The organism is Sporosarcina luteola, from assembly GCF_023715585.1.
GTDB lineage: Bacteria > Bacillota > Bacilli > Bacillales_A > Planococcaceae > Sporosarcina > Sporosarcina luteola_D.
This window is the reverse complement of the sequence record NZ_JAMBOK010000004.1, coordinates 115,343-173,013: the sequence shown is the minus strand read 5'-3', so window position 1 is coordinate 173,013 and position 57,671 is coordinate 115,343. Positions and strand designations below refer to the sequence as shown.

General features: G+C 43.6%; 56 protein-coding genes and 1 riboswitch (2 of these 57 running past the window's edge). Of the genes, 16 read left to right on the top strand and 40 right to left on the bottom strand.

The annotated features are described in order from the left end of the window. The 18 genes from M3193_RS15040 to M3193_RS14955 form a co-directional block, all read right to left on the bottom strand. Nucleotides 1-495, bottom strand: partial view of a sulfite exporter TauE/SafE family protein gene (locus M3193_RS15040; RefSeq protein ID WP_251629335.1) — the 5' portion only. It extends 330 nt beyond the left edge of the window; the window shows 495 of its 825 coding nt (coding positions 1-495); its start codon is at nucleotides 493-495; the stop codon falls past the left edge of the window. A gap of 2 nt (nucleotides 496-497) precedes the next feature. Continuing rightward, nucleotides 498-1,358, bottom strand: a complete 861-nt coding sequence (locus M3193_RS15035) for a DUF72 domain-containing protein (RefSeq protein ID WP_251629333.1) — start codon at nucleotides 1,356-1,358, stop codon at nucleotides 498-500. Between the two features lie 291 nt (nucleotides 1,359-1,649). Then, nucleotides 1,650-3,047, bottom strand: coding sequence for a Fe-S cluster assembly protein SufB (sufB, locus tag M3193_RS15030; protein ID WP_251629324.1), 1,398 nt, complete (start codon nucleotides 3,045-3,047; stop codon nucleotides 1,650-1,652). Between the two features lie 82 nt (nucleotides 3,048-3,129). Then, entirely contained in the window at nucleotides 3,130-3,573 is a 444-nt protein-coding gene (gene sufU, locus M3193_RS15025; RefSeq protein WP_251629322.1) for a Fe-S cluster assembly sulfur transfer protein SufU, read from the bottom strand. After that, nucleotides 3,573-4,793: a cysteine desulfurase gene (locus M3193_RS15020; RefSeq protein WP_251629320.1), complete on the bottom strand. Its 1,221-nt coding sequence runs from the start codon at nucleotides 4,791-4,793 to the stop codon at nucleotides 3,573-3,575. Before M3193_RS15020 ends, sufU begins: the two co-directional genes overlap by 1 nt. Beyond that, nucleotides 4,793-6,097, bottom strand: coding sequence for a Fe-S cluster assembly protein SufD (gene sufD / locus M3193_RS15015; RefSeq protein WP_251629318.1), 1,305 nt, complete (start codon nucleotides 6,095-6,097; stop codon nucleotides 4,793-4,795). Before sufD ends, M3193_RS15020 begins: the two co-directional genes overlap by 1 nt. An 18-nt stretch (nucleotides 6,098-6,115) precedes the next feature. Continuing rightward, nucleotides 6,116-6,895, bottom strand: coding sequence for a Fe-S cluster assembly ATPase SufC (gene sufC / locus M3193_RS15010; protein ID WP_251629316.1), 780 nt, complete (start codon nucleotides 6,893-6,895; stop codon nucleotides 6,116-6,118). Nucleotides 6,896-7,171: 276 nt separating this feature from the next. Then, a complete protein-coding gene (locus M3193_RS15005) occupies nucleotides 7,172-8,371 on the bottom strand; it encodes a dicarboxylate/amino acid:cation symporter (protein WP_251629313.1) in 1,200 nt (399 codons plus the stop codon). Nucleotides 8,372-8,529: 158 nt separating this feature from the next. Further along, on the bottom strand, nucleotides 8,530-9,375 hold the full coding sequence (locus tag M3193_RS15000) for a MetQ/NlpA family ABC transporter substrate-binding protein (protein ID WP_251629311.1): 846 nt from the start codon (nucleotides 9,373-9,375) through the stop codon (nucleotides 8,530-8,532). Between the two features lie 241 nt (nucleotides 9,376-9,616). After that, nucleotides 9,617-10,285: a methionine ABC transporter permease gene (locus M3193_RS14995; protein ID WP_251629309.1), complete on the bottom strand. Its 669-nt coding sequence runs from the start codon at nucleotides 10,283-10,285 to the stop codon at nucleotides 9,617-9,619. Beyond that, nucleotides 10,278-11,291, bottom strand: a complete 1,014-nt coding sequence (locus tag M3193_RS14990) for a methionine ABC transporter ATP-binding protein (protein WP_251629307.1) — start codon at nucleotides 11,289-11,291, stop codon at nucleotides 10,278-10,280. Before M3193_RS14990 ends, M3193_RS14995 begins: the two co-directional genes overlap by 8 nt. A 96-nt stretch (nucleotides 11,292-11,387) precedes the next feature. Beyond that, nucleotides 11,388-11,492, bottom strand: a riboswitch (SAM riboswitch). Nucleotides 11,493-11,548: 56 nt separating this feature from the next. Further along, nucleotides 11,549-11,848, bottom strand: a complete 300-nt coding sequence (locus M3193_RS14985; protein WP_251629447.1) for a thioredoxin family protein — start codon at nucleotides 11,846-11,848, stop codon at nucleotides 11,549-11,551. A gap of 21 nt (nucleotides 11,849-11,869) precedes the next feature. After that, nucleotides 11,870-12,211: a toprim domain-containing protein gene (locus tag M3193_RS14980; RefSeq protein WP_251629305.1), complete on the bottom strand. Its 342-nt coding sequence runs from the start codon at nucleotides 12,209-12,211 to the stop codon at nucleotides 11,870-11,872. Nucleotides 12,212-12,268: 57 nt separating this feature from the next. Continuing rightward, nucleotides 12,269-12,652 carry a glycine cleavage system protein GcvH gene (gcvH, locus tag M3193_RS14975; RefSeq protein WP_251629303.1) on the bottom strand — a complete coding sequence of 128 codons (384 nt, stop codon included), beginning with the start codon at nucleotides 12,650-12,652 and terminating at the stop codon, nucleotides 12,269-12,271. A gap of 79 nt (nucleotides 12,653-12,731) precedes the next feature. Beyond that, nucleotides 12,732-13,091 carry an arsenate reductase family protein gene (locus tag M3193_RS14970; protein WP_251629295.1) on the bottom strand — a complete coding sequence of 120 codons (360 nt, stop codon included), beginning with the start codon at nucleotides 13,089-13,091 and terminating at the stop codon, nucleotides 12,732-12,734. Nucleotides 13,092-13,182: 91 nt separating this feature from the next. Continuing rightward, nucleotides 13,183-14,970 carry an acyl-CoA dehydrogenase family protein gene (locus tag M3193_RS14965; protein ID WP_251629293.1) on the bottom strand — a complete coding sequence of 596 codons (1,788 nt, stop codon included), beginning with the start codon at nucleotides 14,968-14,970 and terminating at the stop codon, nucleotides 13,183-13,185. A 452-nt stretch (nucleotides 14,971-15,422) separates the two neighbouring features. Then, entirely contained in the window at nucleotides 15,423-16,598 is a 1,176-nt protein-coding gene (locus tag M3193_RS14960; protein WP_251629291.1) for an acetyl-CoA C-acetyltransferase, read from the bottom strand. Nucleotides 16,599-16,629: 31 nt separating this feature from the next. Then, a complete protein-coding gene (locus M3193_RS14955) occupies nucleotides 16,630-19,014 on the bottom strand; it encodes a 3-hydroxyacyl-CoA dehydrogenase/enoyl-CoA hydratase family protein (protein WP_251629290.1) in 2,385 nt (794 codons plus the stop codon). A gap of 210 nt (nucleotides 19,015-19,224) precedes the next feature. Here M3193_RS14955 and M3193_RS14950 point away from each other — a divergent pair, with 210 nt between their 5' ends. From M3193_RS14950 to M3193_RS14940, 3 genes are all read left to right on the top strand, one after another. Beyond that, a complete protein-coding gene (locus tag M3193_RS14950; RefSeq protein ID WP_251629289.1) occupies nucleotides 19,225-19,542 on the top strand; it encodes a thioredoxin family protein in 318 nt (105 codons plus the stop codon). Between the two features lie 121 nt (nucleotides 19,543-19,663). Continuing rightward, nucleotides 19,664-20,119, top strand: a complete 456-nt coding sequence (locus M3193_RS14945) for an STAS domain-containing protein (protein ID WP_251629288.1) — start codon at nucleotides 19,664-19,666, stop codon at nucleotides 20,117-20,119. A gap of 24 nt (nucleotides 20,120-20,143) precedes the next feature. Continuing rightward, nucleotides 20,144-20,662 carry a hypothetical protein gene (locus tag M3193_RS14940; protein WP_251629287.1) on the top strand — a complete coding sequence of 173 codons (519 nt, stop codon included), beginning with the start codon at nucleotides 20,144-20,146 and terminating at the stop codon, nucleotides 20,660-20,662. 172 nt (nucleotides 20,663-20,834) lie between these two features. Here the strand turns inward: M3193_RS14940 and M3193_RS14935 are convergent, their stop codons facing one another. After that, a complete protein-coding gene (locus tag M3193_RS14935) occupies nucleotides 20,835-21,731 on the bottom strand; it encodes a 5'-3' exonuclease (RefSeq protein WP_251629286.1) in 897 nt (298 codons plus the stop codon). Nucleotides 21,732-21,810: 79 nt separating this feature from the next. Between M3193_RS14935 and M3193_RS14930 the strand changes: the two genes are divergently transcribed. Continuing rightward, complete coding sequence (locus tag M3193_RS14930; protein ID WP_251629285.1) at nucleotides 21,811-23,043, top strand: NAD(P)/FAD-dependent oxidoreductase; 1,233 nt, start codon at nucleotides 21,811-21,813, stop codon at nucleotides 23,041-23,043. A gap of 11 nt (nucleotides 23,044-23,054) precedes the next feature. Beyond that, nucleotides 23,055-23,693 (top strand): hypothetical protein, encoded by a 639-nt coding sequence (locus tag M3193_RS14925; protein ID WP_251629284.1) that lies wholly within the window; start codon nucleotides 23,055-23,057, stop codon nucleotides 23,691-23,693. A 62-nt stretch (nucleotides 23,694-23,755) separates the two neighbouring features. On the opposite strand, the gene hutH is transcribed toward M3193_RS14925, so the two are convergent. The 3 genes from hutH to M3193_RS14910 form a co-directional block, all read right to left on the bottom strand. After that, a complete protein-coding gene (gene hutH, locus M3193_RS14920) occupies nucleotides 23,756-25,234 on the bottom strand; it encodes a histidine ammonia-lyase (protein WP_251629283.1) in 1,479 nt (492 codons plus the stop codon). A gap of 167 nt (nucleotides 25,235-25,401) precedes the next feature. Continuing rightward, nucleotides 25,402-26,709: a DUF4179 domain-containing protein gene (locus M3193_RS14915; protein WP_251629282.1), complete on the bottom strand. Its 1,308-nt coding sequence runs from the start codon at nucleotides 26,707-26,709 to the stop codon at nucleotides 25,402-25,404. Continuing rightward, complete coding sequence (locus tag M3193_RS14910) at nucleotides 26,684-27,247, bottom strand: sigma-70 family RNA polymerase sigma factor (RefSeq protein ID WP_251629445.1); 564 nt, start codon at nucleotides 27,245-27,247, stop codon at nucleotides 26,684-26,686. Before M3193_RS14910 ends, M3193_RS14915 begins: the two co-directional genes overlap by 26 nt. A 138-nt stretch (nucleotides 27,248-27,385) precedes the next feature. Between M3193_RS14910 and M3193_RS14905 the strand changes: the two genes are divergently transcribed. After that, nucleotides 27,386-28,066 (top strand): hypothetical protein, encoded by a 681-nt coding sequence (locus tag M3193_RS14905; protein WP_353056420.1) that lies wholly within the window; start codon nucleotides 27,386-27,388, stop codon nucleotides 28,064-28,066. A 64-nt stretch (nucleotides 28,067-28,130) separates the two neighbouring features. Here the strand turns inward: M3193_RS14905 and cydC are convergent, their stop codons facing one another. The 5 genes from cydC to M3193_RS14880 all read right to left on the bottom strand — a co-directional run bounded on the left by cydC (nucleotide 28,131) and on the right by M3193_RS14880 (nucleotide 35,248). Beyond that, entirely contained in the window at nucleotides 28,131-29,849 is a 1,719-nt protein-coding gene (cydC, locus tag M3193_RS14900; protein ID WP_251629281.1) for a thiol reductant ABC exporter subunit CydC, read from the bottom strand. Further along, nucleotides 29,846-31,582, bottom strand: coding sequence for a thiol reductant ABC exporter subunit CydD (gene cydD, locus M3193_RS14895; protein WP_251629272.1), 1,737 nt, complete (start codon nucleotides 31,580-31,582; stop codon nucleotides 29,846-29,848). The genes cydC and cydD overlap by 4 nt, the downstream gene beginning before the upstream one ends. After that, complete coding sequence (gene cydB, locus M3193_RS14890; RefSeq protein ID WP_251629442.1) at nucleotides 31,582-32,556, bottom strand: cytochrome d ubiquinol oxidase subunit II; 975 nt, start codon at nucleotides 32,554-32,556, stop codon at nucleotides 31,582-31,584. The genes cydD and cydB overlap by 1 nt, the downstream gene beginning before the upstream one ends. A gap of 29 nt (nucleotides 32,557-32,585) precedes the next feature. Next, nucleotides 32,586-33,998 (bottom strand): cytochrome ubiquinol oxidase subunit I, encoded by a 1,413-nt coding sequence (locus tag M3193_RS14885; RefSeq protein ID WP_251629270.1) that lies wholly within the window; start codon nucleotides 33,996-33,998, stop codon nucleotides 32,586-32,588. Nucleotides 33,999-34,429: 431 nt separating this feature from the next. Further along, nucleotides 34,430-35,248: a ZIP family metal transporter gene (locus M3193_RS14880; RefSeq protein WP_251629268.1), complete on the bottom strand. Its 819-nt coding sequence runs from the start codon at nucleotides 35,246-35,248 to the stop codon at nucleotides 34,430-34,432. A gap of 187 nt (nucleotides 35,249-35,435) precedes the next feature. Here M3193_RS14880 and M3193_RS14875 point away from each other — a divergent pair, with 187 nt between their 5' ends. Then, nucleotides 35,436-36,077 (top strand): hypothetical protein, encoded by a 642-nt coding sequence (locus M3193_RS14875; protein ID WP_251629266.1) that lies wholly within the window; start codon nucleotides 35,436-35,438, stop codon nucleotides 36,075-36,077. Nucleotides 36,078-36,412: 335 nt separating this feature from the next. Here M3193_RS14875 and M3193_RS14870 read toward each other — a convergent pair whose 3' ends face one another. Beyond that, nucleotides 36,413-36,628 (bottom strand): hypothetical protein, encoded by a 216-nt coding sequence (locus M3193_RS14870; RefSeq protein ID WP_251629264.1) that lies wholly within the window; start codon nucleotides 36,626-36,628, stop codon nucleotides 36,413-36,415. 636 nt (nucleotides 36,629-37,264) lie between these two features. Between M3193_RS14870 and M3193_RS14865 the strand changes: the two genes are divergently transcribed. From M3193_RS14865 to M3193_RS14855, 3 genes are all read left to right on the top strand, one after another. Further along, complete coding sequence (locus tag M3193_RS14865; protein WP_251629254.1) at nucleotides 37,265-38,212, top strand: agmatinase family protein; 948 nt, start codon at nucleotides 37,265-37,267, stop codon at nucleotides 38,210-38,212. A gap of 93 nt (nucleotides 38,213-38,305) precedes the next feature. Beyond that, nucleotides 38,306-38,950, top strand: a complete 645-nt coding sequence (locus tag M3193_RS14860) for a helix-turn-helix transcriptional regulator (protein ID WP_251629252.1) — start codon at nucleotides 38,306-38,308, stop codon at nucleotides 38,948-38,950. A gap of 101 nt (nucleotides 38,951-39,051) precedes the next feature. Then, the gene (locus M3193_RS14855) at nucleotides 39,052-40,311 is read left to right on the top strand and encodes an Nramp family divalent metal transporter (RefSeq protein ID WP_251629250.1); all 1,260 of its coding nucleotides are present in this window, start codon (nucleotides 39,052-39,054) and stop codon (nucleotides 40,309-40,311) included. A gap of 75 nt (nucleotides 40,312-40,386) precedes the next feature. On the opposite strand, the gene hpaB is transcribed toward M3193_RS14855, so the two are convergent. Beyond that, the gene (hpaB, locus tag M3193_RS14850; protein WP_251629248.1) at nucleotides 40,387-41,805 is read right to left on the bottom strand and encodes a 4-hydroxyphenylacetate 3-monooxygenase, oxygenase component; all 1,419 of its coding nucleotides are present in this window, start codon (nucleotides 41,803-41,805) and stop codon (nucleotides 40,387-40,389) included. 159 nt (nucleotides 41,806-41,964) lie between these two features. Further along, nucleotides 41,965-43,263, bottom strand: a complete 1,299-nt coding sequence (locus tag M3193_RS14845) for an NCS2 family permease (protein WP_251629246.1) — start codon at nucleotides 43,261-43,263, stop codon at nucleotides 41,965-41,967. A 289-nt stretch (nucleotides 43,264-43,552) separates the two neighbouring features. On the opposite strand from M3193_RS14845, the gene M3193_RS14840 reads away from it, so the two are divergent. Then, on the top strand, nucleotides 43,553-43,975 hold the full coding sequence (locus tag M3193_RS14840) for a ferritin-like domain-containing protein (RefSeq protein WP_251629245.1): 423 nt from the start codon (nucleotides 43,553-43,555) through the stop codon (nucleotides 43,973-43,975). A gap of 77 nt (nucleotides 43,976-44,052) precedes the next feature. Here M3193_RS14840 and M3193_RS14835 read toward each other — a convergent pair whose 3' ends face one another. From M3193_RS14835 to M3193_RS14805, 7 genes are all read right to left on the bottom strand, one after another. After that, on the bottom strand, nucleotides 44,053-44,490 hold the full coding sequence (locus tag M3193_RS14835) for a GNAT family N-acetyltransferase (RefSeq protein WP_251629243.1): 438 nt from the start codon (nucleotides 44,488-44,490) through the stop codon (nucleotides 44,053-44,055). Nucleotides 44,491-44,503: 13 nt separating this feature from the next. Further along, complete coding sequence (locus M3193_RS14830; protein ID WP_251629241.1) at nucleotides 44,504-44,971, bottom strand: hypothetical protein; 468 nt, start codon at nucleotides 44,969-44,971, stop codon at nucleotides 44,504-44,506. A 51-nt stretch (nucleotides 44,972-45,022) separates the two neighbouring features. Next, entirely contained in the window at nucleotides 45,023-45,460 is a 438-nt protein-coding gene (locus M3193_RS14825) for a VOC family protein (RefSeq protein ID WP_251629239.1), read from the bottom strand. Nucleotides 45,461-45,570: 110 nt separating this feature from the next. Then, complete coding sequence (locus M3193_RS14820) at nucleotides 45,571-45,819, bottom strand: hypothetical protein (RefSeq protein WP_251629237.1); 249 nt, start codon at nucleotides 45,817-45,819, stop codon at nucleotides 45,571-45,573. Between the two features lie 116 nt (nucleotides 45,820-45,935). After that, on the bottom strand, nucleotides 45,936-46,340 hold the full coding sequence (locus tag M3193_RS14815) for an NUDIX hydrolase (RefSeq protein WP_251629235.1): 405 nt from the start codon (nucleotides 46,338-46,340) through the stop codon (nucleotides 45,936-45,938). 104 nt (nucleotides 46,341-46,444) lie between these two features. After that, nucleotides 46,445-47,305: an aminoglycoside phosphotransferase family protein gene (locus M3193_RS14810; RefSeq protein WP_251629233.1), complete on the bottom strand. Its 861-nt coding sequence runs from the start codon at nucleotides 47,303-47,305 to the stop codon at nucleotides 46,445-46,447. Nucleotides 47,306-47,868: 563 nt separating this feature from the next. Continuing rightward, on the bottom strand, nucleotides 47,869-48,729 hold the full coding sequence (locus M3193_RS14805) for a DMT family transporter (RefSeq protein ID WP_251629231.1): 861 nt from the start codon (nucleotides 48,727-48,729) through the stop codon (nucleotides 47,869-47,871). Between the two features lie 216 nt (nucleotides 48,730-48,945). On the opposite strand from M3193_RS14805, the gene M3193_RS14800 reads away from it, so the two are divergent. From M3193_RS14800 to M3193_RS14790, 3 genes are all read left to right on the top strand, one after another. After that, nucleotides 48,946-49,299: a DMT family transporter gene (locus M3193_RS14800; protein ID WP_251629229.1), complete on the top strand. Its 354-nt coding sequence runs from the start codon at nucleotides 48,946-48,948 to the stop codon at nucleotides 49,297-49,299. 112 nt (nucleotides 49,300-49,411) lie between these two features. Further along, on the top strand, nucleotides 49,412-50,389 hold the full coding sequence (locus M3193_RS14795; protein ID WP_251629227.1) for a tRNA dihydrouridine synthase: 978 nt from the start codon (nucleotides 49,412-49,414) through the stop codon (nucleotides 50,387-50,389). 243 nt (nucleotides 50,390-50,632) lie between these two features. Continuing rightward, nucleotides 50,633-51,259, top strand: a complete 627-nt coding sequence (locus tag M3193_RS14790; protein ID WP_251629225.1) for a 2OG-Fe(II) oxygenase — start codon at nucleotides 50,633-50,635, stop codon at nucleotides 51,257-51,259. Between the two features lie 68 nt (nucleotides 51,260-51,327). On the opposite strand, the gene M3193_RS14785 is transcribed toward M3193_RS14790, so the two are convergent. Continuing rightward, nucleotides 51,328-52,599 carry a RidA family protein gene (locus M3193_RS14785; RefSeq protein ID WP_251629223.1) on the bottom strand — a complete coding sequence of 424 codons (1,272 nt, stop codon included), beginning with the start codon at nucleotides 52,597-52,599 and terminating at the stop codon, nucleotides 51,328-51,330. 353 nt (nucleotides 52,600-52,952) lie between these two features. Then, nucleotides 52,953-54,206: a serine/threonine transporter SstT gene (sstT, locus tag M3193_RS14780; RefSeq protein ID WP_251629221.1), complete on the bottom strand. Its 1,254-nt coding sequence runs from the start codon at nucleotides 54,204-54,206 to the stop codon at nucleotides 52,953-52,955. A 405-nt stretch (nucleotides 54,207-54,611) separates the two neighbouring features. Between sstT and M3193_RS14775 the strand changes: the two genes are divergently transcribed. Further along, a complete protein-coding gene (locus tag M3193_RS14775) occupies nucleotides 54,612-54,947 on the top strand; it encodes a hypothetical protein (protein WP_251629220.1) in 336 nt (111 codons plus the stop codon). A gap of 108 nt (nucleotides 54,948-55,055) precedes the next feature. Continuing rightward, the gene (locus M3193_RS14770; protein ID WP_251629218.1) at nucleotides 55,056-55,547 is read left to right on the top strand and encodes a hypothetical protein; all 492 of its coding nucleotides are present in this window, start codon (nucleotides 55,056-55,058) and stop codon (nucleotides 55,545-55,547) included. A 234-nt stretch (nucleotides 55,548-55,781) separates the two neighbouring features. Here the strand turns inward: M3193_RS14770 and M3193_RS14765 are convergent, their stop codons facing one another. Continuing rightward, on the bottom strand, nucleotides 55,782-57,671 hold the 3' portion of the coding sequence (locus M3193_RS14765; RefSeq protein ID WP_251629217.1) for a transglycosylase domain-containing protein. It continues 240 nt past the right edge of the window; only the last 1,890 of its 2,130 coding nucleotides appear in the window; the start codon falls outside the window, past its right edge; its stop codon occupies nucleotides 55,782-55,784.

Here is a 57,671-nt window from a genome sequence, read left to right as displayed (position 1 = left end):
GACGAATGTCAATAGAAGGGCAAACCATACAGGATACCCGTATACATGCGACTCTCCATTCGGATCGACAAATGTCCTCTTCTTGCCATGCTCTACAAACCATTGGATCGGCTTTAAATACTTGCGTGCAAGCAAAAGGATGGAAAGGACAATGAGTAATATGCCGAAATATAAATTAAATGATGGCAAATCCATTCCTTTGTTGACAAACGCCCCGATGATCATACCAGGTATGGAGCCTGCGAAGAAGATCCATCCGGTTCGGTAGTCGACGGTTTTCACTTTCATATGTGAAATAGTGGATGATAGACCATTGAAGATCATCATGATGACGGAAATCCCTACTACGCTTTGGGGAGTGATGCCTGGAATCCAACCGAAATTAATGCCAACCAATAGTGTCAGCGGTACGAGAATCGTCCCGCCTCCGAGTCCGACAATGGATCCCATCACGCCGGATATTGCACCGATAATTGCCAACAACAGAAACGCCATTCTTATTCCTCCTCAAAAAAGTCAAGCTGCTTAGGTGCGAGTGCCTGGAAGTCAATGCCCATCATTTTTTGAAAGCGTTTTGCGTTCTCAGCTGCATGGCCACCAGAATTATTATTGAAAATGACAAACACATTCTCCGTATCGCTCTCTAATTTTCGGGTCGCTTGACGGATTTGTTCTAGTTCTTCGTCCGAATAATTATAGAGATACCGGACTTTGCGCCACGCTTCATTGTCACCAGTCGTATTTTGCCAGCCATTTACATTCCTGCCGTGCAGTCGGACAAATACCTTGTCGCTTCGAGTCGTTTCAGCAACGAGCGGGACACTTCCTAGACCAGCTTGCGGCTCGTCACAGACGGTGTGAATGAAATCTAGCTCCTTGAGAAATGACAGTGTCTTCTCCTGCATGGAGGGAGTGTACCAGGATTGATGGCGGAACTCAATTGCCACGTCATAGCCATCCAGTTGGCTTCTTATATATCTAATTTGGTCCACATTTTCCTTTTTGCAATCAAACCAAGGCGGAAATTGAACGAGAATCATAGCAAGCTTCCCGGCCTCCCGCATCGGATCGATGGAAAGCTTGAACTGCTGGAACATTTCCTCAGGAGTTGAATACGGCAGCTTTCCTCGTTGATGACCTGTCATTCCTTGATAGGCTTTAACAATGAATTGAAAGTCATCGGGTGTTTCGGTAATCCACTTTCGGATATTGCGCTCCGGTTGAATTGCGTAAAAGGATGCGTCCAGCTCAACAATCGGAAAGTGGGAGCTGTAATCAATCAATTTTTCGTTTTTTTTGGAGGTTGGGGAATAGACGTCTGGATGGTCTCCCCATCCTGTCAATCCGACTTGAATCATAGTATCCCTCTTTTCCGTTCATAGATGAATATTTTCATCATATCATATGTCAATGCGGGGATTCCGCCATTTTGCATCGTGGCTTTGAGCGTGGCGGACGGGTTCTTGAGCGCGAGTGCCGGGTTCTTGAGCGCGATAACAGATTCTTGAGCACGAGTGCCGGGTTCTTGAGCGCGATAACAGATTCTTGAGCGCGGGGGCCAAGTTCTTGAGCGCGGGTATCAGATTGATAGAGTGGGGATTGAAAATGAAAAAAACCGCCTGCAATGAGGCGGTTTTCATAATAATTGATTATCCGATGGAGCCTTCCATTTCGAATTTGATCAATCTGTTCATTTCTACTGCGTATTCCATCGGCAATTCTTTTGTGAATGGCTCGATGAAGCCCATGACGATCATTTCAGTCGCTTCAAGCTCAGGAATTCCGCGGCTCATCAAGTAGAAGAGCTGCTCCTCAGAGACTTTCGAAACTTTCGCTTCGTGCTCGAGTGAAATGTTGTCGTTGAAAATTTCGTTGTATGGAATCGTATCGGACGTCGATAATTTATCCATGATGAGCGTATCACATTCGATGTTTGCACGCGCACCGTCTGCACGGCGGCCGAAGTGGACAACTCCACGGTACGTTACTTTACCGCCATGTTGGGAAATCGATTTTGAAACGATTGTGGATGACGTGTTTGGTGCCAAGTGCATCATTTTAGCTCCTGCATCTTGGTGCTGTCCTTTACCAGCCAAAGCGATGGACAATGTCATACCACGTGCACCTTCACCTTTAAGGATACATGCAGGGTATTTCATTGTAAGCTTCGAACCGATGTTGCCGTCGATCCATTCCATTGTTGCGTTCGCTTCACATACTGCACGCTTCGTAACTAGGTTGTAAACGTTGTTTGCCCAGTTTTGAATTGTTGTATAACGGCAGTACGCATCTTTTTTGATGAGGATTTCTACGACCGCACTATGAAGTGAGTTTGTCGTGTAAACAGGTGCTGTACAACCTTCAACATAGTGAACGCTTGCGCCTTCATCTACAATGATTAATGTACGTTCGAACTGTCCCATGTTTTCCGAGTTGATACGGAAATAAGCTTGAAGTGGCGTTTCCACTTTGATGCCAGGTGGTACATAGATGAATGAACCTCCAGACCAAACAGCAGAGTTCAAAGCTGCGAACTTATTGTCTGTGTTCGGAATGACTGTTCCCCAATACTTTTTGAAGAGCTCTTCGTTTTCACGCAACGCTGAGTCTGTGTCTTTAAAGACAATTCCCATGTCTTCAAGTTCGGACTTCATGTTGTGGTAAACAACTTCGGATTCATACTGTGCAGATACACCAGCAAGGTATTTTTGCTCTGCTTCAGGAATCCCTAATTTATCAAATGTACGCTTGATTTCTTCCGGAACTTCATCCCACGAACGCTCTGTCGCTTCGGAAGGTTTTACGTAATATGTGATTTCGTCGAAGTTAAGAGAATTCAAATCTCCGCCCCATTGAGGCATCGGTTTGCTGTAGAAGATTTCAAGGGATTTCAGACGGTAGTCCAGCATCCATTGCGGTTCTTCTTTCATTCTTGAGATTTCTTCAACTATTTCACGTGTCAACCCACGCTCCGAACGGAAAACAGATACGTCTTTATCCGCGAAACCATATTTGTAATCGCCAATATCAGGCATTTTCTTAGCCATCATTATTCCTCCGTTCTAACATTTGTATTGCTTTGCCCTGGTTTCCCGGCATTCAACTTATTGCCGGGAACCATTTTTCGGATTATTGCTCGTCGTCTTCTGCCCCGAGACCTTTTTCCATCGCCTTCCATGCGAGTGTTGCACATTTGATGCGCGCAGGGAATTTGGCGACTCCGGAAAGGGCTTCGAGATCCCCCAAATCGATGGATTCATCAATTTCTTTACCGAGCATAATGTCCGAAAACACATGGGCGTATTTTACGGCCGTGTCGACGTCTTTGTTCTTGATGATCTGTGTCATCATCGATGCGGAAGCCATGGAGATTGAACAACCTTCCCCTTCGAACTTGGCATCTTGCACAATTCCATCTTCGACTTTGAGGGTCAGATGAATGACATCTCCGCACGTCGGATTGTTCATGTCGATTGTGACATTGTTCTCTTCCAGCACACCTTTGTTCCGTGGATTTTTATAATGATCCATGATGACTGAGCGATATAGCTGGTCTAATTTGTTTGTAGGCATTATTGGAAATACTCCTTTGCAATACGGAGTCCTTCTACGAGACGGTCAACATCTTCTTCCGTGTTGTACACATAGAAGCTTGCACGGGCTGTCGAAGAACATTGGAGCCATTTCATAAGCGGCTGTGCACAATGATGACCTGCCCGCACTGCGATTCCGTTCATATCTAGTACCGTGGCAAGATCATGCGGGTGGACATTATCCAAATTGAAAGTAACGATGCCCGCACGCTTATCAGGATCACGCGGTCCATAGATCGTCAGACCGTCCATGGATGACATTTTCTCCATCGCATAACCTGCAAGCTCGTGTTCATGCTTTTCAATTTGATCTAAACCGATTTCTTCCAGGAAGTCGATAGCGGCGCCGAGTCCAATCGCTCCTGCAATGATCGGCGTGCCTCCTTCGAATTTCCACGGAAGCTCTTTCCACGTTGATTCGTATAGACCGACAAAATCGATCATTTCACCACCGAATTCAACCGGCTCCATTTCGTTCAATAGCTCTTTCTTTCCATAAAGGACACCAATCCCCGTAGGGCCGCACATTTTATGGCCAGAAAAAGCGAGGAAATCGCAGTCCAATGCCTGGACATCCAATTTCAAGTGCGGAGCAGCCTGCGCACCATCGACGACCATGACAGCGCCATGAGCATGCGCAATCTCTGTAATTTCCTTGATCGGGTTCATCGTACCGAGCACATTCGATACATACATGATCGAGACAATCTTCGTGCGATCAGTAACAGCTTGACGAACTTTATCAAGAGAGAGTGTGCCGTCCTCTTCTAATATGACATATTTCAGGACTGCACCTTTTTCCTTCGCCAATTGCTGCCACGGAATAATATTGGAATGGTGTTCCATATGGGTGATGACGATTTCATCGCCCTCTTCAATATTCGCACGTCCATAGCTTTGGGCGACCATGTTGAGGGCTGTTGTCGTTCCGCGAGTGAAAATCACTTCCTGCGTCGATTTCGCATTGATGAACTTGCGGACTTTTTCACGAGCTCCTTCATAATGGTCGGTTGCCCTGTTGCCAAGTGTATGGACGCCTCGGTGGACGTTCGCGTTGTCATACGCGTAATAGTCATTGATGGCCTCAATGACTTGCCGCGGCTTTTGGGAAGTCGCGGCGCTATCTAAATAAACGAGCGGGTGCCCGTTGATTTCCTGGTCAAGTATCGGGAAATGTTTGCGGATGTCTTTGCTGAGCATTAGCGCACTTTCCTTTCGATAACCTCCGTCAATTGCTTCTTGACACCTTCGATCGGCAATTTGCTAACTACAGGTGCAAGGAAACCATGGATGACAAGGCGTTCTGCTTCCTGTTGCGAAATTCCACGGCTCATCAAGTAGAACAATTGAAGCGGATCTACACGGCCTACGGATGCTGCGTGACCGGCAGTAACATCGTCTTCATCGATCAATAGGATCGGGTTCGCATCACCGCGGGCTTTTTCACTGAGCATCAAGATCCGTGATTCCTGGACTGCGTTCGATCTTGTAGCACCTTTTGCAATTCTGCCGATGCCGTTGAAGATGGATGAAGAAGACTCCTTCATTACACCGTGTTTCAAGATGAATGCATCTGTATCAAGTCCCCAGTGGACGATTTCAGATGTGAAGTTCTGCCTTTGGCTGCCGCGGCCGACAACGACAGTCTTCATATCGCTTGAAGAGCCGTTTCCGACGAGGTGCGTAATGTTTTCAGAAATTGTATCGCTGTCGTTCATCAATCCCAACGCCCATTCGATACGGCTCTGCATTCCGGCAACCCCGCGGCGGTTGACGTACGTCGTGAATCCTTTTGCAAGGACGTCTACTGCACCGTAGATAATTTTCGCGTTATCGCCTGCGAAAACTTCCGCAACGATATTCGCCTGTCCTGCAGCCTCTTCGACTGTGGACAAATAGTTTTCCACGTATGTCAAGGAGCTGTTCGCCTCAGCTACGACGATGACATGGTTGAACAGGGATGCTTGAGCGTCGTCGTGTAAAAACAGAACTTGAAGCGGTTCTGCGACTTCGACACCTTTCGGTACATAGACGAAGACGCCGCCATTCATCAGTGCTGCATGCAACGCTGTAAGCTTATGTTCATCAACCTTCACGCCATCCGTCATGAAATACTTTTTCAGTAGATCGGCATGCTCGCGTGAAGCAGTGAAAATATCAGTCATGATAACGCCCTTCGCCTTCAAGTCATCTGATAGGGAAAGGAATGCAGGTGTATTATTATGCTGCACATAGATATTCTGTTGATCATCGTTGACCAATTCCTTCGCTTCCGCAGGCAGGTCTGCCAGTGTCGCGAAAGTTGAACTTTCAACTGCATGTACTGGGAACTCAACAAAGTTCCATTTGTCGATTTTCGTTTTATCTGGTGTTGGCATCGGAAGCTGTTCCACTTTAGCTAACGCATCTGCGCGGAAATCTGCCATCCAATCGGCTTCATTCATGCTTGCGGAGAAAGAGCGGACGTCCTGTTCGGTCAATGCCATTTTTGTTTCAACCGTCATTTTGAATCGTCCCCTTTCTTATGCTTCTTGTCCTACTGTTTCATCTTCGATTCCTAATTCTTCCTTAATCCAATCATAACCAGCCTCTTCAAGCTGTTTCGCAAGCTCTGCTCCGCCAGATTTAACAACTCTGCCCTGCATCATAACATGGACAAAGTCAGGCGTGATGTAGTCGAGAAGGCGTTGGTAGTGAGTGATGATCAGGCATCCGAATCCTTCTCCACGCATTTCATTGATTCCATTTGAAACTACTTTCAAAGCATCGATGTCGAGTCCGGAGTCAATTTCGTCAAGTACTGCAAATTTCGGCTTCAGCATCATCAACTGAAGGATTTCATTGCGTTTTTTCTCTCCGCCTGAGAATCCTTCGTTCAAATAACGAGTCGCCATATCTTGATCCATTTCAAGGACGTCCATCTTGCTGTCCAATTCACGGATGAATTTCATAAGGGATATTTCATCGCCTTCTTCACGGCGCGCATTGATAGCAGAACGCATGAAGTCCGCGTTTGTCACTCCATTTATTTCACTTGGATATTGCATTGCAAGGAAAAGTCCCGCTTTAGCGCGCTCATCCACTTCCATTTCAAGGACATCTTCGCCATCAAGCAAAACAGACCCGGAAGTCACCTCATATTTTGGGTGGCCCATGATTGCTGATGCAAGTGTCGATTTACCGGTTCCGTTAGGTCCCATGATCGCATGTATCTCACCTGTATTGATTGTTAGGTTGACGCCTTTCAATATTTCCTTACCTTCAATTTCGACGTGAAGGTCTTTGATTTCCAAAGTTGCCATTCCAATACCTCCAATATGATAAAGATGAACGGGGTAAACCATTCTCTATTTAGTATCATTCTAATTTTAGCTCATTCGGCACGTTGTTGCAAATCATTAAGAATTATTATCGTTTTATGGGGAAAATACGATTATTTCAATGTTTTGCTAGTTAATGTGCCAGGCAACCCATTTTCAACTATCAGACGCTTATTGAGAATCAATGAATATATGTTTATTTTAAAATAAAAAAGCAGAAGAAGGAAATAGTATATATTCCCCCTCCTACTTTTTACGTTAGTCCGTTTCTACGCCTTTCACTTTTGGAGTGAGGCGGTCAACGATCATGGCTAGTGCTCCGTCGCCGGTTACGTTCGTGGCGGTGCCGAAGCTGTCCTGTGCCATATAGAGTGCGATCATCAATGCTACCATCGATTCGTCGAAGCCGAGCATTGTGCCAAGAAGGCCCACTGCTGCCATTACGGCTCCTCCAGGGACTCCCGGTGCGGCAATCATTGTCACGCCGAGCATAAGAATGAATGGCAAATAGCTTGAGAAGCTGGCCTCCAAGCCATTCATGAGCAGGACGCCGATGGAACAAGTAACTAATGTGATTGTACTGCCCGAGAGGTGAATCGTTGCAAACAACGGAACCGTAAAGTCTGTCACTTTTTCCGATGCGCCTGTCTTTTTCGCCTGTCGCAAAGTCACCGGGATCGTAGCCGCTGATGATTGCGTCCCGATTGCTGTCATATAAGCCGGTGCCATCGTTTTCATCAGGAAGAGCGGGTTCTTTTTTGAAAGCGTTCCCGCAACTGTGTACTGAATGACGAGCATGACGAAATGAAGTGCGATGACCATGACGAATACGAGCGAGAAGACCGACAACACTTTCGCCACTTGCCCGCTGTATGTCATGTTAAGGAATATGCCAAAGATATGGAAAGGCAATAACGGGATGATGACGAACGAAATGACTTTTTCAATAAGTGTATGCAGCTCTTCAAAGAATGATAGCATTGTTTTACTATTGATGGACGCCATTCCAATACCGAAAATGAATGCTAGCAATAACGCCGACATGACGCCCATTACAGGTGTCATTTCAATTTCGAAGAATGTTAGTGCCGGGGATTTTCCCGCATTTTCAACGGATTCAGAGCCTATGCCGCCTATGAAATTAGGCAAGATTGTCGTTGCAGCAAAAAATGCCAAGATCCCTGCTGCAATCGTAGAGGCATATGCAAGCACAGTAGCAAGTCCTAACAACCTTCCAGATCCGCTGCCTAGTTTCGCTATTCCAGGTGCTATAAATGCAATGATGATAAACGGTACGACAAAGTTTAGAAAACCGCCGAAAATCATATTGAACGTCGCAAATAACCTAGTGAACCAATGTGCAAAACCTTCATGTATTTCTGGGAGCAACATACCTAAGCCAACCGCAAGCCCTATGGCAATTAAGATTCGCCATATGAGGCCTATCTTCCTCTTCATAAAATGTCCTCCTCAAATTTACAATTGTTTATAAAAACAATAAACCCACTTTACCATAGCAAAGAAAAAATGGAAACACCTTTATTATTCTTTCTATTTTATGGAAGACATTAAAAAAGCCTGCCTCCGATATAACGGAAGCAGACGGCGGTACTCGATTAGTCAACAGGAACGACAGAGCCGCCCCATTCATTCAAAATGAATTCCTGGATTTCTTCAGACGTCAAGACTTCTACAAGCGCTTTGATTGCATCGTTATTTTCGTCGCCTGAACGGACGGTAATAACGTTTACGTATGGAGAATCACTTTCTTCAATTGCAATTGAATCTTTAAGCGGGTTCAAGCCAGCATCGATAGCATAGTTAGAGTTGATTAAAACAGCATCGCCTTCATTGTTATTGAACAGGGTTGGAAGTAATGCTGCTTCGTAATCCGGTTCGAACTTCAGGTTTTTCGGATTGTCCACAATGTCTGTGAGTTCCGCTTTCACTTTATCAACACCTTCAGCAAGTGTGATCAATCCTTCTTTTTCAAGCATTTCAAGTACACGGCCGTGATCCGATACCGAGTTGCTCATAAGGACCGTCGCACCGTCCGGAAGTTCATCTAATGATTTATATTCCTTTGAATAAACACCCATCGGTTCGATATGGATTCCTCCGGCATTGACAAAGTCGTAGCCGAAATCAGCAATTTGACTATCCAAGTAAGGGATGGTCTGGAAGTAGTTAGCATCCAATAGGCCCGATTCCAAGTCTTTGTTCGGCAAGATGTAGTCCTGGTATGTTTCGATTTCCAAGTCGTATCCTTTTTCCTTCAACAACGGCTTCACTTTTTCCAAAATGACGGCATGCGGTGTATTGGATGCACCGACTACGATTTTCGTCGTTTCCTTATTACCGCCATCAGCGTTCTTGCTTCCTCCATCTTTATCTTTTGTTCCGCATGCTGCCAAAGCAAGCACAAGAACTGTCAATAGAATTGCCGATAATACCTTTTTCATGTTTACCTCTCCCCAATCTCATATGATATTTATAATTAACAGGAATCCCTGGTTAATCAATTACGCCTCGGCGTAATTGCGTCCGGATTTTTATCAAGCGAGAGGCCTACAGGAAGTAGGTCATGCAGTCGTCGCGACAGGACGTCGCGGTCTTAGACTGCCTTCCTCCCTAACTCCCCTAAAAATCCGTGACATCCGCCGGAGGCTTTAATTTAATTCAGCGGACTTACGCTGAATTAAATTAACGCTTGTCCAATACCTTAACTGCTAAGTCGCCTATAAGTTGGATGACGAACACGATGACTAAGATGATAACCGTTGCGACGATCATCACGTCAGTCCGGCTTCGCTGAAAACCTTCGTAATACGCGAGGTTTCCAAGTCCTCCCGCGCCGATGACTCCGGCCATTGCCGTATATCCGACAAGTGCAATCGAAGTTACTGTAAGCCCTGAAATAAGAGCAGGCATCGATTCAGGCAGCAATACTTTAAAGATGATCGTACTTGTTTTCGCACCCATCGATCTTGCAGCTTCGATAACGCCTCGGTCTATTTCACGCAGGCCAATCATGACCATTCTCGCATAAAACGGCGCAGCTCCAATGACAAGAGCCGGAATGGCAGCTTCAGGGCCGCGGATCGTTCCAACGAGCAATGTCGTGAACGGAATGATCAGGATAATTAAAATGATGAAAGGGATGGAGCGGAATATATTGACGAACGCTCCGGTGACTCCGTATACCAATCTATTTTTCCAAAGTTGGCCAGGGCTTGATAGGAATAAAAGTACGCCAAGAACCAGTCCGAATACGAATGTGTATAAAGTGGAGAGCCCTGTCATATATAACGTTTCCAGAGTCGCCTCCCACATCTTATCCCAATTTACATGTGGTAATAAATTTTCAATCATTGCCGATCACCTCTGTCTGTACACCTTGTTCATGTAGGTAGGCAATCGCCCCGCCAATATCATTTTCATTCCCGACAAGCTGTAAAATGAGCGAGCCATATGCCCCGCCTCTCGTGTGGGATATATTCCCTTGGACAATATTCACATCGATTTCATATTGTCGGATCAAGCTCGCCAAGACAGGCTGCTCCGTCCGTTCCCCGACAAAGATAAGTTTTATGAGCGTGCCCCCCGGTAAATGGGCAAGTGCCTGTTCGGTTCCCGCAGGTTCCGTAACTTGGGAAACGAACCGCTTCGTAATCGGAGCTTTCGGTGACTGGAATACGTCCAGTACAGGACCAATTTCCACAACTTTCCCGGCTTCCATGACCGCCACACGATGACAGATCTTCCGGATGACATGCATTTCATGTGTAATCAGGACAATCGTCAATCCGAGCCGTTCATTGATACTTGTCAAAAGATCAAGGATGGCATCTGTGGTTTCCGGGTCAAGTGCGGAAGTCGCCTCATCGCATAGAAGGACTTCAGGATCATTTGCCAACGCCCGCGCAATACCGACACGCTGCTTTTGACCGCCGGATAGCTCGGATGGATATGCATTCTCCCTGCCACTCAGTCCGACAAGATCGATCAATTCAGCCACTTTCCGTTCGCGCTCCGCTTTAGCCACACCGGCAATTTCAAGAGGAAATGCTATATTCTGCTTAACGGTACGAGACCAGAGCAAGTTGAAATGCTGAAAAATCATGCTGATCTTTTGTCTTGCTTCTCGCAGTTCTTTGCCTGTGAATGCCGATATTTCACGGTTTCCTATTTTGATTGTTCCCGTCGTCGGAGTTTCAAGGCCATTCAATAGGCGGATCAATGTACTCTTCCCGGCACCGCTATAACCAATGATACCGAAGATTTCCCCCTCCTCAATCGTTAAGGAGACATTATCTACCGCCAGGATTTCATCGTTCTGCCGGCCAAAACTTTTTTTGACGTCTTTCAATTGAATCATCAATATCACCTCTACACGATCTTTTCCAAAATAAAAGCCTTTCTGCAGACGAGCAGAAAGGCTAAAACGTTATATTCAAAAAAACGTCAATCCGATCTCTCATCTCTCAAAGCAAATGCTTTGCGTGATTTGGCACCATTTCACATTCGTGACGGTTGCCGGGCTTCATAGGGCACTTCCCTCCACCTCTCTTTATAAGAGCGACATATTCAGTTTAAGTTAATAGATATACTTATATCATGAACTTCTGAGGTATGTCAATCTATTTTCTCAAGAAGATGCGGAATCGACTGGAAAGCATAAATTTTATGGACAATCTCTCCATCCTTCTGAATCAATAAACAAGGGACGCTTTCAATTTCATAATCGACAGCGAGATCCTCCACATAATTCAAGTCGGCCTTCCCAATTGGCAGATCCGGTTTCATTGCAGCAATGACTTCCATCATTTTTGAAGCAACTGCACAAGTTCCGCACATTGGTGTATATAAATAAAATATTGATTTGGGATAAGCATTCTTGCTGTCTTCCCATTGCGCTCGTGTCCAGTTTTCAATCGTGGCCACTATTCATCACCTTCATAGTAAAAATTCGGGATGCACGTCAAAGTTTTCGGAGAGGAGTATGGCTGCAAGCACTCTGTATGGAGTCGTTTCAACTTGGCGGTAAACCCGCTCGGTATACAGATGGATCGCTTCAGGATAATCTCTTTTGAATAAAGTCCGGATCTTCTCCCCAGATTCATCGGCATCCAAAAAAACGAACAGTTCACAGTCCTCATAAGGCATAAGCATTTCATCGATCCGATACGGACTCACTGTCCCATTCGTACAGATGATCTCAACCGGCTCCGCCAGCACCTTTTGTAATCTTTTCCGGTCCGAACCGCCTTCGACGATGAGGACTTTATGAGTATCCATCTGTATCCCTCCATTGAAAAAAGCGCCTGAGTTTGGTCCAGGCGCCACTTCATGTACTTACTCGCCGACAGTCATTTTGTCATAGTCTTCAGCTGACATAAGTGCATCCAACTCAGCTTCGTCCGAAGCTTCAACAACGATCATCCAAGCACCTTCAAATGGAGATTCATTCACCAATTCAGGGCTGTCTTCCAATTCTTCGTTCACTTCTACGACTTTACCGCTGATCGGAGCGTATAGTTCAGATACAGTTTTCACTGATTCAACACTTCCGAATGGCTCATCAGCTTTCACTTCATCTCCAACTTGTGGCAATTCAACGAAAACGATATCGCCAAGTTCGGATTGCGCAAAATGTGTAATTCCGATTCGATACTTTCCACTCTCATCTTTTACCCATTCATGCTCTTCTGAATAACGAAATTCTTTAGGTGTGTTCATCCCGTACCCCTCCATTAAGTATGCATTTAGTGATTTCCATTCAATTTTGACATATCCGTCAGCTAAAGACAAGAAAGTATTAAGCTCCCCAAACTTCCTGATATGTTTCTTCCTTGAAGCCGACAGTAACTTTCGAGCCATCTGTCACAATCGGTCTCTTGATAAGCATGCCGTCTGTAGCCAGTAGCTCGACCTTTTCGTCATCCGTCATTCCAGGCAGCTTGTCCTTCAAATTCAATTCACGATATTTCATTCCGCTCACATTGAAGAACTTCTTAATGTCGAGGTTGGAGTTTCCGATCATTTGTTGAAGTTCCTCTTTGGTCGGTGGGTTTTCAACGATGTTAACGTCTTTGAATTCCAACTCTGCGTTTTCCAACCACTTTTTCGCTTTCCTGCAAGTTCCGCATTTCGGATACCCATAGTATGTTAAAGACAATTCGCAACACCTCCATTTTACCTAAGTATAACAGAGATGCCGCCCGGGATAAATCCAGGGCGGTGTTCAAGGGACTATCTGCTGTATTGAATTAGACGATGTACTTTTCAGCATCAATCAGCTTGACGGATGCCTCGCGTTTTTTCGCGATGATGTTATATGGATTCGAACGGGTCAATTTACGCAATGCGGAAAGCATCATACGTTGGTTATCGCCATCAACGGATGCAAGAAGTGTCTCTTTCGCATCCTTTTCAATTGCTTCGAACGCTTCTTGGCAGAAGATTTCTGTGTAAAGGATTTTTTGCTTTTCCTTCTCTTCGCCGTTTTTAGCAACCGCTTTTTCGGTACGGAGCAATGCGGATTCCATTGCAAAAATATTGTTTGCAATATCAGCGATGTTCACGAGGACTTCTTGCTCTGCTTCGAGCTTCGTGCCGAAGCGTTGTGCGGCCATTCCAGCTGCCAGCAAGCCGATTTTCTTCGCATTTTTCACGAGCACTTTCTCTTGAGCCAATGCTTCGTCCCCGATTTCTTCAGGCATCATCATTAGAAGCTCTTCTTGCAGGCTTTGTGCCTGTTGAAGCAATGGTAATTCGCCTTTCATTGCTTTTTTCAGGAATGTACCAGGAACAATCAGACGGTTGATTTCATTTGTTCCTTCGAAAATGCGGTTGATGCGTGAGTCTCGGTAAATGCGCTCCACTTCGTATTCTTGCATGAAGCCATAGCCGCCGTGCAATTGGACCGCTTCATCGGCGATATAGTCAAGAACTTCGGAGCCGACAACTTTATTGATGGAGCATTCGATCGCGTACTCTGCAATTGAAGCCGCTACCGCCTTCCCATCTTTTTGTTGCTCAGCCGTCATTTGGCTGTTGCGTTCTTCAAAGTATCCGACTGTACGATAAATCAAGCTCTCCGTCGCGTATAGCTTGGAAGCCATCGTTGCAAGCTTTTCCTTCGTCAGGTTGAATGACGAGATTGGTGTCTTGAACTGTTGGCGTTGGTTTGCATACGTGATCGCCAATTCAAGAGCGCGTTTGGAACCGCCGATTGTGCCGACACCCAATTTATAACGGCCGATGTTCAAGATGTTAAATGCGATGACATGGCCTCTTCCGATTTCACCTAACAGGTTTTCAACCGGAACTTGTGCATCTTCAAGGATCAATGTACGCGTGGAAGATGACTTGATACCCATCTTCTTCTCTTCTGCACCGACAGAAACGCCAGGGAATTCTCTTTCGACGATGAATGCCGAGAACTTATCGCCATCCACTTTTGCATAGACTACGAATACGTCTGCAAATCCAGCGTTCGTAATCCATTGTTTTTCACCGTTTAGGACGTAGTGAGTGCCGGCTTCGTTCAGTTTTGCAGTTGTTTTTGCACCAAGCGCGTCAGATCCGGAGCCTGGTTCAGTCAAAGCATATGCGGAAATTTTATCTCCTGATACAGAGTTCGGCAGATACTTTTTCTTTTGTTCTTCATTACCGAAAAGGACGATCGGCAATGTACCGATGCCGACGTGCGCGCCGTGCGTGATGGAGAAGCCGCCCGCCACGGACATTTTTTCAGCGATCAACGCAGATGAGATTTTATCGAGGCCGAGGCCGTCGTATTCTTCAGGTACGTCTGCGCCGAGAAGTCCGAGGTCTCCTGCTGATTTCAATAGTTTTACGGAGTGTTCGAATTCATGTTTTTCTAGGTTTTCCACGACTGGAAGGACTTCGTTTTTCACATAGTCCTCTGTTGTTTTGGCGATCATTTTTTGTTCGTCAGAGAAGTCTTCAGGTGTAAATACGCGGGATGCGTCGATGTCCTCGACAAGGAATGCTCCTCCGCGGATGAAATCTTTTGTTGTTGATTCAGTCATTATATATTCCTCCTTTAATTTTTCATGTAATTGCCTTATTACCGGATTTCCGCTACAGGCGGACGCTTTCCGCCGGCATGGCTTCAGCCAATCGAACCACGAAGAGTTCGATTTGCCGTATTTCTGCGCACTTTGCAGAAATTAAGGCATCCTGCGCGTAACGCTGCGCTTTTACTCGCAAAAGCCGTTCTTCGTGACGGCTTTCACTACGCTTCGCTTCGTTGCGGGGTCTTCAGCTCATGCCCTTCCGGCAGGAGTCGCCGCCTTTCGCTTCAATCCTAAATGTCCGCTTTAAAAAGCATCAAATCACTATCAATACGCATAAATGGAACCAGTTACGCATAAATCACTGGAAGCGCGCATAAAACGCTCCACATACGCATAACACCATGTAAAAGTCCATAAATTCATGCAGATACGCATAAATGCCTCTAAAAGCTCAAAAGCGCTCCTTACAGCATTTCAAATACGCCGGCTGCACCCATTCCGCCGCCGATGCACATGGTGACGACGCCGAATTGTTTGCCTTGGCGTTTCAACTCATTCATCAGCTTCAATGTGAGGACAGAGCCTGTTGCGCCTAGCGGGTGGCCTAGTGCGATGGCTCCGCCGTTGACGTTCACTTTATCCATATCGATGCCTAAGTGGCGGACGACTTGTAAGGACTGGGACGCGAATGCTTCATTCAGTTCCCATAGATCGATGTCCTCGATGGATAGTCCAGCTAGTTTCAATGCTTTCGGAACAGCCTCGATCGGGCCGATTCCCATCACTTCCGGCGGCACGCCGCCTACGGCGAATGAACGGAATTTCGCGATCGGTTTCAAGCCTTTCCCTTCGGCGATTTCGCGGTCCATGACGAGGACGGATGCAGCACCGTCAGATGTCTGCGATGCATTTCCGGCAGTGACGGATCCTTTTACGGAAAAGGCCGGGCGTAATTTCCCCAACACTTCCATCGATGTCCCCGTACGGACGCCTTCGTCCATTTCAAAGAGGACCGTCTTTTCCTGGTACTTGCCGTTTCCGTCGACAAAACGCTTCACGACTTCCACAGGTATAATTTCGTCAATGAATTTGCCGGCTGCAATTGCTGCTGCTGCTTTTTCATGGGAGCGGACTGCAAAAGCATCCTGGTCTTCGCGGCTGACGCCGTATTTCACTGCCACCTGCTCAGCTGTATGGCCCATTCCCATATAGTATTGGGGAGCCGTTTCTGCTAATTTGAAGTTCGGCCGGATCGTATTCCCCATCATCGGCACCATGCTCATGGACTCGACGCCGCCAGCGATGACCGCTTCGGAATGGCCGAGCATGATCCGCTCAGCCGCATAGGCGATCGATTGAAGGCCCGAAGAACAGAACCGGTTAACCGTAATTGCCGGTGTTGTGTCAGGCAATCCTGCGAGCGCCCCAATATTACGGGCGACGTTCATCCCTTGCTCCGCTTCCGGCATTGCACATCCAATGATCAAGTCATCTATCGGTCCATCATATCCATTCGCACGTTTCAATGTTTCTTTAATTGTCAAAGCTCCCAGGTCATCCGGGCGTACAGTTGCCAGACTTCCACGGCCCGCTTTTCCGACGGGTGTCCTCGCACCTGCTACGATTACTGCTTCACGCATTTCGACTTCCTCCTTTTGCTATCTATGCAGATCAGTTGCGCAGCGGCTTCCCTTTCAGGAGCATATGCTGCATCCGCTGTTGGGATTTCGGCTCTTGAATTAGGTTCAGAAATGCTTCCCGTTCAAGGTCCAACATGTATTGTTCATCGACAAGAGTTCCATAAGGCACTTTTCCGCCTGATAAAACAAATGCGAGCTTCTTCGCTATTTTCAAGTCATGGTCACTGATAAATCCTGACAGATGCATGCCTTCCGCCCCGAGGAGCATCGTTGCATATCCTGAATCTCCCGTGACCGGGATCTTCTCCTTCTTAGGAGGCGTATAACCTGCTTCATACAGTGACAACGCAGCCTGCTTCGCGTCATAAATCAAGTGATCAGGATTGACGCTTATGCCGTCAGCGAAGTTCAGGAAGTTATTCTCTTTCGCTTCTTCCGCAGATGTCGATACTTTCGCCATCGCAATCGTTTCGAACACTTTATTCGCAACATATTGGTAATCGACGTGCACGCCATTCGGCAAACCTTTCAGATGTTTTGTGTACAGGTTGACGTTGCCGCCCCCTCCAGGAATCAAACCGACGCCGACCTCGACCAAGCCGATATACGTTTCCATCGAAGCTTGGATATGCGCAGCCGGCAAACATACTTCCGCACCGCCGCCGAGCGTCATTTGGAATGGCGCGGCAACGACTGGTTTCCGGCTATACTTGATTTTCATCATCGCATTTTGGAAAGCTCTGATTGTGTAATCAAGTTCGAAAATATTATCGTCCTGCGCTTCCATTAAGATCATCGCTAGATTTGCGCCGACACAGAAGTTCTTCCCTTGGTTCCCGATGACGAGGCCTTTGTAATTCTTCTCCACTTCGTCAACCGCGAAATTGATCATCTGGATAATATCCAAGCCGATCGCGTTCGATTGTGAATGGAATTCCAATAGGGCAATGCCATCGCCAAGGTCAATCAGGCTAGCGCCAGAATTCTTCTTGATGACGCCGTGTTTTTTCTTATAAAGCTTCAAGTTGATCGCTTTTTCATTGACCGTTACCGGCTGATAGCCTTCGCCGTCGAAGAAAAAGACTTCACCCTCTTCTTCCTTATAGAAAGATTCGAACCCGTTATCTAGCATTGTTTGGACGAATGCAGGAATTTCCACATTCTCTTCCTTCATCTTCTCAACCGATTTGGCAACGCCGATCGCATCCCAAATCTCGAAAGGTCCTTGCTGCCAGCCAAAGCCCCATTTCATCGCATTGTCAATTGCGACGATGTCGTCAGCGATTTCCCCATTCAATTCTGCGGAGTAACGGAGTGTCGGGGAAAGGATGCTCCATAGGATTTCTCCTGTCCGATCATTTGCGTAAACGAGTGTCTTCACTTTATTTGCAAGACCTTTTTGCTGTTTCGCAATTTCAATTGAAGGCGTTTTCAATTTTTTCGTCGGACCATATTCAAACGTTTCAGGATCAAGCTCAAGGATCTCTTTTCCTTCCTTTAAGTAGAATCCTTGTTTCGTTTTGGCCCCTAGCCATCCATTGTCGATCATCTTCTTCATGAATGCCGGAAGTTCGAACACTTTCTGCTCTTCGCCTTCCGTCTTGTCATACGCATTTTTCGCGACGTGCATGAAAGTGTCCAGACCGACTACATCCAATGTACGGAAAGTGGCCGATTTAGGACGTCCGATCAACGTGCCCGTCACCGAGTCGACTTCCCCGATCGAATAACCGCGCTTCTCCATTTCACGAAGAGTTACAAGCAAGCCGTACGTTCCGATCCTGTTGGCAATGAAGTTTGGCGTGTCTTTCGCTACAACAACACCTTTACCTAAGCGATCCTCTCCGAATTGGAGCATGAAATTGAGTACTCTTTCATCCGTTTTCGCAGTCGGAATCACTTCAAGCAATTTTAAGTAACGCGGCGGGTTGAAGAAGTGTGTGCCAAGGAAATGCTTTTGGAAATCCTCCGAACGTCCTTCCGCCATCGCTTCAATGCTGATACCCGATGTGTTTGAGGTGATAATTGTACCCGGTTTTCGAACTGCATCTATTTTTTCATACAAACTTTTTTTAATGTCCAGGTTCTCGACGATGACTTCAATGATCCAGTCAACATCATTCAATTTTTCCAAGTCGTCCTCGAAATTGCCGACTTCAATAAGTGATAGATTCTGTTTTGCAGCTAATGGCGCCGGCTTCTGCTTCAAAAGTTTCTCCAAAGCTGTCGCCGCAAATTTATTGCGGACTTGCCGATCCTCCAATGTAAGGTTCTTTGCTTCCTCTTGCTCTGTCAGCTGAGTTGGAACGATATCCAGCAGTAGGACAGGAATGCCGATATTGGCGAGATGGGCTGCAATGCCAGATCCCATTACACCTGAACCTAATACTGCCGCTTTCTTGATTTGATATGCCACGTTGCGAAGCCTCCCTTTTTCTTTTGAATGAACCTTCATTCATTTTACAGGCAAAAAAAATAGAAACGTTATCTATATCTATCAGTCTATATCATTCTCTTCTTTTTCGCAATATTGAAATGCATGAATTTCCTATTTTTTGTTATGGGCATTTTATTATCTTCATTCACAAAAAGAAGGTACACTACATAGTAAAGGAGTGTGTTCATAATGAAATCAATTACAACTGTCGAGGAATTCAACAAGGTCATTAACAGCGAAAATAAATCGCTAATCAAATTCCAAGCGGGCTGGTGCCCTGACTGCACACGCATGGATATGTTCATCGATCCCATCGTCGAAGACTATGATATGTATACATGGTATGACGTGGACCGTGACGTGTTGCCTGAAATCGCTGAGAAATATGAAGTGATGGGAATTCCGAGCTTGCTCATATTCCAAAACGGGGAAAAGAAAGCGCACTTACATAGCGCTAATGCAAAAACTCCGGATCAAGTAACCGATTTTCTTGAAACGGTGAAATGATTCCCAAACCCTAGGAAAAACTTGTGGAGGAGTGGCTAATTTGGGCCACTCCTCTATTATTATGCCTTTTTACAATTGGTTTATCGTATAATAAGAGAAAACGCATATGCTGAGGTGCAAAATGGATTACGAAAAAGAAATAGAAAAATATAAAAAACGAATTGCTATTTTGGAAGAATCGATCAAAAAATCATCTGTGCCAATCATTTCCTCCATTGTCGATGACACAATTCTCGTACCAATTGTCGGTTATACCGGAACAGAACGATTTGAACTTATACGTACACTTGTATTGGAATATCTGGACGAAAATCGCGGCGTGAATTGTGTTATATTCGATTTCACTGCAGCTGATCTGAATGAAAAAGAACTGCATGATTATGACTCGCTGGCGCTTGAACTACAAATGCTGAACAATACGTTGAAACTGATGGATGTCCGTCCGATTTCAGTCGGCTTCAATCCGCTAATTGTCAGAAAGATTATAGCCGCGGGCGTCCAAATGGAATTTGAATCATTTATCAACTTCAGAATGGCTCTTAAAACCCTTCTGAGGGAGAAAAAAGTAACATTGTAAATCCTTTAATGGAGGGTCCAGCAAATGAAACAGGTGGAAGGTTTTCAAGGCAAATCACAATACGGCGACGATATCGAAAAGCGTTTCCAGCCTTCCTCATGTGGTCCGGTAACTGCTTTCACCATCCTCCGCCATCATTTGCATGATTCGGGCATTCAAGTAAATGATCTTTACCGTATGCTTGGGGGGACTCGAATCGGTCTGTTCAAATGGCGTTTCATCCGTAATCTTCGCAAGCTGTTAGGTTCGGGATGGCGGATTGAAAAATGTCGGATTGAGGAAGTGAAGGACGAAATCAAAGAAGGACGGCCAGTTGCAGCCAAGTTCGATAAATGGTTCTCTTTTCATTGGTTCGGCAATTATGCTTTTGATTATCATTGGGTTCCAGTCGTCGGCTACAAGGAATGCGATAGCGGACTGCTTCTGCTCGTCCACGATAATGGAGGGCGGAACCGCGAAAGCCGTATCCGCGAAATAGCATATGAACCTAACCGGCCCATCCTTTCATTTGTAAAGATCAGAAAAACCACTGCCGAAAAGTAGGCAGTGGTTTTTGCTTGTCTTCATTAAATGTAAACGCGCATAAATAGCTTCAAACACGCAAAATTTCTCGCAGAAGTCCATAAATGCTTTCAAATGCGCATAAACCCTTCAGCGCATAATCACCTTTAAAAGCTCATAAAATGGAATACTTACGCATAAACCGCCCTAGCAATTACGCAATAAGCTCCGGAAATAACGAGTTCAGCTGTCTAACAATCATCGAATAGCCTTTCTCCTCCAAGTGTTTCCTCGCTTCCGAGTAATCAGGGAGGCTCAATTGCTCTAGTGGATCATTGAAGTCTAGCTCGCAATGGATTTGTGCAAGTTGTTTCGACAAGAGCAGCATTTCCATCTCCTCTTCAATCTTTTTCCTCATGCCTGCCGTCAGTTCATGCAACGAATCGATGACGCTTTCAACCGTTCCATATTCCTTCACGAGTTTCAACGCAGTTTTCGGACCGATTCCTTTCACTCCCGGATAGCCGTCGCTCGCATCTCCAGTAAACGCCTTCACCTCGACGAATCGCTCTGGCGCAATCTCGTACTCTTCGACAAAACGGTCTTCTGAATAAATATCGTACACATTATAGCCTTTCTTCATGAAGGCGATGCGCACGCCTGGACGCAGCAGCTGTAAAAGGTCCTTGTCTCCCGTGACGATTGTGATATCCGCCTTGCCTTCCCATTCGCAGACGAGCGAGCCGATCAGATCATCCGCTTCCATTCCCGGGATTCCATAATTCTTCCATCCCATCAGTTCGGACACTTCCCGCGTCATATCAAACTGCGGCACTAGTTCAGGCGCCGGTGCCGGGCGGTTCGCTTTATAACCGTCGAAAAGATCATTCCTGAACGTATGCGCCCCCATATCCCAGCAGACTGCCATATGGGTCGGGTTGAAAATGGAAGCCGCTGTCAATGCATGTCGGGCAAACCCTTGAACGCCGTTTGTCGGGACTCCATCATCGTTCGGAAAGAAATGTCCCATTGCCGACGTTGCAAAAAACGATCTGAATAATAAAGCCATGCCATCAACGAGCAAAATATGTGGTTTTTGTTCATTTGTCATTACGATCATCTCCTAAAATATCTTTCTTTGCTTTTCCAAAGCTAATTGGGTGGGTATAGAACGGTAAGGGGGAATTTATATGGATTTACATAACGGTTCAATGTATTGGCCGACTACTTATCGAGCACCACTTAGAAAAAAACCGTTTAAAAAAGCGGACTGCTATGACGCGGTCATTGTCGGGGGCGGCATGTCGGGTGCACTTACTGCATTATCACTGGTAGATCGCGGCTTACAGATTGCGATTTTGGATAAAAGGCGCTTTGCGACGGGAAGCACCTCCGCCAATACAGGTCTTCTCCAATACTCTAATGATATCATGCTTCATGAATTGATTGAACAGATCGGGCAAATAGATGCCGTTAGTTTTTACCAAAGCTGTATGAAAGCGATGAAACAATTAAAGAAAGTTGCTGATCGACTGCCAGTTGATCCTCACTTCATTTGCAGGGAAAGTATTTATTTCGCAAGTGATGAGGACGACGCCGAGAGGATAGAAAAGGAGTATCACACATTATCTAAATATGGCTTCCCTTGCACCTATTGGGACAGGGATGCCCTATTGACTAACGCTGGCATAGACCGACCTTGCGCTATTGTGACCTTCGGGGATGCGGAGGTGAATCCTTACATATTTGCAAATGGAATATTCGATCTTGCCGAAACGATGGGTGCACATCTCTTCGAATTCACAGAAATGCTAGACGTGAAGGAGTCTGGCGGGAAGTTGACAGTTTCAACAGCAGCAGGAGAGATGCGGACAAAAAATATTATCTTTACGACTGGCTATGAATCCTTGCCAATAGGCAAACGGATCGGTGCGGATATCAATCGATCTTATGTCATCGTGACGGAGCCATTGAATGAGCTGCCCGCTTGGTATAAAGATGCACTTATTTGGGAAACGAAACGGCCTTATCTCTATATGCGAACGACAGCTGACAAACGGATTATTATTGGCGGATTAGATGAAAATAGTGGAGATGTGGAAATTTCGGAGGAATTGATTTGGCAACGGGGCAACGAATTACGACGTAATTTTAATGAAGTCTTCCCCCACTTGGATATAGAAATTGAGTACGCCTATTGCGCAACTTTCGGAGAATCGATCGATAATTTGCCATTCATCGGTGAACATCCAACTAAAAAGAATCACTTTTATCTATTAGGATACGGAGGAAACGGTACGGTCTACAGCATACTTGGCGCAGAAATACTTGCTGATCAGCTGTGCGGTATTGAACATCCGGCTTCGCATATTGTGCAATTGGCTAGAATTGATGGGACGGGTCAAAACAAAATGATTTTATAATAGTATTTTCGATGGAACCGAAGCCTTTGAGCGCGGGCTGCCTCACTTTGAGCGCGGATTGCTTGGCTTTGGGCGCAGAACGCCTTTCTTTGGGCGCGGGATGCCTCGCTTTGGGCGCAGAATGCCTCGCTTTGGGCGCGGATTGCCTCGCTTTGGGCGCGGAATGCCTCGCTTTGGGCGCAGAATGCCTCGCTTTGGGCACGGAACACCTCACTTTGGGCGCCGAACGCCTCGCTTTGGGCGCGGGATGCCTCGCTTTGGGCGCGGAATGTCTCGCTTTGGGCGCGGATTGCCTCGCTTTGGGCACGGAATGCCTCGCTTTGGGCGCAGAATGTCTCGCTTTGGGCGCGGATTGCCTCGCTTTGGGCGCGGAATGCCTCGCTTTGGGCGCGGAATGTCTCGCTTTGGGCGCGGAATGTCTCGCTTTGGGCGCGGAATGCCTCGCTTTGGGCGCGGGATGCCTCGCTTTGGGCGCGGGATGCCTCGCTTTGGGCGCGGGATGCCTCGCTTTGGGCGCGGATTGCCTCGCTTTGGGCGCGGATTGCCTCGCTTTGGGCGCGGATTGTCTCGCTTTGGGCGCGGAATGCCTCGCTTTGGGCGCAGAATGCCTCGCTTTGGGCGCGGATTGCCTCGCTTTGGGCGCTCATTGAACAACAAAAGAGGCTGTAACAGAAAATCAGTCTTCACTAATCTTCTGCACAGCCTCCGCCGCTCATCGATTCAAGTAGTCTGCGATCTTTTCAATATCCGGTCCAAAAACCCGGTCTTCATCAATTGGATTTACGATATGCAGAAGTCCTTCCAGCGCATCCCGTGTTTTCGGGGCCATTTTTTCGACGCCTCGGAACGTGCAGCCTGTCATGGCGCATAACGCTTCAATCGCTAAAACATTTCTTGCATTCTTAATAATTTGCTGAGCATGCCTTGCACCAATTGTTCCCATCGATACATGATCCTCTTGGTTGCCGGATGAAGGAATTGAGTCGACGGATGCCGGATGCGCCAACGTTTTATTTTCCGACACGAGGCTCGCTGCGGAGTATTGCAAAATCATTGCTCCCGATTGCAGACCTGGCTGCGGACTGAGGAAGGGTGGAAGGCCTTCATTTAAATGCGGATTGACGAGTCGCTCAATGCGGCGCTCGGAAATATTCGCGAGTTCAGCCACTCCTATTTTCAAAAAGTCCATCGCGAATGCGATCGGCTGCCCATGGAAATTCCCTCCGGATACGACGACCTCGCCATCTTCAAAGATGAGCGGGTTATCCGTTGCCGCATTCATTTCAATCTCCAGTTTTTCCTTTACATACGAAAGCACTTGCCAGCTCGCTCCATGGACTTGCGGAATACAACGGATTGAATAGGCATCCTGAACGCGCTTTTCTCCCTGAAACGTTGTCAATCCGCTATCCTCGAGCCAATCCAACATTCTCGATGCGACATCCACTTGCTCTTTGTAACCGCGTGCCTCGTGGATGGCAGGATGAAAAGCATCTGTAATTCCATGCAGCGCTTCCATTGTCATGGCGGCGATCCACTCGCTGCTATATGCTAGCTTCTCCGCCTCCAAATAATTGACGACGCCTTGTGCGGTCATTGCCTGCGTGCCATTAATCAACGCAAGCCCTTCCTTCGCTTCAAGGACAATCGGCTCCATCCCGAATTCCCTCCACACTTGCGCAGACGGAATATGGACCCCATCACGCCAAACGAATCCTTCGCCTAACAGGACTAATGCCAAATGTGATAGCGGTGCAAGGTCTCCTGACGCGCCGAGCGATCCTTGCTGCGGAATGACCGGGTGAATACCGTTATTCACCATGAATGCAAAGCGTTCAAGCACTTCAACTCGAATGCCTGAAAATCCTTTCAACAGCGCATTCAAACGCAGGACGACCATTGCGCGCGAAACTCGTTCAGAAAATGGTTCGCCGACGCCACATGCATGCGAGCGAATCAAGTGAAGTTGCAAATCCTTCGTATCTTTTTCGTCAATTTTCACATCACTGAATTTGCCGAAACCGGTATTTATGCCGTAAACCGTTTTATCGTTTTCAACGATTCTCTCTACCGCTTTCCTACTTTTCTTCACCCGTTCCAATGCGTCCGCATTCAGTACCACATTTCCCTTTTTATATAACACTTCTTCCATTTGTTTAAGTGTGAGTGAAGCACCTGTTAATTCAATCATGCCAACCATCCTTCCCCCTATATGTAATCGCCCACTCTTTTCATCGTACACGAAACGGAAAGGATTTTGATGACTCTTTCGAAAATTTGTTCTATAGTAATGTGCTGTTGTTTTAGTGTGATGATGCAATGAAAAACCCACGGATAACAGTTATCCGTGGACCCATGCTACTTGATTTTGATTTTTACATCGCCTTTAATATAGGAGGGATATCCGTACAGCGGGAATCTTATCGGATTTTTATAGTTTTCATTTGGCAAATCAATGCCGAGCGTAATAATTTCTTCGTCATTCTTTAAAAATGAACTCGATTTTTTATGAAGCTCTTTACCGTCAGCGTCATAAATTGTTGAAAACGGGTCATGATGATAGTCTTTTCCGCCCTTTAGTTCAATTTCCATATATGGACCATAAATCATTAGGTTGCCAAATCGATTATCCTTTGGCTGCTTAACGATTTCTTGCTTTTCCGTGTCGATGATCAATTCAGCTTCGTCCTTATCCATCGCCATCAGCTTGTTGAACTGTAGGTAAAGATGATCCGTATCCCTGAAATAATTACTTTGCAGGAAATAGCTAATAACAGCGGAATCTTCACTCCAGCTTGCTGATGATCCATTTTTGATGCCACTCCATACTTCACCTTTTTCATCCACAATGCGCAAGTCTTCGAATCCGAAGATTTTCTTCGTATTTGCTGCGTCATACTCTACTTCGACTGCTGTCTTTATTGGCCCGATTGTGATTGAGTGGATATGGATTTTCTGTCCATCGACGACAACAGTTTTGTTAACTGCATATTGTTCTCTTTTCACGGGTTTTAATTCCACTTTAAAAGGGATTTGAATTGTCTCAATTACTTGATCATCTCCAATGTCATCAGCAAATCGATACTCCAAAATCATTTCTTCAGTCGGAACAGGACCCTTAAATTTAATCTCTGTCGTATTGGTTGCTACTAAGTCATTTTCTTGATTCCACGACGTAGCAAAGGATTGATCATTTGGGATTTCCTTTCCGTCTGTATCGAGTATTCGATATCCTGATAAATACCGTCTAGGATGCTTTTTATTATTCTCAATTTTTGAGAAGACGATTAAACTTGTTTCATCGGTAATAATGCCTTCGAGCGTGACTTTTACGCCCTCTGTTTCACCTGTTGTCCCGATAATTTGGTAGTGTTCATTTTCAATCGCCATTTGAATCCCTTTATTGTCTTGGATCATCTCGACGAGTCCCGAAAAACCGGGGATTGACGATACGGCATTTGCAAACGCAGGAGATACACGGATGGATGTGACAAAAGTTAGCAAAAGTATGGCAGCGATAGCCGTAGACCATAAACCACGTTTCAAAAAGCCATGTTTTTTATTTTCCCGATTTCTTTTCGCAGTTTCAAACCCGCTTTGTATAGCATTATCCAATCGATCAGCAGGGACTTCCCTCTTCTCAATTTCCTCTTTCCACTTCTTCAATTTTCTTTCCTCTTCCATCAAGCCCATTCTCCTCCTTCCCTTCGAAAAATTCCCGCAATGATTTGACTGCCTTATAAAGACGAGTTTTAACAGTTCCCTCCGGTGTCGATGTCATATCGGCAATGTCTTTGATTTTGATATCATGAAGGTATTTTAGGTGCACTAATTGCCGATCTTTTTCTGATAAATGATTAAGTGCCTCTTCCACTTCCATGTATGTGAAATCATCGCTGACCCCTTTTAATTCGCCGGCGTTACCATCGAACACATAACGCTTCTTTTTTTGAAGGACGTCATTACAATGATTCATCATAATCCGGATCAGCCATGTCTTTGCATATTCCGGCATCCGCAACGTTTTTATTTTCTCGAATGCGCGCATTGTCACTTCCTGCACAGCATCCAAAGCGTCTTCTTCGTTTTTCAAATAAGCGAGTGCTGTTCTGAAAAGCGCTTCTTTGTTCAAAGTGATTAACTGTAAAAACGCTTCTTCATCTCCGCGTATGGCCTTTTTTGCAATTTCTTGATCATTTTCCATCTCTGTCAATTCCCCACCTCCGATTGCCCTCTATACATTAGACCCCCATACACGAAAAAAGTTTTCATACCCAAGAGTCCAACCCATTTCTTTCATTGTTACATAAGATAGGAGGAATCGCTTGAAGGGAGAGACATGATGACGAATACGAATAATTTCGGGGATGAACAATGGTATCCACAGTTGCCTGAGGGCTATACAGGGGGGGCTCAAGAAATGCATCAAGGGATGGACGGGTGGATGCCCGGCTCCGGTATGCCGAGCTACGGGATGAATGACTACATGACAGGTATGGCTATGCCAGATTTCGATATGAACTATGGGGGTTACACAGCTCAGCGGCCTGGATCTCCAGGATTTCCCGGCGGTGGATTTCCGGGAGGCGGATTCCCTGGGGGCGGATTTCCCGGCGGTGGGTTTCCGGGTGGTGGATTCCCAGGCCAAGGACCGGGGTTCCCAGGCGGAGGTTTTCCAGGAGGCGGATTCCCTGGGGGTGGGTTTCCGGGTGGCGGATTCCCAGGGCAAGGCGGACATGGCGGGCAAGGCGGCCAACAAGCTCCAACCGCTCCGCCGCCGAACTATACGCCGGCCTATCCGGGTGGTAATCAACCACAGCTATTCGCAGTAGACCCGGGTGCGATCAGAGGCTGCTTGTTCAGGTATACGTTTGTCTGGACATCCAGACGGAACGGTTTCTGGTACTTCCCTACATTCGTCGGCCGTACGTCTGTTGCGGGATACCGATGGAGACCAAGCCGCCGCAGATGGGAATTTTTCGGAATTGACTTGAATCGGATCGATCAATTTACTTGCTTCTAACTAAAAAACAGGAATCCAATTACAAATGGATTCCTGTTTTTACTTTATCGCTGTTTCCAACTCATCAAATCCCTTTATCCATTTCATACAACGCACGGTATTTTGATGAGGTCGCTAGCAGTTCTTCATGACTTCCTTGTAAGACAATGTTCCCTTCTTCCAAAAAAATGATTTCGTCCATTTGCTCAATGCCCGCTAAATGATGTGTTACCCAAATGACTGTCTTTTCTTTTGCCGCGTCGAACATTGTTTGCAGGAGGTCATGTTCTGTTTTCGGATCAAGTCCGATCGTTGGTTCATCAAAAATAACAATCGGCGTTTGCTGTAAGAGGACACGGGCGAATGCAATTCGTTGGCGTTCTCCGCCTGAAAACCGATGTCCCATTTCTTCCATCTGTGTTTTCAGTCCTGACGGGATAGATCCAAGTAATTTCGTCAGTTGGGCCTGTTCAACAACTTCTAAAACTTCTTCATCAGACGCATCCGGGTTTCCGATCCGGATATTGTTTTCAACCGTTGTATCAAAAAGATGTGATTTTTGGTTTAGAATCGACAGCGACTTGGCTAGCAGGCTTTGGTTTGCTTGCTCACCATTGATAAACACATTTCCTGCCGTCGGTTGAAGTGCGCCCGTCAAAAGTTTTAGCAGCGTTGATTTGCCCGTACCACTGCGACCTAGAATCGCAACTTTTGTTCCTCTGTCAATCGTCAAGGTCATCCCGTTTATGACATCTTCCTTACTATCTGTGTATCGATAAGATACATTTTGCAAATCAATCGCTGGCCCGTTTGCATCGCAAATAGCTGTTGTTGATTGCGGTGCGCTGACTGGATGATCGACGGTTTCCACCTCATGTAAACGTCGAAGAGATTCTTCATACGCAGGAATCCGTTCAATGGCTTCAGATGCCGGCGAGAGGGCATCGGCAATTGCTAACATCATTAATGAAAAAGCTGCAATGACAGTGGGTGCGATTTGCCCTGTCTCCGCTTGGCTGCCTGCCCAAGCAATCATTGCCATTACTGCAATGCCGATGACAAGTTGAACTACAGCACTTCGTATATGCTGCCAACGCTTCATTCTCTTTTCTATTTCTAACAAATCTCGTTCATCGGCTTTATAATCAGATAAAAAGGAGTCAATTCGTCCGCTGGCAATCCAATCCGATAAGCCGAATACAGCATCTGTCAACTGCGCGTATAATCGATTGCGCCCTTTTTTTAACGCGATGTATTTACGCCGTGTTACGAGTAATGAAATGAAAGGAATCACGAATACAATAATCGCCAACACAAGCGCCATCATGAGGGCGAATACCCAGTCAAATAAACCAAGCACGCCAATGAATACGCCATATACGAATAAGGATAAGATACTCGGAAATACAGTTCGCAAATAGAAATCCTGTAAATGCTCGATGTCCTCAGACAACATGCTCAGTAAGTCACCCGTTTTATAACGTGATTGCAATACTAATGCCTGCGGCTGCAGAACACGGTACAGTCGCGTCCGCATTCTCTCCAAAATACGCAAAATGACGTCATGGCCAATCAGCCGTTCTAAATAACGCATGACCGCCTGGCTAATGCTGAACATCCGGACTGCCACAATGGGAATGTAGACGATCATAATATTTTCGGGGCGAAGTGCTGATTTTGAAATCAAGTAACCCGATATGAACAATAACATCACACTGGAAGCGACGCCAAGCACGCCTACTAATACAGTTAGCAGCATCCGCCCTTTATGTTGTTCCATATAAGGGATAATCCAAGTTCTCACAGCTCTCCTCCCCTTCCTTGATGATGTCGGATCAATTCGACATACACACCTTGTTTCTGAATCAATTCCTCATGCATTCCTCTTTCGACGATACTCCCCTCTTTTAACACAAGGACATGATCCATTTCCTTCATCCAATGAATGCGGTGTGTCGCAAGAAAAACAAGTTTCCCCTCAAAAAGGCGAAGCATCGATTGTTTCAGCTCATATTCCGTCTCAATATCAAGATGCGCTGTTGGTTCATCGAGAATAATAATGGGGCGTTTGCTCAACAACGCGCGCGCCATAGCAATTCGCTGTTCTTGACCGCCGCTTACTGAACGGCCCCCCTCCCCAATTTGGGTATCCATTTTACGAGGTAATTGTTCAACGAGAGCGCGAAGGCCTGTTTCATCGATCACTCGCTCCACTTCCTCATCAGTTGCAGCCTGTTCATAAAATCGGATGTTTTCTTTAATTGACGTCGGGAAAATGTAGGGGTGCTGCGGGATATAGGCAATCTGACTTGTCCAATCCGTTCGGATGAGCGAGGATGTTTCTTCTTCATTTACTTCAATCAGACCGCTCGTCGGTTGTAAAAAACCGGCAATAATATCGATGAATGTCGACTTGCCAGCCCCTGACTCTCCTACAATCCCGATTGTTCCATTACCTTCCCAAGAAAATTGGAGTTTGTTTAGAATCTGTTTTTCATCTTCATCATGACTAACTGTTACTTCATTGAACGCAATCTTGCTCATCGATCCCCATTCAATTTTGGAGTTTATTACAGGGACAGTTGTTTCCTCATGTTCGTTGATAATGGATTCAATCTGTTCCAAGGCAATTTGTCCGTCCAACGTCGCATGATAATCCGTTCCGACTTGTCGGATCGGAAGAAAGTATTCAGGCGCTAAAATAAGAATCGTTAACGCCGGGAGAAGGAAGATCGCACCGTCGATGAGCCGGAAACCTAGGCCGACCGCAACGAATGCGATGGACAAGCTCGTAAAGAAATCGAGTGCAAATGATGACAGGAATGCGATACGAAGTGTTTTCATCGTCGCTTTCCGGTATCGTTTGCTGACACGTGCAATTTTCCCTTCATGCCTTTCGCTGACGCCTAGATAGGTCAATGTTTCCAACCCTTTCAACGTATCAATGAAGTGATTTGACAGAACGCGATAGGTTTTATACTGTTTGTCCGCCATCTTTTGCGCAGCCATCCCGAGGAGGATCATGAAAATGATAATGATCGGGACAGCCGCAATTAAGATGATGGCTGATAGTTTGTCGAGTGTGAAAACAGTAATCGCTAGTACGGCCGGAATGATAAATGTTCGGATCATACGTGGTAGCGTGATTTCCAAATATGTTTTGACTTGTTCAATCCCCTCAATTGCAAGCGTGACTAGTCTTCCCGTTCCGTTTGTCTGTGCAAATCGTGGACCGAGTTTAAAATAGGATGCGGTAAGTTGTTCGCGCAGCGCTTTCGTTGTTCGGACTGCAAAGCGCTCTGAGAGCAGTTGTTGGACGTGGGATAAGACGTGACGCATGACGAAAAACAGAAGGAATAAAAGGAGGTCTGTCCAGATTTCCTGAACAGTTGCCCCTTGGAATAAAAATGTCACACTTCGTCCTAAGAAGATGGCTTGAAGGACAATTGCACACGCTTCTACTAAAATGAGGAACGCCAGGGACGCATAGAGAGAACGGCTGCCGGGGTAAGATGGAAGTCCTTTTTTTCTTTTCATTAATACTCCAACTGGTCCTTCCCTTTGAGACGTTCACGAAATACGTAATAGCTCCACCCTTGGTAAGCTAACACGAAGGGGATCAACGTTAACGATATATAACTCATCACTTTTAATGAATAATCTCCCGATGAGGCGTTATAGACCGTTAAATTATTCGCAGCGCCAAGCGTACTGATCATGACCCGAGGAAACAGTCCGATAAAGACACTTGCGGTTAACGCAATGATTGTAATCGTTGTCAGTAAAAATGAAAGTCCGTTCCTCTCCTTTTTATTGAATATAGCTGAAAGGAGCAATGTTCCCCAAGCTAGAAGCGGCAGCGCAATCCACCCTGTTCCGTGTGCAGTGAAGATATCTGTTTTCCAAAGTCCAGCTGCGGCAAAAGCAAGCAAGGCAAGCAATACTGCAGGTGCAAACCACGATGACGCAACCCTTGCCCGTTCTTGTAATTCGCCTTCTGTTCGAAGTGTAATGAATTGCAGCCCATGCACGATGAAAAGAAGCGTAAACATCACACCGCCCAGCAAGGCAAATGGATGAAGCAATTGTAGAAATCCACCGATCATCTCTTTATGCTCGTCGATCGGAACACCTGTCATAAAATTCGTCAGTGCGACTCCCCAAAGAAATGGAGGGACAACGCTTCCAAAAAAGATGGCCCAATCCCACACCTTTTTCCAAACGGGGTGATCCACCTTCCCTCTGAATTCAAATGCAACACCGCGTAAAATTAACGCAAGCAACATGAAAACAAAGGCAATATAGAAACCACTGAACAGCGTTGCGTACCAATGTGGAAATGCAGCAAACATCGCAGCACCAGCTGATATGAGCCACACTTCATTCGCATCCCAAAAAGGTCCGATCGAATTCAAATACACCCGCTTCTCATAATCATCGCGTCCCAAATACTTGGCAACCGTGCCGACGCCAAAGTCGAATCCTTCAAGTACGAAGAATAATGTGAACATAAAAGCGATCAGCAAAAACCATAATTCACTTAGTTCCAAATATAATCATCCTCCCGACCGGATGGGTCAACAACATCAGCATCAGCATCAACCGCAACCGTTTTTTCCTGATATGCACCTTGCTTAATTGTGCGGACGTATAAGTAAACCGCTACCCCCGCTAAAATCGCATACAACGTGGAAAATGAAATAAGCGAAAATAGAACCTGACCCGCAGTGACATTTGGGGATACGGCATCTTCTGTTTTCATGACGCCGAAGACGACCCACGGCTGTCGGCCCATTTCCGTCATTAGCCAACCGACTGTATTTCCGATAAACGGCAACGCTATCGCGTATACCATTACTTTCATGAGCAATGGACTTTGTTCAAGTCTATTTCTCCTTGAGACATACCAGCCGTATACTCCGAGAAGAAGCATGATCGTGCCAGCGAAAACCATTGTACGGAAGCTCCAAAAGACTGTTCGCACTGGCGGAATATAGTTTCCAGGTCCGTACTTCTCTTCATAATGCTTCTGGATCGTATTCATTCCTTCAACTTGACCACTAAATTTATTGAAAGACAAAACGCTTAACATATAGGGGATTTGTATTTCATTTGTCGTTGTCTTTTCATAAGGATCTATTTTTGCAACAACCGTGAATGGTGCCGGATCAGCGCTGTCTTCCCACAATGCTTCCGCGGCCGCCATTTTCATAGGTTGTGTAGTTAAAAGGTGCACTGCTTGTTGATGACCAACGAACAGAACGACAACTGTCGATACCGTTGCAATGATAATGGAAATCTGAAATGACTTCTTGAACATATCCAGTTGCTGCTTCTTTAGAATTTTCCATGCACTGATGCCTGCTACGAAAAAAGCACCTGTTGCAAAAGCTGAAAATAAAACATGCGGGAACTGGACCCATAATTGTGGGTTTGTTAATAAAGCGAGGAAATCGTTCATTTGCGCTCTGCCTTCAAAGTATTCAAAGCCAACTGGGTGATGCATAAATGAATTGGCTGTTAAAATCCAAAAGGCGGAAAGAACAGTTCCAAACAGAACGAGCCAAATGGATAGCAAATGTACTCGTCTTGGTAAACGATCCCATCCGAATACCCATAATCCAATGAAAGTTGACTCCATAAAGAAAGCGAGCAGTCCTTCAATTGCAAGTGATGGGCCAAAGACGTCTCCTACGAATCTAGAATATGTCGACCAGTTCATACCGAACTGGAATTCTTGTAGTATTCCTGTTACAACACCGACTGCAAAGTTAATGAGAAACATAGTTCCCCAAAACTTCGTCATTTTTTTATACTTTTCATCGCCTGTCCGGTGATAAATCGTTTGCATAATTGCAATCGTTAGTGCAAGACCGATTGACATCGGGACAAAAAGATAATGAAATATCGTTGTAGAAGCAAATTGTATCCTTGCCAAAAAGATCGGATCCATTTCACAAATACACTCCTTTAAAATAATGCTGTGAATAGTAATTCCAATAAGACCAATTTAATGTGGATCTTGATGGAGTATCCAAGTATACATGGATGCACACCCACTATCCATGCCGAATAGATGACTAATCAACGACATTTCTTTGTCCAAAGTTTGGCGGATTTATGACCTTTATTCTTATTGTGACAAAACAATTATCTCGATTGTTCACAATTAAACAGGAAGATGACGTTGAAAGGTGCGAGAGATGTTTTATAATGAAAAAATTACTATTTTACATTAAAAATCTTCGGCGTTTAATAGGGACACTCCATAAAATAACAAAAACAGCCAGTGTGAATAAATCCACACTGACTGCTCAATGAAATGTAATATTCTTTTTATACAACATCGTCTTCTCGTTAGTTGCAGATTGTATTGTTCATCCCTTATCCAAATGCAACATCAAGTATCATCATGACTGCGAATCCAAGCATTAAGCAAATCGATGCCAAGTCTTTATTGCCATTTTCCTGTGAACCCGGGATGACCTCTTCAACGACTACGAAGATCATTGCGCCTGCAGCAAAGCTTAACGCGAATGGGAGAAGGGGCTGCATCGTTGTGACTGCAATTACACCGATTACAGCCGAAATCGGTTCAACCGCTCCTGAAAATTGTCCATAGAAGAAACTTTTCCGGCGTGACATTCCGTCTCTCCGCAGCGGCATTGAAACAGCTGTCCCTTCAGGGAAGTTCTGAATCCCGATGCCAATCGCCAAAGCAATTGCGGCTGCCATTGTTGCGGATGGCATGCCCGCCGCTACAGCTCCGAAGGCAACCCCGATCGCTAGACCTTCAGGTATATTGTGCAACGTAATCGCAAATACGAGAAGGGTGCTCCGCCGTCTGCCCGCAGGATTGATGCCCTCCGCGTCTTTCATGGAAGAGCTCGGATGCAAGTGAGGAATGACCTTATCCGCCACCCACAGAAAGGCGCCTCCCAATAAAAAGCCGATAGCTGCCGGGAACCAGGATGGAAACGAACTGTTTTGTTCGGCCAATTCTATTGCAGGTGCGAGAAGCGACCAAAAACTTGCCGCAATCATTACACCGCCCGCAAACCCCAGCATTCCATCCATCAATTTCTGATTGACTTTCTTCGTTGTAAAAACCAAGGCCGCTCCGACGGCAGTCATTCCCCACGTGAATAAAGTGGCGATTAATGCCTGCGCAACCGGATTCAGTCCTATAAAATAATCTATCATCAATATTCACCCTCTTGTGTCTTAATTCTATAGATTACCGCTATTATATGCGCCATGTTTCCTTCGTGCAACATTTAAATTTCGAGTATTTCCTGATACAATATAATCTTCCCCACAACATAGCATGATATGATTAAAAAATGGCTATGATCTGCAATGTTATAACGATTCTAAGGAGTGACGGACAGTGGATAAAAAAAAGCGGCAACTTCTTGACTACTATTACACTACATTTACGGAAAGAAGCTTTGATGAAAATGATGTCTTAAGTTTTTTACTGTTTATAAGGGAAGACGTGCAAGACAATAAAGTGTTGAAGGAACTGGGAGACTTTATAGTACATAGGGAAAATTGCACGGGGTTCGTCAAAGAGTTTTTCGAGGGATGCAAGCAAATCATCGATAATCTCGGCAAAGGAAGAAAGCAAAAGATCGAGAATCTATTCTCCTTCAAAGAGATCCGGAACGGTTTCAACTCATTTTTCATCGACCAAGGTTATGAAAAAATGACACCCGAAGTAATCAACGACTTCATTTTATGTAATATTTCCTTGTTACAAAACGTGAAACTAGTAACAGGGAGCGCCAATAAGGAAATTGGCCACTTAAGCTTCGCGGCATCCAGCAAAGAGTTATTTCTAATGGGCAATATGAAAGTGTTACATAAAGGGCGATTCATCCCCGTTACATTCCCTGTATTATCAGTAAGGAACATGTACGAGAAAATCAAACCCCAAGATGAAAACGACACCCCTTACCTATTTGATAACGAAATCATAGAAGTCGAAAATCACAACGGCCAAATCATCATCGCATTCCCTGCTTTATAAATAGGATAAATAGGTGCCGATAAATAGGTGCCTGATAAATAGGTGCCTGTGCACGACACAATTCAGTTAATACACCACAATTGTATAATTGATATATGGGAAGCCTTCCAAATCAGGATTTGGTTGGCTTCCCACTGCATTTTTATAACTATTATAGAATTGTCATAAATGTATCATGCACAGGCACCGACACTATTCAGTCTATACACTACAATTGCATAAATGAAAAACGGGAAGCTTGACCAATTGGTATTTGGTTGGCTTCCCTTTGTATTTATATAACTTTTATTGAATTGTCATAAATGCACCATGCACAGGCACCGACATTATTTATTTTACAACTCTCGTTTTGGTGCCGCCATTTTATCATCATCATCAACGGTACCTTTCCCCGCTTTGTTATCCGATGTTCCGTCAGAACTACCAACAGCAGCAGATCCGAATGGATCAAGAGCAGAAGCCATAGTATCCCCAGTAAAAGCACCTACACTAGTTGCTGTTACTTCGGGTGAATCATGTTCATCACGTTTTCGTTTATTACTATTTTCCATTCATTTCACTCCCTCTATTGTTTTAGGACTCCTCCCAAACTTATCTTGTCCAAAAGTGACAACTCCATGAGCCTATATTAACAAGCATCTGAAAATTTATTTTCAGATGAGCTCCGCCCAACCCCACTATTGCGTAATGTATCATGCACAAATGAATCATGCACAGGCACCGACACTATTCAGTCTATACACTACAATTGCATAAATAAAAAACGGGAAGCTTGACCAATTGGTATTTGGTTGGCTTCCCTTTGCATTTATATAACTTTTATTGAATTGTCATAAATGTACCATGCACAGGCACCAACACTATTCAGTCTATACACTACAATTGCATAAATAAAAAATGGGAGGCTTGATCAATTGGTATTTGGTTGGCTTCCCTCTGTATTTATATAACTTTTAATGAATTGTCATAAATGCACCATGCACAGGCACCGAAAAAAGTGCCAATTTACGGAAGGAGAATTTGGTTGATAGTTGATCCAATGGGACTCCGGCTGCTTTCGCTAGTATTTAGGTCTCCTAAACACTTTTAATTTATTTAAAAAACGTTTGACTTTTTTTCAAAGAAACAGTACGATTCAATCTAGAAGTTGACAAATTTTCAAAACACATCGAAAGGAATTGATTTAATTGACTGAAGTTCTTTATGGAAATACACCTTGCTTTTTAGGGGCTAAAAACATCTCTGCTACTAAATCATTCGAGAATATAGATGCGGTCGTATACGGAATTCCGTGGGAAGGTGCCGTTACATGGGGAGATTACACAGGTTGTGAACTTGGTCCGAAAGTGATGCGGTTAACATCTGCGCGTTATAGCGGTTATTTACCGGAACTAGATCATATTGATGTGTTCGAACATATGAAAATCGGAGATATCGGCGACATTGATGTCGTACCGGCAGATGTCGATGAAACAATGAATCGCATTACACAATTCTCGAGCAAACTATGGAACAGCGGAAAATTCCTGATTGGCTTAGGCGGCGATCATGGTGTTACTTTCCCGATCGTGAAAGCGCTTACTGAAACAGGTAAAAAAGTTGGGATCATCCATCTAGATGCACACTACGACAACCTCCCTTCTCATAACGGAGATCAATATGCGCGGTGCAGCCCATTTGCCCGTCTATACGAGCAAGAAGGCGTGCGCAACGAAAGCATTATTCATACAGGGATTCACGGTCCAAGAAATATGCCGGAAGCTGGCCGTAATGCGAAGGAAGCCGGCGCTGTGACAGTAACAATTAACGATATTCGAAATGCTAAAGACTTAAAAGCGCTTGCGGGGGAACTTTATGCAATGGCAAGCAAAGATGTAGATTGTGTCTACTTGAGCATTTGCAGTGACGTGCTGGACTTTGCATTTAACCCTGGCGGTCCAGTTGACGGCAACGGTCTCACTTCATATGAGCTCCTTACGCTCGTCTATGAAATTTGTAAGCAAGGCGTTATCGGAATGGATTTCGTGGAAATCTACCCACAGCAAGATCCGAACCAAAACTCCGCACACTTCGTTTCAACAGTTGTGTTATATGCACTTGCTGGTGAGATTGCGCACAAACAACAAAACTCGTAATTTTCATGAGTCTTCAACTCTTAAACCGGTTGAAGACTCCTATGTAAAGCGTTACTAAAGCGCTTACATAAGAACTGAAAAATGGTGATAAGAATGATTGATGTCAACGAAGCTAATAAAAATATTTTAAGACGCTATGAACCGATTGCCGATATGATTCATGCCACTTTTGGCAGTAATTGTGAAGTCGTCATCCACGATCTAAGCAATGTCCACTCTTCCCTTGTGTATATTCAAGGGAACGTGACAGGCCGTGAATTAGGCGCACCTACTACGGAAGTGATTTTGAAACAATTACGCCAACAAGGCAATGAAGTGAAAGATAAACTTGGTTTTACGACGAGAACGACAGATGGGAAAATGGTGAAAACCTCGCTCTCTTTCATCCGTAACGATGAAGGCGAAGTCATTGGTTATTTGGGCATCAACTTTGATATTACTGCTTTCTCGATGGTTTCCCAAGTGATCAAAGAATTCACTGCCGTACCCGCCGAAGAGGACGACGGAAATCATCTGAACGAATCGTATGCGAAGAATATCGATGAAGTTTTTCATCACTTAATCACTTCGGTAACGCTTGAAATCGGCATCCCGATTCCTGAAATGTCCCGAAATGAACGCATCCGATTTGTCCAGAAGTTAGAAGAAAAAGGCGCGTTCCTCATTCAAGGCTCTTCGGACCGTATCGCCAAAGTGCTGGGCGTTTCTAAACAAACAATCTATAACTACCTAGAATAACGCAACAAGAAATACAGCCATACCAAAGATGAGATCAAATGAGTCTCATCTACCTACAATAGTCGAAATATTTAAAACGTTGGAACGAGAGGTGTACAAACATGACGAATGTGAATCTAGAGAACGTCCAAGTTGCTGAGAAAAAATCGTTGATGGATAGAATAAAAGTGATCGGTCCAGGGGCGATCATTACTGCTTCTTTTATTGGTCCAGGGACCGTAACAACTGCTACTCGAGCAGGTGCTTCGTATGGATACGCCATCCTCTGGGCGGTCGTCTTTTCAATCATTGCGACAATCGTGCTGCAAGAAATGACAGCCCGTCTCGGCATAATTACGCGGAAAGGTTTGGGGGAAGCCGTTCGTGAGCAATTTACCAATCCTATTTTAAAATACGGTTCCATGTGGCTTGTAATGATCGCAATCAGTGTCGGTTGTGCAGCTTATATGGCCGGTGACTTGCTCGGGACATCACTCGGCATTTCAACGTTGACGGGCATTTCGCCAAATGTGCTTGGACCAATAGTAGGCATTATTATTTTATTTATTGGACTGAGCGGAAGTTATAAGTTGATTGAACGGGTCATGGTCGCCTTGATTGCCATTATGAGTTTGACATTCATTACGACAATGTTTGTCGCAAAGCCTAACCTTGGCGAATTGTTCCAAGGGGCATTCCTTCCGACGATTCCAAGCGGTTCCATCATTATGATCATAGCGCTGATCGGTACGACAGTCGTGCCCTATAATTTATTTTTACACTCCTCCATGGTACAGGAACGTTGGAACAAACCAACTGACTTGAAAGAAGCACGCATTGATACGATCGTCTCGATCAGTATCGGCGGACTGATTACAGCGGCAGTGTTGATTACCGCCGGGGCGATGATACAGGGTGTTGAAGTGTCAAGCGCTGCAGACCTATCACTTCAATTGGAACCCATTTTTGGCCAATGGGCAAAAATGTTTATGAGCCTCGGACTATTTGCAGCTGGATTCTCTTCGGCACTCGCCTCCCCGCTCGGTGCAGCGATGACTGTAAGCAGCGTTTTGAAATGGGAAAAAGGGATGAAGGATAAGCGTTTTAAAATTGTGTTTGCAACAGTGATGATCATCGGCATCGTCTGTTCAGGACTAGGCTTTAATCCACTTGACGTTTTATTGTTTGCACAAGCGTTGAATGGGATTTTACTACCGGTGATCGTGATTACGCTTCTTGTCATTATGAATAACAAAAAGCGTCTCGGTGAATTTGGTAACTCTGTGAAAGCGAATATTATCGGCGGAATCGTTGCTGTCATTTGTACGTTCCTCGGTATCTATAGTTTAATCGATGCAATTAAAGCTTTTGTTGGAGCGTAAATGTTACTGTCAGTGCAAATAAGGAGAAAATAAAACTAGCACAAACCATTCACATGGTCTGTGCTAGTTTTACGCTCATTCTCTAGTAAGATTCAAGAAATTACTAACTACCTTTGCATATTCATTTTTGGGATACTTCTTATATAAGTCGCTTGCTAATCGAATTGGATCGCCAAAAAAATATCGCTCATATTGGGTTTGTCTTGTTCCAAATGAACTCATTGTTAGATCCCAAGCTAAACGAAATATCTTTACTCGTTCCTCTGCTGTCTTCGTTGCACCTTTAAGATAAGAATCCAAGTCATTTCTACTAGTTGAATGAAATGCTTTTTCGGTTGGCAATGTAATCATTCCACTAGCTCTTATTAGCTGAACAATTTCACTAAAGCGAGGGTAGATTTTAGGAAAGATGTTGCCAGCAACTTGAAGCGGGAAGATTTCTGGCCTCATATAACCCCATTCATCTACTTTCGCATTATTTTCCGATTTCTCCAGTAAGGCTTTCATCGTTTCTAGCCCAATAATGATTTCTGACATCTTTTCTTGAATATGTTGATATCCACTAATATTAATTGTTTCGATGAGAAGCTCAGCAATTCCTAAGACGAACTCTGTTTTCACAATTTGTCTCGTCAATACTTGGTGCTTAGCAAAATCGGCCACCTCCCCGTTATTGTAATAAAATACCCGATCCCAAGGCACTAATACATTTTCAAAAACAATAATGGAATCTATTTCGTCGAACCGTGAACTTAATGGATGATCAAAAGAGGATTGACCTCCGATGAATGTATCCCTACAAATAAACTTTACTCCTTTTGTATTAGAAGGAATTGAAAAAGCAAAAGCTTCTTTTTCGTTAAATAGAAATTTTCCAACGCTAAACACTAGAACTTCATCTGTTAAACCACCTTGTGTGGCTAGAAGACGGGCACCTTTAATGATGATTCCTTCTTCATTTTCAGCCACTACTCTTGCGGCGATTGGTTCGTCGCTATTTTCCATGTAGATTTGAGAACGATTCACTTGAGGAGAAATAAAGGTATGTGTAAACGAAAGGTCGTTTTCCCTGGCAAATTCATAAAATGTTTGTAAATTATCCGGAAAGCAATTTTCCTTGTTTTTCAAATATGGCGCTGAGGAAGCAAAGCTCATCAATACTGTATTCAAATAATCCGGGCTTCTCCCCATGACCCCTCCTGAATATCTAGCCCAATGTTCAGACATCTTTCTCCTTCTAATTAAGTCCTCCTTCGTTTTTGGCTGCAAATAGGATAGGCCAATAGCTTCTCCAGTTAAGGGGGAAATAAATGTCATCTCGTCTTTGATTTTTGGGTCATGCTGTAAATCATAAAGAGCCGCTTTTGAATGAATGAGTCCCTTAAAGGCTGGATGTTCAGAGAGCAGTCCCTCAAATTTTTCACCGTCGTACCAGATTTCGTTATTTAGCCGATTTAATCGGTTTATGAAGTCTTTACCATTAATAGCGCCCATATTTCACACCCCAATTAATCGCTATTTAGTAAAATTATTCGATTATATTCGATCAATCTAAAATTAATCTATGTAAAAAGAGCTTATTAGTATACCTTCTTGTTCATGAATAACAAAAAAGAACAACTACCCAAATTGGGAGTTGTTCTTTTACTACGTTTAATGCGGCAGAAATGCCAATTGATAAAAGAACAGAATCGCGAACACATACACGAGTGGATGGACAGCACGCCATTTCCCCATCACAACTTTTAAGATTGGATAAGAAATGAAGCCCAACGCAATCCCTGTTGCAATGCTCGACGTGAGCGGCATGCTTAAGATGATAAGGAAAGCCGGGAAAGCTTCATCAATCTCATCCCAGTTGATTTTAGATATTGCTCCCATCATTAAGCTTCCTACAATAATTAATGCTGGTGCTGTAATGGAAGACAAGCCGGAAACCGCACTGACTAGCGGCCCGAAAAATGCTGCAACGATGAACAGAATCGCAACAGTCACCGTCGTCAACCCAGTCCGCCCCCCTGCTGCTACACCTGCAGATGATTCAATATAAGCACTTGTCGGTGTTGTTCCGAACATCGATCCTGCTGTAGCTGCTACGGAGTCTGCGAGTAATGCTTGGCGTGCACGGGGCATTTTATTATCCTTCATTAATCCCGCTTGCTGTGCAACCCCGATCATCGTTCCTGTCGTATCAAAAATCGTCACCATAAGGAACGAAAAGACGACTGGGAAAAGCATATGCTGCCATACATCCGTTAAGGCAGTGAACGGATTGGAGACAATGATTCCTTCCGGAAGCGACGGCATTTGAACGAAACCATGGTCAAAGGAAAGATGCCCTGTGAAAAAGGCGACAACTGCCGTAATGATCATTCCGAAGAACAATGCTCCATGCACTTTCAACGCCATGAGAATTAGCATGACAGTAAGACCAAGCAAGGCAAACAGCACTTTCGGTGAATGAAGATCCCCTAGCGCAACGAGATTGGACGGATGCGATACGATCATACCCGCTTGTCTCATCCCGATAAAGGCGATAAACAAGCCAATCCCCGCCGTAATCCCATGCTTCAGGTTATCAGGAATCGCTTCAATTAACACTTTACGGAAAGATGTCAGCGACAAAATAACAAAAATGAGGCCCGCAACGAAAACTGCTGCGAAAGCTGTTTCATACGTAATTCCATTTGTTCCGACGACCGAATAGGCAAAATACGCATTCATACCCATCCCCGGTGCTATCGCAATCGGATAATTCGCTGCAAGCGCCATCCATAACGTTCCGATAACTGTCGCAATAATCGTAGCCGTGAATACTTGATCGAACGGCACGCCTGCATCTTTCAAAATGATCGGATTGACGATCACGATATATACCATTGTAAAAAAGGTTGTGAACCCTGCTAGCACTTCCGTTTTTACAGTTGTATTGTTTTCTTGTAATTTAAACACGAAAAAACTCCTCCAAAACACGAACAATATTTTACTCCTTACATATATTATTCGTTTTTAAGGCATTTTACAAGTGTTATTTTTTTAGACGTTGAAGATGCTTATACGGAAATGTTGTTAAAGCAGTTTATCCTTTTCCAACTAGACGGGCTGATACTGTTGGTTTTTCAACATTCGAGCAGCCAACAGCGTCAGCAGTCCGAATATAAGTGCAAGTAAGACCCTTTTTATAAGACATGTTCCATATAATTAGGTTTACTCATACATTAAGACTGGAGGTGAAAAAAGAGTGAATCAAAATTCCATAGAGACTTCTACGAGTACAGAAACACTAAATGATATTTTGAGAGCGATAGATGGTGAATATACTGCAATCGCATGCTATGAGCTATTAGCAAACCAGGCCGAAAACGACGAAATAAAAAAACGCATTCTTGAAATCAGAAATGACGAAATCAGACACTACGAAACGTTTTGGTATCTTTATATTTCTTTAACAGGAAATCAACCTTCTCCTAAAATGACAAAAGAATGTCCTGCCGATTATCGAAGTGGAGTACTCGCCTCATTCATTGATGAGCAGGAAGCCGTTGACTTCTATCACCGTATCGCGAGAAATACCGATAATCCTGTCGTTAGAGATGTTTTTACACGTGCCTCAGCCGACGAACAAAATCATGCCGTTTGGTATTTACATTTCGTGAATCAATAACCTAGAAGTAGTTAGCCGATCTTTCCGTCGGCTTTTGCTACTTCATTTTTTTGTCCTAGTCTCCAATTAATCACTTACTAACATAATTCTTTCTTAAATACAAAGCTCACTTTGTCATAGTCCATTTTTTCTTCATAAAACCGATGTGCATCGGTTCTCTGTAACCCTGAGGACAAGGCGACACTTTCATAGCCATTTTCTTTAGCCCACTCATGAACATATAAAAGAAGTTTTTCTCCATATCCATGTGAACGCTTGTTTTTATCAGTAACCAAATCACAAACCCAAACAAAACGCCCATAGTAAAGGGTGATCATCGGTTTAAACCCAGTTGCCGCAACGATCTCTCCTTGAACATATAAGGCAAATAAACGATACATGTCCTTGTCCATGGCCTCCGATACCAAATCGAGATAGGCTTTTTCGTCAAGATGAGTACGTAGTTGCTTCATTACCGGGAAGACTTCAAGAATTTCCTTTGTGGAATGGAGTTCTTTAATCGTTAATGTGTCCATTGGAATCTCCCTTTTAATTTTTCAACAGTCGTAACAACTGTAAGCCATCAGATGGATCACCACTATATCCCCACATCCAACGAGGGTATTTCATAGGGATTATTGTGACAGCAAACTGAAAGAAGTTTACCAGCGTTATCCACCAAAAAAATGTTTGCATATCACCTCGAGGACCAAGCAGCGTCAGAAGTCCAAATAAAAGAGCTAGTAATAACGACATTAAAGGTCCACCAATTAGTGCAATCGCTCTCTGTCGTTTACTTAACTCTCCTTCCCAATAGGCAAAACCTATATAGGACCAAATAATATGAAAGTGCAGCCGACCTAATCTGAAGATCTCTTTATTCTTATCACTCTTCGATCCGAGATAAATATGCACGTGGTTATTAGAAGCAAAAACAGCACCGAGTCCATGTCCTATCTCATGCAGCAAGACACAGGTCGGTACAATTATACTATAGAAGATAATGATCAGTAACATGTATCTACCCCCTTCATAAGCAAAATCGTATTAACATTTAGTTAACAATACTTATTTGATTTCCTCAGCCAACTCCAAAATGATTCCCTCTGGACCACGAACATAGCATAATTTAAAACTTTCTTCATATTGCTGTATCTCACTAAAGATTTTCGTACCCCTTTTTTTCAATTTGGCAACAACCTCTTCAATATTTTCAACAGAAAATGCAATATGTCGGATACCGAGTGTATTTGCAAAATTTTGCTGAACATCCGTTTCATCTGGCGGTGAATGAAATTTGATCAGCTCTATCCATGTCTGACCGTCTGGCGTTCCCAATCCTACACACGCTACCTTAGCGCCAGTAAGGTCAACTGCGTATCCCATCAACTCTCCTTCGAGTTCCCATTCCCCTTTGACCTCAAGTCCAAGCTCACGGAAAAATTCTTTAGCTGCAGAGAGATCATTTACAATCACACCCACATGATCTATTTTTCTGATCTTCAAATTTCATACCTCCTATGTTCCTAATATTTTGCAGAATCCTGTATTCAGCTTCTAGTTCCCGTCTAAGAAGTTAAACCATCTTTAAGTACTCCTCAGTTGAATATCACGTATTAATTTCCAGTGAAATCAACTTTAATAAATAACACAATTAATATAACGAAGATCAGCATACCTAAACTGATTACTCCTAGACCTATCCCTAACCAAGAACCGATAATTAAGGATATTAGAAGAACTCCTAGAAAAGCAAACAGGCAAATTAGTATTGATCTGTCATTAGTTTGTTTTAGACTCTTAGAAACAATAAAAACTAATAAATTCACAATAAATCCTAAGCCGATTGGTATAAAAACATCCATCTTAATTACCACCTTATCCAAACGGAATAACCAATTTCATAAATTGCGTATCAGCAGCAGAGAGCTATCAGTTTTCTTTTGATGTTCTTCCTGTCCGATACGCTATTCTGCTAACGTCAATTTTGCTCTTGCTGTTTAAGTTGCTCCAGTATTAATCCTAAATCCTCAGGATAAGCGTGGCTGATCGTTATTAATTCAGATACAGACTTCCAATCGGCTTCGGCAATAATTTCATCAGGGTCATTTATTCCGCTGCTTTCACCGATCTTTTCAACCCTGAAATAATATGTTTTCACCTGAATATCATGAATGGTCGTTTCTTTCACTTTTAAACGTTCAATGACTTTCACATCATATCCCGTTTCTTCTTTAACCTCTCTAACGCAACATTCCTCAGGGCTTTCACCTTCCTCAATACCACCGGATGGTACTGCCCATCCCTCTGACTCATAGCTTTTGACCATTAATATTTCCATTTGTTCATTTATACAAATACCTGCTGAACCTGACCAGCTTTTCATTCTCCTATCCCCCCTGCCAAGTACCCTGATTGAATAGCATACTCACTTTTTTCTGCAGATACTTCCCCTTTACCTTTCGCCATAAGAATCTTTTCAACCATCCATCATAGGTACTTTTTTAGGATTGAAAGATTTTCCTTCAAAAATGAAGCGTTCTTTTCAATCCCACGGCGTTTACACCAGCCAATACTATTAAAAGCATCAGTAAATTGATAAAAAGGCAACACAACCTCTAAATCAATTATTGGTCTTATGGTGTTATAGCCTTCCTGATAAGACCGATACAGGCTAGTATCAAAGCTTAAAAAATCACGGTACAGTTTGGTGAAATCGATTTCTGTTGAACCAAATCGTACACTTTCAAAGTCGATCAGACCTGACACCTTACCTTCATCAACAATAATATTGGCTGGACGAAAATCCATATGTATAAAGCTAGGACCATCCGAGGGTGGGAGTTGGTTTTTCATCCTTTCAAACTTTTCAATGGCCTGTCTGTATAAACTTTCATCCAGGACTTCCTTTACATCCTCAGCAAAACTATAAAATTGGCGTTTCACAAAATCAGACCACTTCGGAAATTCATTTTTTATTCCAGTTAATTGTAAGGTAGTCGGCGGCTGGATTTGATGCATAGAGGCATGAAGGACCCCAACCTGAAATGCTACTGTAGGTAGATCTTTATTTGTAAGGGGGTGCCCCCTTAATTCAGATAATAAGAACGCACCGGGACACTCTTCATCACCAGACCAATAATCCAACATTTCAGGAATGGAAACTCTATCTTTTAAGATTTCATAGGCTTCCAACTCCCGTTGACATTTCAATATTGTGTAAGGTATTTTCACAAATACAACTTCCCCATTATCCAAGTTGCATTTATAAACTGTTGAACTATGGGAATCTTCAACTTCATTAATTGATAACACATTCAATTTGAATTGCTGAATGACTCGATTTAACATTCAACCCCTCCTTCTTCATTAATCAAAAACAATCAGCACTGAATGCAGTTTTCGCCAAATCCATTTGCCTGCATACATCTTCGAAAATAGAACACCGACTTGTCTCTGCTATTCAGGGATTAGCGTTCTCTATTACCTTATCGTTTAGCGTCATGTTGGACTGCCTCCCTTTCCTAACCGATGTATATTCATCCCATCCACATCGCCCAGACAAAAAATGACCACAGTGAAATCGGCAGACCTAGTAGGACACACGCAATAAGGTAAATTGGATTAAGTTTTTTGAAAATCAATAATAGCAGTGGAATTAGCACGTACAATCCAATACTAAGAAAAGTAAAGATTGTTATTGCGGTTGTTAATTCAACTGTCGGGTAATGGTCATTCAAGTAGTAAGAAAAGTCTTGAGCATAGATACCTAAAACCGTTGCAAATAAGAGTCCGATAACTATACCGGAAATCAGTAAAGCATTATGTATACTTACTTTCATATTCTACAAATCCTCTCTTATTACTTTTAGGGCAAATTAACCCTTTGAATAGACAATTTCCATTTGCAATCTCTACCTTACCTTAGCCATCCAATTCACAAGGAAGATGCCAATAAATATACAACCCCCGCCCAAAATTACGTTCCAAGAAATCATTTCGTCCAATAACAACCAGCCCGTAAGAACTCCGAAAAATGGAGCTAAAAATAAAAATGCACTTGTCTTTCCCGGGTCGCCTTTCTGTAGAAGGTAAAACCAAACTGCAAATTGTACAATGGAAGCCATTATAGCCAGCCATACTAAAATGGCAACCGATACTGGGGTAATTTGAAACGAAGGGTCTTCTAATAGAAAACTGCCAACGAACAAAATAAGACCTCCGAACAGCATTTGATACGCCGTTAGTACCCAGGTATTTATTTGTGTGCCCCACTTTTTAATTAATAGAGTGCCGATAGCCCATGAAATGGCTGATAGAAAACCATAAAGTGTTCCAATTCGCAAGTCTACCTGTGCACCAAGCGTGATCAGAACGCCAATAAAACCCAATATAACGCCAAACCATTGTCGCAAACTATACGACATTTTCATGAAAAGGGTTCCAAATAGGACAACCAGTAGTGGATTCGTAAATGTTAATATAGATGATTGCCCCGCTGTTATGGTGCGCAAACTGACAAAGATGCATCCCATGACAGCTGCCGTTTGAAAAAATCCAATCAATGCTATTTTCAGCCAATCCGAAGCACGCTTCGGATATGGGATTCTTAAACACTTTACAATAATCGCCATAAGGCTCCCAGCGAGTAGAAAACGCAGTGCGACCAACATGATCGGTGTAGCGTATGAAAGTCCAATCTTTCCAATCGTGAAAGCAGACCCCATTAAAGATGTTGTCAATACGACTAAAAATGCAAATAGCCACTTGTTCATAATGGTAGTCTCCTTCGGTCAGACGTCTCATTAGTAAAATTTTTCAAGTTTTATATAAGAAGTATATCACTTACATGCCGGGAATAGATGAAGTAATCTGTTATTTATCACAATTAAGATTCCAGGGCCCAAGCATTTGATTAAAAATGTATGGACGGTACAATGGGATTATTAGTAATGGCTACACTCTCACATGCTTTAGGAGGAAATTTACCGATGTCCTATCTATATTTAGCGCTTTCTATATCTCTCGAGCTAATTGGCACTTCTTTGTTAAAAGCCTCTGAGGGATTTACAAAACTGTTCCCTACACTGGGGGTTGTCATTGCTTTCATTAGCTGCTTTTTCTTTTTATCCTTGTCCTTGAAAACAATCCCTTTAAATACTGCGTATGCGATTTGGTCAGGCATTGGAATTGTTGCTACGGTGATCATTTCAGTTAGCATCTGGAAGGAAAAAATAAATTTGGCTAGCATTGTCGGAATCACATTCATACTTGTTGGAGTGGTAATTTTGAATTTATTCGGACCAGGACAAAGCGGAGCTAGCAGCACTAAAGGGCCTTTGTAGGAAGGAATGGAGCCCTTGATCAATTAGCCAGGAATGGATCAGTGCATAAGGCATTAAAAAATGATACTATTTGATGAGCAAAAGAACTTGCATTGCAACAGGAGGAACTAACATGAGTAACGAAGATAATTTTTGGCTTGATTTGCCGAAGCCGTTTTTTATATTAGCACCAATGGAAGATGTGACAGATGTCGTGTTTCGTCACGTCATTAGCGCAGCTGCAAGACCGGATGTGTTCTTCACGGAGTTCACGAATACGGAAAGCTATTGCCACCCCGAGGGAAGGGATAGTGTGCGCGGCCGGTTGACGTTCACGGAAGATGAGCAACCGATTGTCGCTCATATTTGGGGCGATAAACCTGAGTTCTTTTCACAGATGAGCATTGATATGAAAAAACTTGGTTTTCGTGGCATCGATCTGAACATGGGATGCCCCGTTCCTAACGTTGCAGCCAACGGAAAAGGTGCTGGATTAATCCAACGCCCGGAAGTAGCGGCAGAACTTATTCAAGCCGCGAAAGCCGGTGGATTGCCAGTCAGTGTCAAAACAAGATTAGGCTACAGTGAAATTGATGAATGGCGCGATTGGTTAGGACATGTATTGAAACAAGACATCGCCAATCTTTCCATCCACCTTCGCACAAGGAAAGAAATGAGCAAAGCCGATGCACACTGGGAACTGATTCCGGAAATAAAAAAACTGCGGGATGAGATTGCGCCTAATACATTGTTAACGATTAATGGAGATATCCCAGATCGCGCAACAGGATTGAAATTAGTTGAACAATACGGCGTGGACGGCGTCATGATCGGCCGCGGTGTATTTACGAATCCCTTTGCTTTTGAACAGGAACCAACAGAACGCAGCGTAAAAGAATATCTCGATTTATTACTGCTGCACCTGGACCTCCACGATAAATACTCAAACGAACTCGAACCGCGTCCATACAAACCACTTGTCCGCTTCTTCAAAATCTATATTCGCGGGTTTAGGGGTGCTGGTGAGTTGAGGAATCGATTGATGGATACGAAGTCGACGGATGAGGTGCGGGAATTGGTGAAGGAAGTTTTGGAGAAGGAATTGGCGTAAGACGAATTACTAAACCACAAAGAGAGGTTGGAAAATGAACTCCATTTTCCAACCTCTCTTTTATTCATCGTGAAGATTCCGACAAGTACCCCTCTTTCAAATACCCACAAGTTTGCGATATGTAAAATTACGTGCTAAAATAAATTGAATTTACTTCCAAAAGGAAGATAAGACCGATAAATTACGCATACTCATTACCTAAAATGCATTGGTTTTAAGAATCGTCTACGAGGTGGTTTGAAGATGATAGCGGAAAATAAAGAGATAACGATATTTGATCACACAGGAAGTAAAATTAGTACGGACAGAGAGATTGATATAGTCGTAAGACTTGAGGAGCCATTGATCGTAGTTTTAGGAAATGTGTTAAGTGACGAAGAGTGTGATGAACTGATCAAATTGTCTAAGGACAAGATGAAACGTTCAAAAATTGGTACAACACGCGAAGTAAACGAACTGAGGACAAGCAGTAGTATGTTTATTGAAGAAAGTGAAAACGAAGTTGTTTCTCGAGTCGAAAAGAGAGTCTCTTCCATTATGAATATCCCGATTGAACATGGAGAAGGCCTTCAAATCCTTCAGTATGCTCCCGGTCAACAGTACAAGGCTCACCATGATTTCTTTAAAACAGCAGACAATAATAGAATCAGTACGCTCGTCATGTATTTAAACGATGTAGAACAAGGTGGAGAAACGTATTTCCCTAAGCTGAATTTTTCAGTATCACCTAAAAAGGGCATGGCAGTGTACTTCGAGTATTTCTATAACGATCAAGATCTGAATGAGTTAACTTTACATGGCGGTGCACCCGTTATAACCGGCGAAAAATGGGTAGCAACACAATGGATGAGAAAGAAAAAATACAGATAAAAAACGAGGACCTCCCTACCTAAGGGACGGTCCTCTCTTTGTTATTTCGTGATACTGTCTAGTTGTAATTACGCTTGTGGAGGTGTTCCTTCAGCATTAGATACAACAACATCGATTTGGATTAAAGCGTCTTCAGGCAATGCCGATACGCCAACTGTTCTGCGTGCAGGAACTCCGCCTGGGAAGAATGTTTTGTAAACTTCGTCTACAGCATCCATATCCTCGATATTTTTAACGAAGATATTTACTTTAACGATATCTTCCATAACGTGGTTGATGCTTTCAACAATCGCCTTAACATTTTTCAAGCACTGTTCAGTTTGTTCTTTTACGCCACCAGCTACCAATTTACCTGTTTTTGCATCTAAAGGTAATTGACCTGAAAGGTGATTGTAATGTGAGAACGCTACAGTTTGAGTAGATAGGGAATTCTTAGGTGCATTTTCAGTGTTGTTTGCCCAGATTACGATTCCATGTCTGTCTTCAATAGCTTGTGGAGGCGTTCCATCTCCGTGAGATACGACTGCTTCCATTTGTACTAAAGCACCCATTGGTAGATCTGCAGCTTCAACTACTGTACGTGCAGGGACGTATGCAACAGTTCTAGCGATAGCGGAGTCTGGGAAGAATGTTGAATACACTTCATTTACCGCTTCCATATCCTTAAGGTCTGTAACGAAGACCGTCATTTTAACGATATCGTCAAAAGGAACGTCGATGCTTTCTAAAATTGCTTTGATATTTTTCAAGCACTGTCTTGCTTGCTCTTGTACACCGCCAATTACGAATCTTCCAGTTTGTGGATCGATCGGCAATTGAGCTGAAAGGTAATTGTAATGAGAGAAAGCGACAGTTTGAGTAGATAATGCACATGTAGGCGCATTCGCAGTGTTATTCGTAAGCTTAACAAGATCGCCTGCTTGTGGAGCATTTGGAATTGAACCTTCACCGTGTGAAAGAAGTGCTTCAACTTGCACCATAGCATCCATTGGCAAAGCTGCAACTGCAACATTTGTGCGTGCAGGAACATAAGTTGGGAAGAATGTTTTATAAACTTTGTTAACTGCATCAACGTCTTTAATATCTTTCACGAATACTGTGATTCGAACGATATCGCTCATAACATGACCGATGCTGTCTACGATTGACTTAATGTTCGTAAAGCACTGTTTCGCTTGCTCAGTTATGCCGCCAGCAACCAATTTACCTGTTGATGGATCTACAGGCAATTGAGCTGAAAGGTTATTGTAGTGAGAGAAAGCTACTGAATGTGAAAATAGACCGTTACCGCTTGGTGCATTTTCTGTATTTTTTGCTGATACTGCGTTATATCCGCTCATAATATTATTCCCCTTTTAAAAGTATTTATTAATTCAAGTATGCGCTGAAAAACCCGGTCTAAACCATAGTTCTTTTTTGCGGTTGCAAACAATATAAGCGAATACTGAATTACACTCCAAGAGTAAAGAAACCCCCTAGAGTTAAGTTGTTGCATAAGCCGGCCAAAAGGATTTCTCCTTTTCGCTATGTAGTGTTATCTTATCCGAGCTCAGGAATACCACATAGAACTACCTAGTATAAACATAAGCGTATCTGCATTGTCAAACACGACACATTATTCTTCATTAAAAAAACCACAATCACTGAATGAATTCAGTAATCGTGGCTTTTTAGTTTCTAAGAAATGGAGATTTTAAACTTTTCGGAATTTCCAAGAAGATTGCATAGAAACTTCTTTACCTTCTTTACGTTCTTTTGCATACTCAGCTGTAGCCGTGAACAATACGTCCGAAGATGAATTCAATGCTGTTTCACAAGAATCCTGAATAACCCCGATGATGAAGCCAACGCCAACAACTTGCATTGCAATATCATTTGGAACTCCAAACAAACTGCATGCCAGCGGAATCAACAAAAGTGATCCCCCTGCAACACCAGATGCACCTGCTGCAGATACTGCAGCCACAACACATAGCATCAGCGAAGTCATAAAGTCAACTTCTATCCCAAGCGTATGCACAGTTGCAAGCGTCAATACTGCAATGGTAACTGCTGCACCAGCCATATTAATTGTCGCACCTAGAGGGATTGAAACGGCATACGTATCTTCATCCAAATCAAGTTTTTCAGCCAGCTTCATGTTTACTGGTATATTTGCAGCCGAACTACGTGTAAAGAACGCTGTTAACCCGCTTTCCCTTAACACCATAAACACAAGTGGATAAGGGTTTTTACGCGTATACACATAGACAATCAACGGATTCACTACAAGAGCGATGAACAACATACATCCCACGAGGATTAAAATTAAGCGTCCATATACAAGCAAAGCGGAAAGCCCCGTTGAGACAACAGCATCGAAAACTAGACCCATAATGCCGAGCGGAGCCAAATTGATCACCCATTGCACGACTTTCGTGACCGCATCCGAGAAGCTGCCCAACATATCTTTTGTATGTTGATTTGCCTGTTTTAACGCAATCCCCAAAACGACTGCCCACATTAAAATACCTAAGTAATTCGCATTGACTAATGCATCAATTGGATTAGAAACTAAGTTAAATAATAAGGTGTTCAATACTTCCATAATGCCTTCAGGAGGTGAAAGGTCTTCAGCCCCTGTTGTCAATGTCAGCGTCACTGGGAATATAAAGCTCGCCACCACAGCAACAGCGCCAGCTAGCAATGTACCAATGGCATACAAACCAAGAATCGATTTCATATTCGTTTTCGTACCGCTCTTATGCACTGCAATTGCATGCATCACTAAGAATAAGACCAATACAGGTGCAACCGCTTTCAATGCACCGACAAATAAAGCACCTAAGATGGAGACCCCACTTGCAGCTTTGGGAACCGTTAACGCTAAAACAAGACCGACAAGAATACCGACAATGATTCTTTTTACTAGGCTTATTTGATTCCACTTATTAACTAGATTTCTCATTCGTCTACCCCCAATATCTTTCGTTGTATAATATCTTCAATCATTTCTCCCCGTTAGAGTAGACTGAGGCTTTATTTTATCACAATCTTTTTAGAATTGTGAAGCACATTTTTGTAATTAACGAATTATGGAATCTCGGACGTTGGAAAATTGAAAGCGAAAAGCGTGATTACCTGATAAGAATTTGCCCAATATCAGTCAAAAGATAACTGGTGACCTACCGTTATAATAGACTATGTTACTTACGTAAAATACTAAAAAATAAGGATAATCACCTATGACTTCTTTAATTAATTACCCATAAGCCCATATAATTTTCCCGATTTCACATCATGGCATAGTTTGCTAGAGTTAGGTTGTAAGGCAAATAATTATCGTTACATTTTAAACGGATGGAGAGAAAGCATGAAGAATAAAATCAGCATAGTGGTTATATCCACAATAGTAATTGGTGGCATTCTCTTTTTCGCCACTTATCTTGCATATGAGGAAAACAATAAATTCTTTAACTTTCCGATACCCAAAAACGCCGAATTACTTAATGATAAAGATGACGTTGCTGTTTATAATTGGTCAAAAGCCTCTGAAGAAGACGGGATTCCTCTTATGTATGAGATAATAATCAAATCAAAAGGATGGAGCAAAGCAGGCAGAGAAGGTGCTTCAACTTTTTATGAAAAAGAGGGACATAGAATTGATTTGATCTCTCAAACGGACCAATTAACTTTGATAGCGGAATAAGAACGTACTGTAAATTTGATTATTTTAATCCTACAGAAAGAATTGTTACGGAGTCATATCGGAGAAGCTATCGTCTAGAAAGTGACGATGCTTTTAGGAGAGATGCGAATGAACAGATATATTCCGATTGCGTTAGTGTTAGTATTCCTTCCTTTCCTAGTAGCAGCCTGCACCCAAAACGATGAAGCAGACACTGAAGAGTATTACGGATTGATCGGCAGTGGTAATGCGATGGGATACGGTTTTACGATTACTAAAGAGGAGAGCGGGACGATTCTTTGGGAGCTTGATTATAAAGGCGACCTTATTGTCATCGAAAAGAACGAGGACAATATAGATGAATTAGTAAATTATGCGACCGCTATTCAAGCTATCGAATCATCGCTATCTACGGTTTTTTACTCATTAATCTACCTTTTGCTCGTTGTAGCAATTGCATTGTTCCTTTATGCAAGAAATAGAAAAGCACTTAAATACGGCGGTACAATAGCTGTTGTTATCGCAGGCGGTATTGCATTGTATTTTGCAGCTGATGCGTCTATTGAAGTAAACAATGCGTTGCAAGAAGCAAAGCTATATTACTTGAGGCTTGTGGGTTGAATGATGAAATCGGAAAAGTAGACCTATTATATGCCGAACAACTCAAACACAGCTTAATGCATGTACTTATACACCGAGTTCAAGCAAAAACCGGCTCTAATCATTTTTACGTAATGATCGGAACCGGTTTTGTAGTTTTTAACGGTATATAGGTAGTCTTTGCAGCCCTTATTGATGAGGACAATGCACGGCCAACTGTCACCGTTCAATCATCATATCCTTGCGACTCACGCGTCATTTTTCTTTTTCCTTCTTTTTCTCTTTCTCTCGTTTCTTCTTTTCTTTCTCTTCCTTTTTCTCTCTCTTTTTCTGTTCTTTTTCTCTTTCCTTCTTGTCTTTCTTCTCTCTCTTTTCTCGTTCTTTCTCTTCTTTTTTCTTTTGTTTCCTTTTCTCTTTTTCTTGTTTTTGTTCTTTCTCCTTTAACTTAGCTTTCTGTTCCTCTAACTCTTTTTTCTTTTTCGCGATTAATGGCAGATCGAATTTTTTCGTAGGTAATTCACTGATCGATCTTGATAGGACTTGCGCGAAAATTGGCGGCGCTGTAAAACTGCTAGTTGATGTTAAGTAATGTTCTGCGTCTGTTTTGTCATATCCTAACCAAACCGCACCGACGAGGTCCGGTGTATATCCGACGAACCAATGATCTTTTGATCCATCCACACCCGTGAATGGCAGCTGGGTGGTGCCTGTTTTACCGGCTACTTCCAATCCTGAAAGTTGAGCTTTCTGGGCCGTACCAACTTCGACAGCACCTTGCAGCATATAGGTCATTTGCTGGGCGACTTCCGCATCTGTTACTTCCTGAGACTGTTCACGCCATTTTCCTATGACTTCGCCTTCTGAATCTTTTATTTTAACAATCGCGTGGGCTTCCATCATGACCCCATCATTCGCAAACGCAGCAAAAGCTTGAGCCATTCGCAAGGGTGAAGTACCTTTGTGCAAGCCCCCTAATGCCAAGCCTAGATTATGGTCATGGTCATCCAATGGGATTCCGAACCGCTCCACGGCACGGACACCTTTTTCAATTCCAATCTGATGTAAGAGCCAGACGGGAGGGATATTATACGATTGCGCCACAGCATCGTACATTGTCACTCGCCCTCTGAATTTCTGATCGAAATTCTTCGGAGAATATCCATCAATATTAATCGGTTCGTCAACGAGCAAATCCGAAATATGATAGCCTTGCTCGAGTGCTGCAGTGTAGACAAGTGGTTTCAAAGTTGAGCCCGGCTGTCGAACGAGCTGTGTCGCATTATTAAAGCGTCCATACGTGTATTCTCCTCTGCCCCCAACCAATGCGGTAATTCCGCCCGTTTTAGGATTCAAGAAGACCGAAGCACTTTGAATAAGTTGATCCGGCTTACTCTCTGGAAAATAACGCTCATCCTCATAGACTTCTTCAAGGGCATCTTGGATGACAGGATTCAACTCCGTATAAATATGTAATCCACCTGATAGCACTTCATTTTTCGTTAAATCGTACTTGTTTACAGCCTCGTCAATAATATGGTCAATATAATAGGGGTATTTCCCCTTATAATTCGTCAATGATGAATCAGCTAACACAATTTCCTGTCCTACCGCTTCATCGAACTCCGCTTGACTAATGTACTTTTCACTTTTCATTAACGATAAGACAATATTGCGTCGTGCCAGCGACTTTTCCTTGTTTTTATAAGGAGATAAATGGGTTGGCGCTTTAATTAATCCCGCTAATGTAGCAGATTCGCTCAACGTTAATTCGCTTACATCTTTCCCGAAATAGACTTCCGCAGCTCGTTGAACACCCCATGCTCCTTCGCCAAAATAGATTTGGTTGAGGTATCGTTCTAAGATGTCATCTTTTGAATACGTTCTCTCAACATTCTTCGCAATCAGCAGTTCTTTGAATTTACGAGAATACGTACGTTCCTGCGTTAAAAACACATTTTTTGAAAGCTGTTGAGTAATGGTACTCCCACCGGCAACAACTTCACCTGTTAACATGTTTTGAGTGAATGCCCGCGCAACCCCAAAATAATTAATCCCGTTATGTTTGTAAAATTGTTGATCTTCAACAGAAATGACTGCTTCTATCAGCTCTTTTGGAATTTGATGTAACGGAACTCCCTCAATATT

Coding starts and splice junctions, on each gene's coding strand:
- M3193_RS14815 (WP_251629235.1), bottom strand. CDS start 46,340: ATGAAAAGCTGGTCAGGTTCAGCAGGTATTTGTATAAATGAACAAATG.
- M3193_RS14925 (WP_251629284.1), top strand. CDS start 23,055: ATGGAACCGAAGCCTTTGAGCGCGGGCTGCCTCACTTTGAGCGCGGAT.
- M3193_RS15000 (WP_251629311.1), bottom strand. CDS start 9,375: ATGAAAAAGGTATTATCGGCAATTCTATTGACAGTTCTTGTGCTTGCT.
- M3193_RS14930 (WP_251629285.1), top strand. CDS start 21,811: ATGGATTTACATAACGGTTCAATGTATTGGCCGACTACTTATCGAGCA.
- hutH (WP_251629283.1), bottom strand. CDS start 25,234: ATGATTGAATTAACAGGTGCTTCACTCACACTTAAACAAATGGAAGAA.
- hpaB (WP_251629248.1), bottom strand. CDS start 41,805: ATGGGCGCTATTAATGGTAAAGACTTCATAAACCGATTAAATCGGCTA.
- M3193_RS14870 (WP_251629264.1), bottom strand. CDS start 36,628: ATGGAAAATAGTAATAAACGAAAACGTGATGAACATGATTCACCCGAA.
- M3193_RS14905 (WP_353056420.1), top strand. CDS start 27,386: ATGACGAATACGAATAATTTCGGGGATGAACAATGGTATCCACAGTTG.
- cydD (WP_251629272.1), bottom strand. CDS start 31,582: ATGAAAAGAAAAAAAGGACTTCCATCTTACCCCGGCAGCCGTTCTCTC.
- M3193_RS14980 (WP_251629305.1), bottom strand. CDS start 12,211: ATGGATACTCATAAAGTCCTCATCGTCGAAGGCGGTTCGGACCGGAAA.
- M3193_RS14885 (WP_251629270.1), bottom strand. CDS start 33,998: ATGGATCCGATCTTTTTGGCAAGGATACAATTTGCTTCTACAACGATA.
- M3193_RS14880 (WP_251629268.1), bottom strand. CDS start 35,248: ATGATAGATTATTTTATAGGACTGAATCCGGTTGCGCAGGCATTAATC.
- M3193_RS14950 (WP_251629289.1), top strand. CDS start 19,225: ATGAAATCAATTACAACTGTCGAGGAATTCAACAAGGTCATTAACAGC.
- M3193_RS14820 (WP_251629237.1), bottom strand. CDS start 45,819: ATGGATGTTTTTATACCAATCGGCTTAGGATTTATTGTGAATTTATTA.
- M3193_RS14810 (WP_251629233.1), bottom strand. CDS start 47,305: ATGTTAAATCGAGTCATTCAGCAATTCAAATTGAATGTGTTATCAATT.
- sstT (WP_251629221.1), bottom strand. CDS start 54,206: ATGAGAAATCTAGTTAATAAGTGGAATCAAATAAGCCTAGTAAAAAGA.
- M3193_RS14935 (WP_251629286.1), bottom strand. CDS start 21,731: ATGACAAATGAACAAAAACCACATATTTTGCTCGTTGATGGCATGGCT.
- M3193_RS14795 (WP_251629227.1), top strand. CDS start 49,412: ATGAGTAACGAAGATAATTTTTGGCTTGATTTGCCGAAGCCGTTTTTT.
- sufB (WP_251629324.1), bottom strand. CDS start 3,047: ATGGCTAAGAAAATGCCTGATATTGGCGATTACAAATATGGTTTCGCG.
- M3193_RS15005 (WP_251629313.1), bottom strand. CDS start 8,371: ATGAAGAGGAAGATAGGCCTCATATGGCGAATCTTAATTGCCATAGGG.
- M3193_RS15035 (WP_251629333.1), bottom strand. CDS start 1,358: ATGATTCAAGTCGGATTGACAGGATGGGGAGACCATCCAGACGTCTAT.
- M3193_RS14990 (WP_251629307.1), bottom strand. CDS start 11,291: ATGATTCAATTGAAAGACGTCAAAAAAAGTTTTGGCCGGCAGAACGAT.
- M3193_RS14790 (WP_251629225.1), top strand. CDS start 50,633: ATGATAGCGGAAAATAAAGAGATAACGATATTTGATCACACAGGAAGT.
- M3193_RS14770 (WP_251629218.1), top strand. CDS start 55,056: ATGAACAGATATATTCCGATTGCGTTAGTGTTAGTATTCCTTCCTTTC.
- gcvH (WP_251629303.1), bottom strand. CDS start 12,652: ATGAACACACCTAAAGAATTTCGTTATTCAGAAGAGCATGAATGGGTA.
- M3193_RS14960 (WP_251629291.1), bottom strand. CDS start 16,598: ATGCGTGAAGCAGTAATCGTAGCAGGTGCGAGGACACCCGTCGGAAAA.
- M3193_RS14910 (WP_251629445.1), bottom strand. CDS start 27,247: ATGGAAAATGATCAAGAAATTGCAAAAAAGGCCATACGCGGAGATGAA.
- M3193_RS14965 (WP_251629293.1), bottom strand. CDS start 14,970: ATGACTGAATCAACAACAAAAGATTTCATCCGCGGAGGAGCATTCCTT.
- M3193_RS14860 (WP_251629252.1), top strand. CDS start 38,306: ATGATTGATGTCAACGAAGCTAATAAAAATATTTTAAGACGCTATGAA.
- M3193_RS14785 (WP_251629223.1), bottom strand. CDS start 52,599: ATGAGCGGATATAACGCAGTATCAGCAAAAAATACAGAAAATGCACCA.
- M3193_RS14830 (WP_251629241.1), bottom strand. CDS start 44,971: ATGTTACTGATCATTATCTTCTATAGTATAATTGTACCGACCTGTGTC.
- M3193_RS14995 (WP_251629309.1), bottom strand. CDS start 10,285: ATGATTGAAAATTTATTACCACATGTAAATTGGGATAAGATGTGGGAG.
- sufD (WP_251629318.1), bottom strand. CDS start 6,097: ATGACGGTTGAAACAAAAATGGCATTGACCGAACAGGACGTCCGCTCT.
- M3193_RS14835 (WP_251629243.1), bottom strand. CDS start 44,490: ATGGACACATTAACGATTAAAGAACTCCATTCCACAAAGGAAATTCTT.
- sufU (WP_251629322.1), bottom strand. CDS start 3,573: ATGCCTACAAACAAATTAGACCAGCTATATCGCTCAGTCATCATGGAT.
- cydB (WP_251629442.1), bottom strand. CDS start 32,556: ATGTTCACATTATTCTTCGTACTTGAAGGATTCGACTTTGGCGTCGGC.
- M3193_RS14940 (WP_251629287.1), top strand. CDS start 20,144: ATGAAACAGGTGGAAGGTTTTCAAGGCAAATCACAATACGGCGACGAT.
- M3193_RS14855 (WP_251629250.1), top strand. CDS start 39,052: ATGACGAATGTGAATCTAGAGAACGTCCAAGTTGCTGAGAAAAAATCG.
- M3193_RS15020 (WP_251629320.1), bottom strand. CDS start 4,793: ATGCTCAGCAAAGACATCCGCAAACATTTCCCGATACTTGACCAGGAA.
- sufC (WP_251629316.1), bottom strand. CDS start 6,895: ATGGCAACTTTGGAAATCAAAGACCTTCACGTCGAAATTGAAGGTAAG.
- M3193_RS14775 (WP_251629220.1), top strand. CDS start 54,612: ATGAAGAATAAAATCAGCATAGTGGTTATATCCACAATAGTAATTGGT.
- M3193_RS14800 (WP_251629229.1), top strand. CDS start 48,946: ATGTCCTATCTATATTTAGCGCTTTCTATATCTCTCGAGCTAATTGGC.
- M3193_RS14945 (WP_251629288.1), top strand. CDS start 19,664: ATGGATTACGAAAAAGAAATAGAAAAATATAAAAAACGAATTGCTATT.
- M3193_RS14805 (WP_251629231.1), bottom strand. CDS start 48,729: ATGAACAAGTGGCTATTTGCATTTTTAGTCGTATTGACAACATCTTTA.